This is a genomic window from Microbacterium terregens (assembly GCF_039534975.1).
Classification (GTDB): Bacteria; Actinomycetota; Actinomycetes; order Actinomycetales; family Microbacteriaceae; genus Microbacterium; species Microbacterium terregens.
Genome location: NZ_BAAAWH010000001.1, coordinates 1997202 through 2054224, shown reverse-complemented (window position 1 = coordinate 2054224; position 57023 = coordinate 1997202). Strand labels below are relative to the sequence as shown.

The following is a 57023-nucleotide window of genomic DNA, read 5'->3' as shown; positions in this document are numbered from 1 at the left end:
CCAGGCCGGCGTGCGGCACCTGAGCGTGTACGCCTTCTCTACCGAGAACTGGACCCGCTCGCCCGAGGAGGTCCGGTTCCTCATGGGCTTCAACCGCGACGTGCTGCACCGGCGCAGGGATCAGCTCAACGAATGGGGAGTGCGGGTGCGCTGGTCGGGTCGCAAACCGCGGCTGTGGGGCTCGGTCATCAAGGAGCTGCAGTACGCCGAGCGCCTCACCGCCGGCAACGACGTGCTCACTCTCACCATGTGTGTCAACTACGGCGGCCGGGTGGAGATCGTCGACGCCGTGCGGTCGATCGGAGAGGACATCGCCGCTGGTCGCCTTCGTCCCTCGGCGGTCACGGAGAAGCTCCTGCAGAAGCGGCTGTACCAGCCCGACATGCCCGACGTCGATCTGTTCGTGCGATCGAGCGGCGAACAGCGGACCTCGAATTTTCTGCTCTGGGAATCGGCCTACGCCGAGTTCGTGTTCCTCGACACCCTCTGGCCGGATTTCACCCGGGTCGACCTGTGGAACGCGATCCGGTTGTACGTGGATCGTGATCGCCGTTTCGGCGGGGCCGTGGATACTCCCGAGCTCCCCGCCCTCTGAACCGCACTCACTGCCACAGCTCCGCCTCCGTGCGCGTGTACTCACGCTGCAGCCAGTCGCCGAAGCGGGGGAGCGCGAGACAGCTCGCATCGTCGTGGCACCCGATCACGACCGAGTCGCCGGCCGCATAGACGCGGAACGCCGCGATCTTGCGATCCAGCACCGCGCCGGACAGGTTCGGCGGGTAGTCCAGCGTCTGGTAACCGACCGCGTACCTGACCTGACTCTCCGGGAGCCCGGCCGCCTGCCACGCCGATCGGCCCAGGATGCCGGTGATGGCGTGGTCGGCATGATCGCCCTTGGCCCAGGGCTGAGCGCTCCCAGGAACATGAGTGTGATAGGTCGTCGGAGCGAACTGCCCGATGAGTTCGCGCAGCGAGTCCACGATCTGGCCCCAGCTCAGCCGATAGGTGTCGCCGACGCTCGGGATCGTCAGGATCTTGTCGGCGGCGAGCTTGGCGAGACTGAGCTCACCGGTCGCGGGGTAGCCCTGCCCGTAGAGGTTCCCATCGGGCAGGTGGAAGAAGACGATGGACAGCCGGGGGTCATCGGCGGGCTGCCACACCGTCGTCTGGGCGCCCGTTCCCAGAGACGATGATCGAGCCACCCACGGCGTGCTCGCGCCGCGCATGACGTCGTACGCACGCATGAGGCCGGCTTCCCGGCCGTTCGAGTACTCCGCGCCGCGACCCGCGTCACCCGAGGTCAGAAATACCGTCCGCACGCAGTCGCCGGCGGCGATGTCCGCGCCGATCACCGTCTGAAGGAAGAGCAGGTCGTCATCCGGGTGCGCCCACACCGACATCGTCGTCTCCGCGCACAGCGGAGGCGTCGGTATCGACGTGGGCGGTTCGACCTCGGTGAGCGGGGTGGGGTTTGGACTCGGCGCTGAGGTCGTGCTGTCGCTCGGCTCGCGATCGATGCCGCGCAGCCCGGGGACGGCACCGGTGGTGCAGCCGACCAGCGCAAGAATGCCCAGAAGTGCTCCAACGACCGTGAAGGGCCGGGCGGGTCGGACTCGTTCGGCAGCCGTGCGTGCGAAGCGCGCCATGCCCACCGTTCCCGAAGCTGATGTGTGTCCGCATCCCGTCGGGGATCTCTTCGATCATCCCATACCGTCTGTCCGGCCCCGCCGCGGAGCCCGGTCCGCGGGCAGTCCTCGCTCAGCCCGCGGGGAAGAGCTCGGCATCCATCGCCAGATAGCTGCGCTGCAGCCACGCACCGAAACGGGGCTTGGCCAGGCACGCGGCATCCGTGGCGCACGTGACGACGGAATCCTGCTCGGCATAGATGCGGAACGCATCGAGTTTGCGGACCAGAGCATCGCCGGTGACGTTGATCTCAAACCATTCGGACGGGTAGCCCACGGCGTAGCGGACCTCACTGCCGGGGAAGCCTGCGCGCTGCCACGCTGCGCGGGCGTATATCCCGGTCGTACCGTGATCGGGATGATCTCCCGCAGCGTGCTCGGCCGCGTTGGCCGGGACGTGGGTGACGATGCGTGCGGGATGGTATGCCTGCACCAGCTCGGCGAGCGAGGCGACGAGCGACTCGGATGACAGCGGCGGCGCTCCGCTGATGGGGGCCAGGGCCGGGAGAACTCCGTTGAGCAGCTTGGGCAGGCTGCCATAGCCGGTGGAGGCGAACCCGTCGCCGGACAGGTTGCCGTCCGGCAGGCGCAGGAAGGACACCGTGATGTCGGGGTCGTCCTGCGGCGACCACTGGCTCAGCACCGCGCCGGACAGCAGCGTGACGGGGTGCTCCGCCCAGAACCCCTGCTGCCCGCGCATCGTGTTGTACGCGCGCAGGATGCCGAGCTCACGTCCCTTGGAGTAGTCGGTCCCGCGACCCGCGTCGGAGGCGGTGAGGAAGACCGAGCGGATGCACTCTCCCCCCGCGATCGCGTCCTGCAGCGTGGGGTTTCCGAAGATGAGGTCGTCGTCGTAATGGGCCCAGATCGACATCGTGACGGAGGTCGCACATGTGGCGTCCGCGGGCGACACCGGAACGGGCGGCGGAGGCGGCGGCGTCGGAGTGGGCGTCGGCGTGGGAGTCCGGGTCACTGACGGTGTCGGGGTCGCAGTCGGATCGGGAGACGCGGACGCGGACGGCGATGCGCCCAGCAGCTGGCCCACCTGACCGCCGGCGACCGCGGCGCCGGCAACGCCGAAGAGGGCGATGGCAAGTATGCCGATCGACCATCCCAACGTCGCCCCCAAGCGACGTGATCGTCGCGCTGTACTGTCAGCGCGACGGGTTCCCCTGAACCGCACGGTGCCTCACCGAGTTCTCTGCGCACTCCCCGGTGGACACGTGCGCCGGGGTCATCCTTGCACAAACTCGCGGCCCGGTGTTTTCACGCCACACGTGTCGGGAATTCTCGTCTGGTCGGCGTGGTTGCAGACGAAATGACGGATGCCATCAAGATCGACGTGTGGAGTGACATCGCCTGCCCGTGGTGCTACATCGGGAAGCGAAATCTGGAGAAGGGGCTGGAGCAGGCGTCCGAAGACGACGACGCTCCCGCGGTCGAGGTGGAGTTCCACTCGTTCGAGCTGTCTCCGGACACGCCGGTCGATTTCGAGGGCGGCGAGGCGGAGTACCTCTCTCGCCACAAGGGCATCTCGCCGGAGCAGGCTACAGAGATGCTCGATCGTGTGAGCGGTGTCGCGGCAGATGCGGGCCTGGCGTACCGTTTCGATCTGCTCAAGCACACGAACACGGTCAAGGCCCACGAGCTGCTGCACTTCGCCAAGGACCACGGCCGCCAGAACGAACTGGCGGAGCGGCTGATGTCCGCGTACTTCACGGAAGGACGCCACCTCGGCCGCGACGACGAGCTCGTCCTGCTGGCTGCGGACGTCGGGCTCGATGCTGACGCGGCGCGCGAGGCGCTGCAGAGCGGTCGCTATCTGCCCGCGGTGCGTGCCGACCAGGCGCAGGCGACCGCGTACGGCATCAACGGCGTCCCGTTCTTCGTGATCGACGGCAAGTACGGCGTCTCCGGGGCCCAGCCCGCGGAGGCATTCGCGCAGATCGTCCGCCAGGTGTGGGACGAGCGTCGGGAGCCGGCCGAAGTCTGAGCCGTCCCCCGCAGTCAGCGGGGGAGGTGGGACTCGATGAGCTCGACGATCGCCGGGTCGTCGGGCTTCACCTTCGGTCGAAACCGGTGGACGTCGCCTGCCGGCGTGAGGACGAACTTCTCGAAGTTCCAGAGGATCGGTCCCTTGGCGCCTTCGGCGTCGACCGCCTTCTTCAATGCCTTGTAGAGCGGAGCGGCCTTGCCGCCGTTGACTTTCACCTTGTCGAGGATCGGGAAGGACACACCCCAGGTCGTCGCGCAGTACTCGAGGATCTCCTCCATCGAGCCGGGTTCCTGCCCCATGAACTGGTTGCAGGGAAAGCCGAGCACGGTGAACCCGCGGTCCGCATACGCGCGCTGCAGCTCCTCGAGCTGCTCGTACTGCGGGGCCAGCCCGCACTTGGACGCCACGTTCACCACGAGCACGACGCGATCGGCATAGTCTGCGAGAGTCGCGGTGCCGCCGTCGGCCGTGTCGAACGGGATGCTGCGCAGATCGGTCGTGGTCGCCTCTGTCATATTCACAGGCTAGTAGCGGCGGCCGGGACCCGGCCGCGTTCTGGGAGAATGGATGCTGTGACCACTGCCATCGCTCCCGCACCTGTACTGCGCATCGGGCCCATCGCGCTCGATGCGCCTGTCGTGCTGGCGCCGATGGCGGGCATCACCAATACCGCGTTCCGCCGTCTATGTCGCGAGTACGGTGCCGGCCTCTACGTCTCGGAGATGATCACCTCGCGCGCACTCGTCGAGCGAAACGCGACGACGATGCGCCTGATCACCCACCACGAGTCCGAGACTCCGCGCTCCATCCAGCTGTACGGCGTGGATCCGGCAACGGTCGAGGCGGCCGTGCGCGTGCTGGTCGAGGAGGATCGGGCCGACCACATCGATCTGAACTTCGGGTGTCCGGTCCCGAAAGTCACCCGCAAGGGCGGCGGTGCGGCGCTGCCGTGGAAGCTCGAGCTCTTCCGCGAGATCGTGTCGCGCGCGGCCCGTGCGGCGGGTGAGATCCCGCTGACGATCAAGATGCGAAAGGGCATCGATTCCGACCACCTCACCTTCCTGGACGCCGGACGGATCGCTGAGGACGCCGGGGTCGCGGCCATCGCGCTGCATGCGCGCACCGCATCGGAGTTCTACTCCGGTCAGGCCGACTGGTCCGCGATCGCGGCGCTCAAACAGGCCGTCACGAGCGTCCCGGTGCTGGGCAACGGCGACATCTGGTCGGCCGCGGACGCGGTGCGCATGATGGCCGAAACCGGATGCGACGGCGTTGTCGTCGGCCGCGGGTGCCTCGGCCGGCCCTGGCTCTTCGGCGACCTCGCGCGCGCCTTCGGCGCCCCGGAGGCCGCTGCCGGCGCCCCGGTGGATGCCACGCTCGCCTTCGTCGCTCGCGCCTTCCGCCGGCACGCTGAACTGCTGGTGGAGTTCTTCGAGGACGAAGGACGGGGATGCCGCGACATCCGCAAGCACGTCGCCTGGTACTTCAAGGGCTATCCGGTCGGGGGCGACACCCGGGCCGCGCTGGCGACCGCGTCCACCCTGGACGAGATCGACGCTCTCCTGGCGACTCTCGAACTCGACGCGCCCTATCCGGGCGCTGCCGCCGAAGGTCAACGGGGTCGTTCGGGCACTCCGAAACGACCCGCGCTCCCCGAGGGGTGGCTGGACTCGCGTGACCTCGGGATCGAGGCATCCGTCACCCTCGCCGACGCGGAACTGGACACCAGTGGCGGCTGACGGGGCCGTGCGGGTTTCGCTCGAGCGCCCCGCAGGCTATGACGACGCGGACGCCGCGCGCTTCTACCCCGAGCACCATCGTTCTCGGCGTGACGACTTCGCGCGGGACAGAGCACGGGTCCTGCACTCCGCCGCGCTTCGTCGTCTCGCCGCCAAGACCCAGGTGCTCAGCCCGGCGAGCCCGGCGGATTTCGCACGCAATCGGCTCACCCACTCCCTCGAGGTCGCTCAGGTGGGAAGAGAACTCGCCACCGCGCTGCAGCTGTCGCCCGACGTCGTCGATACCGCCTGTCTCAGTCACGATCTCGGTCATCCGCCGTTCGGGCACAACGGGGAACGCGCCCTCAACGACTGGGCCGAGGACTGCGGAGGCTTCGAGGGGAATGCGCAGACGCTGCGCATTCTGACCCGCCTGGAGCCGAAGGTGATCGACCAGGCGGGGCGCAGTCACGGGCTGAACCTGACCAGGGCGAGCCTCGACGCGACGTGCAAGTACCCGTGGACGTCGGAGCACCCGCTGCCCGACCCCGGTGGGCGGCTCAAGTTCGGGGTCTATCCGGATGACGAGGACGTCTTCCGTTGGCTCCGCGCCGACGCTCCCGGCCGCGTGCGCTGCATCGAGGCGGAGGTGATGGATCTCTCCGACGACATCGCCTACTCGGTGCACGACTTCGAAGATGCGATCGTCAACGGGTACCTCGACCCGGCATTCCTGTCCGCCGGTTCCGAGCACGCCGCGCTGCTCTCGGCAATCCAGTCGTGGGTCGGCTTCGACTTCGCCCGCGACGAACTCGAGGACGCCCTCTACCGCCTCATGCGCCTGCCGGAGTGGATCGCGTCCTTCGATGGGACCCGCGCATCTCACGCGCGCCTGAAGAACCTCACCTCGGATCTCATCGGACGATTTGCGCGCGCCGCGACGGCGGCGACCCGCGAGGCCTACTCCACGTCGGTGTTGACGCGCTATCGTGCCCACGTCGTCGTCCCGCGCGTGGTGGAGGCCGAGATGGCCGTCCTCAAGGGCATCATCGGGGCGGTGGTCGTGTCGATCGAGGGGCGCAAGACCGTGTACAAAGAGCAGCGCCGGGTGCTCAAGCGCCTGGCGTCGGCGTTGTGGGAGCAGCCCGAGAACCTTGACGCCGTGTACGCCGAGGACTTCGGAGGCGCGCAGACGGATGCCGCGCGCCGTCGCGCGGTCGTGGACCAGGTCGCGAGCCTGACGGATCAGCATGCGATCGCCTGGCACGGTCGCCTGGTCGGCGAGGTGGATGCCGCATCGCTGGGCGTGTGGGCGCCCGGCTCGTCGCGCCCCGGTCGCGGAACCGGGACCGAGCACTGATGGCCGGGCGGATCCTGCAGGCCGACGTCGACGAGGTCAAGGCGCGCACGAACATCGCCGATATCATCGGCGAGCGGGTCGCCCTCAAGCCGGCCGGCATCGGGTCCTTGAAAGGCCTGTGCCCCTTCCACGACGAACGCAGTCCGAGCTTCAATGTCCGCGCTCAGGCGGGGTTCTACCACTGCTTCGGCTGCAACGAGTCCGGTGACGTGTACTCGTTCCTGCGCGCGATGGATCATGTCTCGTTCACCGAGGCGGTGGAGCGGCTCGCCGGTCGCATCGGCTACACCCTGCGCTACGAGGACGGCGGAGCGGTACCGGAGACGACGGGCCGAGCGCGGCTCTACGCCGCGAACGGGGCAGCCGCCGAGTACTTCCGTAGCCAGCTGGCGACCGCCGAGGCCGAGACGGCCCGGCGATTCCTCGGTGAGCGCGGGTTCGACGCGGGGGCAGCGGCGCACTTCGGCGTCGGCTACGCCCCCAAGGGGTGGTCCAACGTGCGGGATGCTCTGCACAAGCTCGGATTCAGCGACGACGAGCTCAGCGCGGCGGGCCTGGTCTCGCAGGGCCAGCGCGGAGTCTACGACCGCTTCCGAGGCCGTGCGGTCTGGCCGATCCGCGACGTCACGAGCCAGGTGATCGGATTCGGCGCACGCAAGCTGTACGAGGACGACCAGGGACCCAAGTACCTCAACACGCCAGAGACTCCGATCTACCGCAAATCGCACGTGCTCTACGGTCTCGATCTGGCCAAACGCGACATCTCGCGCGCGCACCGCGTGGTCGTCGTCGAGGGTTATACCGACGTGATGGCGTGCCACCTGGCCGGGATCACGACGGCCATCGCCAGCTGCGGCACGTCGTTCGGCACAGACCACATCACGGTCCTGCGTCGCGTGATGGGGGATGATTCCGCCTCCGGCGAGGTCGTCTTCACGTTCGATCCCGACGCCGCCGGGCAGAAGGCCGCACTGCGCGCGTTCGGCGAGGAGAAGCGCTTCGCGGCGCAGACGTATGTGGCCGTGGCGCCCGGCGGCCTCGACCCGTGCGACCTGCGACTGCAGCGCGGCGACGGTGCGGTACGCGCGCTCATGGACAACAAGGTCCCGATGTTCGAGTTCGTCATCGATCAGCGACTGGCCGGGTTCGACCTGTCGACGGTGGAAGGGCGTGCCGGCGGCCTGCGTGCTGCCGCACCGATCGTCGCCGAGATCCGCGACCCCTCGCTTCGTCCCGGCTACGTGCGGGTGCTCGCACGACGACTCGGGCTGGAATTGGCGGAGGTGCGGGCCGCAGTCGAACGCGCCGCACGCAGCGCCTCGCAGCGCCAGGGGGAGGGGGTCGCGACTCCGGCCGCACCGCAGGAACCCGGCCTGCCGGACCCGATGGCCCGCGTCACGATCGCCTCGCTTCCGCGTACCGCAGAGGTCGCGCTCGAGCGTGACGCCCTGATGGGCATCCTCCAATTCGGTCACCGCCTCGACGCGAGTCTGCTCGAGCGATCCCTCTCGCTGCCGTTCCGGCATCCTGCTCTGGATGCCGTCCGCCAGGCCGTCGCCGCCGCGGCCGACATGAGTCGACCCGGTTGGGCGGCGGATGCCGTGTCCGTCGTGCGCGAGCCTTATCGGTCTCTTGCGGCGGAGCTGCTCACCGCGAACTTCCCCGCGCTCTCCGATGAGGCGGCGACCGTGTCGGCGGCGTCTCTCGCACGACGGCTGGTGGGCCGTTCGGTGGATCGGGAGAAGACGGAGCTGCTGGGTGCGATCCAGCGCGTCGCGCCGGATTCGCAGGAGGGTCGCGTGATCCGGATGCGGCTGCGGGAGCTGGATGTGGAGCGTCAGCGCTACGCATCCGACCAGTAGCCCGGCCGGGGCACGCCGCTCAACGGTCATCGCTGGCGGAGAACGAGGTCGCAGGGCAGGATGAACACATGCCCCACCCTCCAGATGCCGACGTCGCGATCCGCACCAGTGACCTCTCGATCGCACGGGCAGGGCGGGGCGGACCTGACGTGCGCGTCATCGACGGCGTCTCGTTCGCGCTGTCCCACGGGGGCACGCTCGCGGTCATGGGCCCGACGGGATCGGGAAAGTCGAGCCTGCTCGCGGTGCTCGCGGGTGCCGACGAGCCGGGACTGGGTGTGGTCGGAGGGAGTGCGCACGTCGAGGGAATCGCCGTGCGTCGAGCCGGGCGGGCCCACCGGACGCTGACCTACCTGACCGGCTATCTGCCGCAGACCGCCGGAGCCCGGCTGCCGGCGCGCATGACGGTCGCCGAAGTGATCGGTGAGCCGATCACGAGCCGTGACCGGCGTGTGAATCAGAGGGCACTGGCTGTGCGGGTGGCCACGCTGCTGGACGAACTCATGCTCCCGCTCGGCGCGGCAGCGAAGTACCCGTACGAACTGAGCGCTGGGATGAGGCAGCGCGTCGTCTTCGCGCGCGCCCTGGTGCTGCAGCCTCGCATCCTCATCGCGGACGAGCCGTTCTCGAACATGGATGTGGAAGTGCGCCGGGCGGCCCGCAACGCGATCCTGCGGCGTCGGCAGGCGTACGGGATGTCGGCCCTCATCGTGACCAACGAAGCCGAGGTGGTGCGCGAGCTCGCCGCAGACGTCCTCGTTCTGCGCGGCGGTCACACCATCGCGTATGGCCGCGGCACCGACGAGCTGCTGTGGACCCCGAGCGGCGAAGCCGACCGCCGACTCGTCGTGTCGTGACGTTCAGAGCATGGCCAACCTTTTGCTAAGCTGATCGAGTTGCCCGTTTCGGCGGGCGCCTTCCTCGGTAGCTCAATTGGCAGAGCAATCGGCTGTTAACCGATAGGTTCTTGGTTCGAGTCCAAGCCGGGGAGCGAGGATCCCGCGTCATCTAGCGCGGGCCTCACCTGCGACCCGGGCTTCCACCCCGGGTCGTTCTCCTTTTCCCGCGCATTTCGAACCTCCTGCGGATCCTGAGAAGTTCGACGTCACCGGGTCACGGCACCAGGCCAGGCGCCTCCCGCGACTTCGATTCGGCTCGCTGCCGACAGCGCGCGCGTGGGTGCAGCAATGGGTTCCTGGCGAGGGTTCCTCGCGACCGGACTCGAGGATGGCGCCGTCGGACAGCTCCCGGGTCAGGCTGAGAATCGGTTCCTGAGCGCGGTTGAAGCCGGCGACCTGGGGATCTCGGACACCCACAGCTCGACACGGTCTGATCGATCACCGTTGCCGACCTCGAGGACGGCCAACGCCTCGTCGTCGGACTGGTGGGCCCATGACATGCCGAGCCATCCACGGCTCTGGAGTCCACTCCGGGCTCGTTCCTCGTGTGCGGTGCAGGCTCACGCGACGATGTCGTCGACGCCCGGCGTCCACGATGACCCGGGCCGGCCCCAGCCCCGTTTGCGGGCGATCTTCTGAACGGTCTTCCAGTCGCTGTCGTCCAGCCGGTCGACGTAGAGGATGCCGTCGAGGTGATCGAACTCGTGCTGCATGACCCGGGCCTGCCACCCGTCGACACGGATTTCGACGCGTGCCCCGTCCAGGTCCTCGCCGGTGACCAGGACCCGATCGGAGCGACGAAGGGGGAACCGTTCGCCCGGGAACGAGAGGCAGCCCTCGGACTCCTCGTAGGGGTCCGGTTGCCCCGGCTCCGGCGGTGTCATCCACAGCTCGGGGTTGATCAGCACGCCCCGCCATGGTGCGCCGGTGTCGTCCGGGTAGTTGTAGGTGTAGATCCGCAGCGGCACGCCCACCTGCGGGGCGGCCAGGCCGACCCCGGGTGCGGCATCCATCGTCTCGAACATGTCCGCGACGAGCTGCCTCACCTCATCGGTGATCTCACCCACCGCCTCAGCGGGGGCATGAAGGACGGGGTCACCTATGATGCGAATCGGCAGAACGGCCACGCCTTGAGCCTATCGAGCGGCCTGGGCGGTTAGGGTCGAGGGGTGCTGTGGCTGCCCGTTTCGCTCGAAGATGTGACCCAGAACGTGGTCGGCGTCTTCCGCGATCCCGCCATTCTTTTCGGCATACCGCTGGCCCTGCTGGGTGCGGTCTTCATGTCGTTCGGCGCCCAGTATCAGCACCGCGGCGTGGCCAAAGTCGAGCGCCTGACCGGCTCTTCGGGCAGCACCGGCCTGACCGGCCGGCAGCTGCTGAGCCTTTTGGGGCGGCCGTCCTGGGTGGTGGGCACGTTGATGCTCGGCCTTGCGATCCTGTGCCAGCTGGGCGCCCTGGCGCTGGCTCCACTCATCCTCGTCCAGCCGCTCGGTGCTCTCGCGCTGGTGATCACCACGCTGCTGAATGCCCGCGTGAGCGGGCACAAGCCGACCAAGAAGTCGATCCGTGCGATCGTCGCCTGCGTCGGCGGCATCCTCGTCTTCGTGACGATCGCGGCGTTCGTCGCAACCGAGCAGAAGGTGACCGACCAGCAGCTGGTCACGATCCTGGTGCTGCTGCTGGTCGTGGTCGTCGCCTTCAGCATCCTGTGGATCTGGTTGCGCAAGCGCGCGCAGGCCCTGTTCTACATCGTCGCTTCGGGTGTCATCTACGGCTTCGTGGCAACGCTCGCGAAGGTGGTCATCAAGCGCGTGCAGGCGGGCAACTTCGAGTGGCTCACGCTCCTGTGCCTCATCTCGCTGCTCGCCGCCGTCGCGGTCGGAGCGTACTTCGTCCAGACCGCGTATTCGGCAGGGCCCCCGGACCTGGTCATCGCCGGGCTCACGGTCATCGACCCCATGGTGGCCGTTCTGATCGGTCTGATCGTGCTGCAGGAGGCGGCTACCGCACCCTGGCCCGCCTTGGTCGGCTTCGGACTCGCCGGCGCGGTCGCCGTGTATGGAGTCATCTCGCTCGCGCGCAACCATCCGCAGGTTCTGAGCGACAGCCAGGAGCTTCCGATCGAGCGCGGAAGTGCGACCAGGCCACGGGACGCGCATCCGAGCACCGGCTCCATTCGGTTGACGGAGGCGGTGTCGAAGGTGTGGCCCGAACCGCCGGTGCACGACGACGATGGCGGGACGCGCCCCCGGCGCTGAGACTGCGCCCGACTCAGCCGGAGACGTCGATCACGATCCGGCCCTCACGGACCAGACCACGATCGCCGGGAGTCGGAGCGGGTGCGGGCACCTCGAGCTGCGCCTGCCACTGCTCGCGCGCCTCTTCGGCGGACGGGCGCCAGACCACGTCGAAGCCGGCGCCGATGCCACCGAGGGTGCCGCCGCCGCCCTCCAGCTGCCGCCGGAGGTTGTCGCGCTTCAGCCGCGGCGCACAGGCGACCGCGATGATGGTGGCGGCCAGCAGAATGCCGACGACGAGCCAGGCGACAGGGTCCACGAAGGCATTGTGCCACGCGCACCCGCATGATCGACGTTCGATAGGCTCGATGTTCGAGGGGCGGTGGCCAAGCTGGTCAAGGCAGCGGGCTCATAACCCGACGATCGTGGGTTCAAGTCCCACCCGCCCCACCAAGTGCCCGACTTTGCGCGGCCGAGCGGCGCGCAGGAAATGCGACCCGCAGCGACGACTGGTGGGTTGAGTCGGCGGATGCCGCCGACCTACCTGGCGGACGAGCAGCCCGCGTTGTGACAATTGGGCATGGATGCTGTGCCCCGGATGGCCTCGGCGGAAGACTACCGCGAGTGCCTTGCAGAAGTCCCGCGGACCGCTCCCACGGCTTGTGGTCCGGTGGAGTATGCCGAGCGGGGTCTTGGCGAGCCGATTCTCTCCGTCCACGGCACCCTCGGCGGGTGGGACCAGGGCCTCGTGGCGGCCGAGCCCTTGCGCGTCAACGGGTTCCGCATCATCGCTCCCAGCAGGCCGGGATACCTGGGCACGCCGCTGTCGACGGGGCGCACCTTCGCTCAGCAGGGTGATGCCCTCGCGGCGCTTCTCGACGCCCTGAGGATCGACCGGATCATCGTGTTCGCTGTTTCGGGCGGCGGACCGGCGGCCTATGAACTCGCCGCCAGGCACGCCGACCGCGTGTCGACACTGGTTCAGGTCGACGCGGTGTGCATTCCGGGCCGGATTCCGACCGTGGCGGCGCAGCTCTTGGCGCGCGACACCCTCGCTCGGGCGCAGCTCTGGCTGTTGCGCCATGCAACGAGGCAGACGCTCAGAGCCCTGTTCCGGGTGGCGAGCAGTGAGCCCAGCGCGGTCGCGTCAGAACGAGCTGCCGTACTCGCCGCAATCCCCGGCCGAACTGTGCCGTTGGAGGCCACACTTCGCGCATCGCTGGGCGCGGCGCGGCGACGTCCGGGTATGAAGAACGACTTCACCACGTTCACTCCTGCGCCGCTGGAGCGCATCACCTGTCCGACACTGATCGTGCACGCCCGCTCGGACAAGACCGCGCCGCCGGCCAACGCGGACTACGCCCACGCGCATATCGCGGGCGCAGAGCTGTACTGGATGGACGGCTCTCACCTGGCATACGGCCTGGAGGCCGCCGACACAGCGCCGGCGTACGTCGTGAACTGGCTACGCGATCACTGATCGCCGTGCGCACCCGCGTCCCGCAACGCGAGGGACCTCGAGCGGTGGAGTCGTGGCTGTTACTGCCACACTCACCACCTCGGGACCCGGGGTGTTAGGAGCCGACCCCATCGAACTCCCGCCGCAGGTACTTGGGTGCTTGTAGCCGCCACGCCTCCGTGATGAGCTCGGCGAGGTGCGCGTCGTCGATGCGGGCCATCCGGAACGCGACCTTGGGCTCTCCCCATGGCGTCGTGGTGGTCAGGAACACGTCGGGCGCCATTTCCACGAGCGCGAGCGTGTCCAGCCGATCAGCGACCTTCACCCCGACCACGAGCTCGGCCGCGATGATCGCCCGTGTCTCTGCGGGAATGCTCGGCCAGGGATGGCACTCCCACGCGTAGAGCTTGCCGCGTACGAACCACGCGGCGCCGCCCGTCGTCGCACGCTCCGCACTCCCGGGGAGCTCGCCGGCGGTACGGCGCAGGTCGTCGAGGGTCGGCACAGAAGGAGCATATGCCGCACTCCCGACAGTGAGCAGTCGTGTGCGTGTCCGCACCGGAATCGTCATCACCGTCGGCATACTGCTCGTGAGTTATCCGCTCGTCGGAGCCGGCATCGACATCCTCGGCTACTACTCGAGCGACGGGACCTGACCCCGTGCGTCCCGCCCCGTGTCGGTGGCGCAGGCGCCGAACGCGTTCGCGAGGGCAGATCACGCACCGCGCAGCGGGAGTCAGTACCGATGGCGCGGAGACCGAGGCCCCACGGTCTCCTACATCGCCGCCCCGATGTAGGAGTACTTCACGAAGACCTCAGCGGCCAGACCCGCCTCTTCCAGAACGCCTTGCACCGCGGTGAGCATGTACTTGGAATCCCAGCCCATGTAGAGGAAGTGGGATTCGTCGAGCGCGTCCCACTGGCCGTTCCACGCCTGCGCGGCATAGATGGGTCCGCCGCGCCGCGCACTGAACGCCACGACGGCGGGGCGCGAGTCCGCCCACAGCCGTTTGAAGACGCGGTTGAAGAGGTACTTGACGTCGTGGACCTCCCAGTGCTCGCCGCGATACTCGACGTACTCGAACTCGCGCTGCCAGCCCCGTGGCCATCCTCGGCGGCGCTGGGCATCGAGGACCGGGGTCAGCCCGTCATCGTCGATGCCGACGACGGGCGGGCGCGACCACACCGCCAGCACGGCGTCGGTCAGTTCGGCGGTCCGGGCAGCGATCGCGGCAGTGCCCCAGGCCATTACGTCGGCGACCTCGCGGGTCAAGCCGATGCCGCTTCTGGCGTAGGCGGCCCGTTTCTCCGCGAACGCCTTGTCTGCCACCCGCTCGGCAAGGGCGTCCTCGAGGAGTGTCAGGTTGCCCAGGGTGCCGGCGAGGGCGCGGTGGCTGTTCTGCTCATCGTCGCTGTAGTCGACCCAGGCGCGTGTCCCGTCTCCGGTCCAGGCGTCCCCGGGGGCGAGCGGGAAGACGTGCTCGACTGCGACATCGGCGAGGGTGTCGACGTCCGCGAGACGGCCGAGCACGTAGGCGGGGTGCGGAAGGTCGCTGTACTTGAGTGCCACTCGCACGCGTTCGTCCGAGGGTGTGATCCGGCTCATCGCGGTCTCCAGACTGCGCTGTCCGTCCGCCCGGGCACGGCAGAGTCGCGCGACGAGCCGGTCGGTACCGATACCCACCACGCTTCGGCGCAGGAGCAGCGCCTGGATGAACTCGAGCGTGGCCACCAGCGCCGATTTCTCCACCTCACCGCGGGCGTAGTCGCGATAGGCGCGCATGACGAGCGGGTACATGCCGCGGCCGAAGGTGTTGACCTGGGCCAGCTGCCGTGAGAGGTCCGCATCGGTGGCGTGAGCGGGATCCAGCAGGATGCGATAGATCTCCGAGTACTCCTTCCACTCCGCGGCGTGCGCGCGCAGACTCGCGAGCTCGAGTCGCGGGAACTCCTGGCGGAAGGCGTCGTAGACGCCACGTTCGCCGGCGACCGTGACCTCCCGCCCGGTTCTCATCACCAGGAAGTGGCGCCAGAAACTGCCGATCGATTCGCCGGTGTTCTGCTCGATGGGCACCCAGAACGAGTCCTCGATCTCGCTCTGCTCGGCATGCGAGAGCCCCATGAGAACGTAATTGTGGATGAGCTCGTGATCGCGCAGCGGTTCGCCGGTGGAGTTGAGGCTCTCGAAGATCTGCTGGGCGTTCGCACCCGCGCCGAGGGTGATGGCGACGTGCTCCAGCTTCTGCAGACCGCCCCAGATCCTCGGCGCCTCCTCGACGCTGATCTGACTACGGAAGAACGCGTAGTTGTCGTCGAAGCGGGACTCGCGCTGTTCGTCATCGGGGGACCGGCGATCCATCACGACGCTCTCGAACACATCCGCCCACGCGCGGTGGGGTCGCAGCTTGGTCCGCGTCCGGTCCGAGACGCGCACCAGCACCTGCTCGAGCTCGCCGGCGAGATCCGGTCGTTCGGATCTGACGGTGTGGTGAAGAGCGGCGATGAGCAGCATGAGGGTGGTGATCCGCTGCTGCCCGTCGATGAGCACGAGTTCGGCAGATCCGCGATCCACGCTGAGGGAGGAGAGGACAGACCCGATGAAATGCATGTGCCGCTCGTCGGAATCGGCGACGGCGCGAATGTCGCCCAGGAGCTGTTCGCACGCGCCGATGTCCCACCGGTACTGGCGCTGGTACACCGGGACGACGATGGTCGCCTCGGACGCGGACAGCCAGGCGACGGTGTTGACGGCGGTCGCATCGATGTTCGTGGCAGTTGCCATGTGTCGGTTCGCCCCTCGGATCGCTCTGTGTGCGGTGGCGCGCGAAGCCGTCCGGACGGCCGGGCGACGCCGCCGTCGAGCCTAGTTGATGCGTCCTCCCGCCGGCCCGAGACGACCCGGTCACACCACGGCGCCGCCGCCCGAAGACGTCCAGGACCCGGATGTACGCTTGCCTGAGTCGGGCCTGTTAAAACGTGCTGGCCCCCTACGGAAGGCATGATTCGCATCATGGGTTACATCAAATCCGCCGCTCTCGAAGAGACCGGCTACGTCGTCCTCGACCGCTACAACCAGGAGCTGGACCCCAAGGAGTGGCTCGATATCGAGTACAACGATTGGAAGTCCTCCGGCGACACCCGCTTCGCGCCGCTGGCCAGCTTCGCTGGCGACATCGAGTGCAACGGCTTCTGGAATCACAAGCCGCCGCGCACGGACAAGGACGGCGTGTGGATCCCGTCGCAGGTCGAGAAGGCCCCGAACCTCACCCGCCGCGCTCAGGAGCCCGGTGCGAACGTGGGGCGCTGCCGTGTGATCGAACTGCAGCCCAACACCTACGCGGACTGCCTGTACAACCTGCACCAGGATGACAACAACCGTTTGAACCCCGACGGCACCGGCTGGGTCGTCCGCGGATTCTTCAACCTCACCGACGACAAGGACAGCTACTTCGTCCTGCGTGAGAACCGCACGGATCCCAGCGTCGAGTACCGGATCGCACTCCCGGCGGGTGCCCAGCTGATCGTGGACACGCAGCGCCTGTGGCACGCGGCGACCCACCCGGGGGACGCGGCCCGATACTGCCTGATCACGTCGTGGACGTCCGGCCCCGAGCTGGACGCCTACATCGAGAAGTACCACGGTCAGGCGCGCGTCCCCAACGTCGAGGTGCCGCAGGACGTGCTGGATGCCGGTCAGGCCGAGCAGGCTCGCCGACTCGCCGCCCGCGCCGCGTATTACGCCGCGAAGGGGCAGGCAGAAGTCACTGCGATGAGCGAAGCCTGATCGTCGCGACTCGCACGCTGTGGCCCCGACCCTGATCGATCGGGGCCACAGCTCTTTCTCGCGCGGGAATCGGCGACATCGCGAAACGCTGAATCACACGCTTGTGATTCCTGGGGGCGGTAGGCGATAATGACAAACACAACCGCATAGCGCCACGAGCACTCCGCATCAGGTCGTAGGGGAAGACGCACCTGACGAAACGGAGAGATCATGGCGACGACCAAGGCGCGTGGAGTGATCTTCATTCACTCCGCGCCACGTGCATTGTGCCCCCACCTCGAGTGGGCGGTCGGTCGCGCCCTCGGCCATGCGGTGAGTTTCGACTGGGCCGAGCAGCCTGTGCTGTCCGGCAGCCGCCGAGCTGAGTTCTACTGGGAGGGTCCGGCCGGAACGGGCGCCGCTCTTGCGACGGCGATCCGCGGGTGGGAGCATCTGCGGTTCGAGGTCAGTGAGGATCCCACACCCCGCAGCGACGGCGGAAGGTGGCTGCACACCCCTGGCCTCGGCATCCATTACGCACAGACCGACTCCGCAGGCAACGTCGTGGTCGGCGAGGATCGCATCCGTTACGCCATGGAACTCGCCGCGGGCGACCCGGTCGAGCTGCACCACGAGCTCCAGGTGGCACTGGGCGCAGCGTGGGACGCCGAGCTCGAGCCGTTCCGACACGCGAGCGATGACGCGTCCGTCGTCTGGCTGCACAAAGTGAGCTAGCGACGCAAGACTTCAGGCGGATCGAGGCGCCACTACCAGCAGTCGGAGGTCGACAATCCCGGATGCCGAGACCGCGAATCGCCGCCTGAGACGAGAGACGCCCCCGCTGAAGTCTGCGGGGGCGTCTTCGTGCTCGGATCAGACCGACGCGAAAGCCACCACCGCGTTGTGCCCGCCGAAGCCGAACGAGTTGCTGATGGCGAGCTGCGGGCCGTCACCGAGGGGGATCGCCGTGCCCGAGACACGCAGCGGGATCTCGGGGTCCTGCGTCGTCAGGTTTATGGTGGGCGGAGCGTGCCCGTCGCGGAGAGCGAGAATCGTGAAGATGGCCTCGAGCGCACCCGTTCCTCCCAGCAGATGGCCGGTGGATGCTTTGGTCGCCGACACGGGAATCTCGTGCACCCGGTCGCCGAAGACGCTACGGAGTGCCCGGTACTCCGCGATGTCGCCGGTCGGTGTCGACGTGGCGTGCGCGTTGATGTGGGTGACATCGTCCACCGACGCCCCGGCCGCCTCCAGCGCGAGCCGGACGGCCCGCGAGGCACCCAGCCCGTCAGGCTCCGGCGCGGTGATGTGGTACGAGTCGGCGGTGATGCCGCCGCCGGCCACGACAGCGTAGATCTTGGCTCCGCGGGCCCGTGCGTGCGCCTCGGTCTCCAGAACGACGGCGGCGGCACCCTCGCCCATGACGAAGCCGTCGCGGTCGACGCTGTACGGACGCGAGGCGTGCGCGGGATCGTCGTTGCGCCGGGACAGCGCCTGCATGGACGCGAAGGACGCGACGGTGATGGGGTGGATGGCGGACTCGGTGCCGCCGGCGATCACGATGTCCGCCAGGCCCAGTCGCAGGTGCTCCAGCGCATTGACGATCGACTCCGTGCTCGACGCGCAGGCCGAAGCGACGGTGCGGGCGTAGGCACGAGCATTCAGGTGCATCGACACCGCTGCCGCTGCGGCGTTCGGCATCAGCATCGGGACGGTCATCGGCATCACCCGACGAGGACCCTTGTCTCGCAGGGTGTCCCAGGCGTCCAGCAGCGTCCACACCCCGCCGATGCCCGTTGCGAAGTCGACGCCGAAGCGTTCCGGCTCGACGTCGGGGCTGCCGGCATCCGCCCAGGCCTCACGCGCCGCGACGAGCGCGAACTGTGCAGCGGGGTCGAGACGCTTGGCTTCGGGGCGCTCGAGCACCGTCTCGGGACGGACCAGCGCCTCCGCGGCGAAGGTCACCGGGAGCTCGTATTGAGACACCCATTCGTAGTCGAGAGTGCGCGCACCCGACGCGCCGCTCATCAGGGCGGACCAGCTCTCCGGAGCGGTCCCTCCGATCGGCGACGACGCTCCGATTCCGGTGACGACGATGCGTGACGTGCTCATGTAGGCGAGTCCTTGTTTTCCTTGCAGGCAGGGCCGGAGGCCCACGGCTGATGTGCCGGTGGGGGCACGCGGCCCCCACCGGTTGCGCTCACGCCTGGTTCGACGTGATGAAGGTGACGGCGTCGCCGACGGTCTTGAGGTTCTTGACCTCGTCGTCGGGGATCGTGACGCCGAACTTCTCCTCGGCATTGACGACGATCGTCATCATCGAGATCGAGTCGATGTCGAGGTCGTCCGTGAACGACTTCTCGAGGGCGACCTCGTCGGCAGAGATCCCCGTCTCGTCGGTGATGAGCTCGGCGAGTCCGGCGAGGACTTCGTCGTTGCTGAATGCCATTGTTTCTCCTGTTCTTCGGCGGTGCCCCGTCGGGGCCTGTTCAGTCTAGGGTCGGGTCCCGTCCGCCTCAGGGCAGGACGACGACCTGCGCGCCGAAGACGAGTCCGGCACCGAACCCGATCTGAAGGGCGAGGCCGCCGCTCAGTTCGGGGTGCTCCTCGAGCAGACGGTGGGTGGCGAGGGGGATGGACGCCGCAGACGTGTTGCCGGTCGTCTCGATGTCGCGCGCGATCATGACGGTGTCGGGGAGCTTCAGCTGCTTTGCGAACTCATCGATGATGCGCATGTTGGCCTGGTGCGGGATGAACGCCGCAAGATCGGATGCTTCGATCCCCGCCGCCTCCAGCGCCTGCTTCGCCACCTTCGCCATGTCCCAGACCGCCCACCGGAAGACGGTCTGACCCTCCTGGCGGAGAGTGGGCCAATTCGCGTCGCCCTCGCGATAGTCGATGAGGGTCGCGTTCATGCCGACCGCGTGCGCCTTCGAGCCGTCGGATCCCCATACGGCGGGGGAGATGCCCGGAAAGTCGCTCGGTCCGATCACGACGGCACCCGCACCGTCCCCGAGCAGGAACGAGATGCTGCGATCGGTGGGGTCCACGACGTCGGAGAGCTTCTCGGCGCCGATGACGAGCGCATAGTGCGCGCTGCCGGTGCGGATCAGCGCGTCGGCCTGAGCGACGCCGTAGGCGAACCCTGCGCAGGCGGCGTTCGAGTCGTATGCGGCGGCGGGATTCGCTCCGACGCGGTCGGCGACCACGGCAGCCGCGGAGGGTGTCTGCTGCACGTTGCTGATGGTCGCCACGATGACCAGATCGATATCGGCCGGGTCCACGCCGGACTTCTCGATCGCTTCGACGGCGGCGTCGGTGGCCAGATCGACCGCGAGGATCCCCACGGAGGCGCGCGTGCGGGTGATGATGCCGGTGCGCTGCCGGATCCATTCGTCACTCGAATCGATCGGACCGACCAGTTCGTCGTTCGTCACGGTGAGATCACCACGCGCGGCGCCGTAACTGTAGATGCGGGTGAAGGGCACACCCTGCGACTGCTTGAGCGTTGGCCTGGTCATGCGTTCTCTCCCGAGATGAGGGCGGCCGCGACGAGGAGGTCGTCGGGGCTCTTGACGGCAACGCCGGGCACGCCGCGCAGCGCGCGCTTGGCCAGGCCGGTGAGCGTTCCGGCAGGCGAGAACTCCACGATGCCGGTGACGTCGTCGGCCGCGAAGGCGGCCATGCACAGGTCCCAGCGCACGGGCGAGGCGACCTGGTCGACGAGCAGATCGAGGAACTCGGCGCCGGAGCCGACGCTCGCGCCGTCGCGGTTGGACCAGAGGGTGCGGTCCGGGTCGGCGGGCGCGACGGTGGCGGCAGCCTGCCGCAGTGCGTCCACGGCGGGCGCCATGTAGCGGGTGTGGAACGCTCCGGCGACCTGCAGCGGGATCACGCGGGTTCCGGCCGGCGGGTCGGCGCTCAGAGCCTGCAGGGCGGCGAGCGACCCGGCCGCGACCAGCTGGCCGGCGCCGTTGTAGTTGGCGGGCGTGAGGTCGAGCTGCTCCAGCCGCGTGACGATGGACGGCTCGTCGCCGCCGATGATGGCGCTCATTCCGGTCTGCTCGGCCGAAGCCGCCTCAGCCATCGCGCGACCGCGGATCCCCACGAGGCGCAGGGCATCCTCGTCGCTCAGCACGCCGGTGGCCGCGGCGGCGGCGAACTCACCCACCGAGTGACCTGCGACGCCCGCGAAGGCTGCACGCTCGGCGAGCGCGCCCCACGAGAGCAGGCTGGCGGCGACGATCAGCGGTTGGGCCACCCGAGTGTCGCGGATCTGATCCGCGTCCCAGTCGGTTCCGGCGGCGACCAGGTCCACACCCGCCCACTCGGAGTACTCGGCCAGACGCGCGGCGGCGCCTTCGAGCTGGAGCCACGGCGTGAGGAAACCCGGAGTCTGCGAGCCCTGCCCGGGGAAGACGGCGATGATCACCGTTCCATCCTGTCAAGGATCGAACGGTCGCCTCTGGCGATCTCGTCACAAGAATCGACGAGACCTTTGTGAGTGGCGTACAGCATCACGCGGTACCTCGGCGCAGGGACGGCACGCGCCGGCGCGTGGTGTCGGTGCCGATCGAGCCGAGGATGAGGGCGGTCTGCAGGATGAGGGCCTCCCGGGGACCGGTCGCGTCCCAGCCGATGACATCCGACACCCGTTTGAGGCGGTAGCGGACGGTGTTGGGGTGAACGAACAGCTCGCGCGCGGTGGCTTCCAGCGAGCGACCGTTGTCCAAGTAGCTCCAGAGAGTCGTGACCAGGTCAGCACTGTGGGCCTGCAGGGGGCGATAGATGCGCTCCACCAGCGTCTGCTTGGCCAGTGGGTCGCCTGCCAGTGCACGCTCCGGCAGCAGATCATCAGCCTCGACCGGCCGCGGAGCATTGCGCCATGCCCGTGCAACCGCGAAACCGGCCAGTGAGGCGCGCGCGCTCTGGCTGGCGTCGACGAGGGCGGGAACAGCGGGACCGAGGACGAGGTATCCGGGTCCGAACCCGGGCTCAAGTCGCTTCGCGATCTCGGGGAACGGCAGTTCGGGCTCGTCCTCCGGGCGTCCGGGCAGCTCGGCTCGGCCCAGCACCAGGACCAGCCGGGATCCCTGCACGCCGATGAGCACGTCCACCCCGAGCTTCCGCGCGGTTCGGCGCAGCTGGTCGACGTCGAACTGCGGGGGAGTGGTGCCGACGAGCACCGCAACCTCGCCATGGCCGTGCCAACCCAGTGCCGCGATTCGGCTCGGGAGCTCTTCGTCGGCCTCGCCGGTCAGGATGGAGTCCACGACGAGCGCTTCCAGGCGCGCATCCCACAGTCCGCGCGCCTCCGCGGCGCGGGCATACACATCGGCTGCGGCGAACGCCACCTCGCGGGAGTACAGCAGGATGCCTTCTCGCAGGTCGTTGCCCTTACCCGCGACGCGCTGCTCTGTGACCTCGACGGTGACGCGGATCAGTTGCAGGGTCTGGGTGAGGCTTACACTGCGCAGCAGCTCACGCGGCGCCGCAGCGAAGATGTCCGCCGCGATCCAGGGTGTGGAGTCAGGGTCGTCGTACCACTGGATGAACGACGAGATACCCGCCTGCGCGACGAGGCCGACGGCCGATCGGCGCGCCGGTGGCATCTCGGCGTACCAGGGCAGGGTCTCTTCCAGTCGCCTGTTGGTGGCGGTCGCCAAGTCGCCCGAGATCCGCCGCAGCCATGCGAGCGTCTCGGTCTTGTCCATCGGTGTCGGGCGAGAGGGCATCCCCTGGATCAGCTCTCGCCGCCCGCATTGCCGCTCGTACCGGCTGTCACATCGTGCAGGCGGTACTTCTCGATCGCCTGAGCGACAAGCGAACGATCCACGATGCCTTCCTCGGCCAAGGACTGCAGTGTACGCACGACGACGGACGGGCCGTCGATCTTGAAGAACCGGCGAGCCGCCGCCCGCGTGTCCGAGAAGCCGAAGCCGTCGGCACCCAGCGTCGCGAAGCGATGCTGCACCCACGGGCGGATCTGGTCCTGCACGGCGTGCATGTAGTCGCTCACGGCGACCACGGGACCGGGTGTGTCTCGCAGTTTCTCGGTGATGTAAGCGGTGCGCGGCTCCTCCTCAGGGTGCAGGAAGTTGTGCTCGTCTGCGGCCAGGCCGTCGCGACGCAGTTCGGTCCAGGAGGTGACCGACCACACGTCGGCGTTCACGCCCCAGTCGTCCTTGAGCAGCTTCTGCGCCTCGAGCGCCCACGGCACGCCGACACCGGAGGCCAACAGCTGCGCGTGGGGGCCGTCGCCCTCACCGACGGAGATGCGGTGGATGCCGCGGACGATGCCATCCACATCCACATCCGCCGGCTCGGCGGGCTGCCGCGCCGGCTCGTTGTAGACGGTCAGGTAGTACATCACGTTGGGGTCGGGGTGCTGTCCGCCGTACATGCGATCCAGGCCGGCCCGAACGATGTGCGCGATCTCGTAACCGTAAGCCGGGTCGTACGACACCGTCGCAGGGTTCGTGGACGCGAGGAGGTGCGAGTGGCCGTCGGCGTGCTGCAGCCCCTCACCGGTGAGCGTGGTGCGGCCTGCGGTCGCGCCGATGACGAACCCGCGCGCCATCTGATCGCCCGCGGCCCACTGGGCGTCGCCGGTGCGCTGGAAGCCGAACATCGAGTAGAAGATGTAGACCGGGATGAGGGGCTCGCCGTGGGTCGAATAGGACGTCCCCACGCCGGTGAACGCCGCCACCGCGCCGGCCTCGTTGATGCCGACGTGCAGGATCTGACCCTGCGGGCTCTCCTTGTAGGCCAGGAGCAGCTCGCGGTCGACGGAGGTGTAGTTCTGCCCGTTGGGGTTGTAGATCTTGGCCGTCGGGAAGAACGCATCCATGCCGAACGTGCGCGCCTCGTCGGGGATGATGGGCACGATGCGGTGGCCGAAGTCCTTGGCGCGGAGGAGGTCCTTCAGCAGGCGCACGAAAGCCATCGTCGTGGCGATCTCCTGGGTGCCCGAACCCTTCTTCGGCTGGGTGTACGCGGAGTCGTCGGGCAGGGCCAGCCCGACGTGGGTCGAGCGACGCTCGGGCAAGAAGCCCCCGAGCGCCCGACGGCGCTCCATGAGGTACTGGATCGTCTCGTCCTGCTGGCCGGGGTTGTAATACGGCGGCAGGTACGGGTTCTCTTCGAGCTGGGCGTCCGAGATCGGGATGTGCATGCCGTCGCGGAAGTGCTTCAGGTCATCGAGCGTCATCTTCTTCATCTGATGCGTCGCGTTGCGGCCCTCGAAATGCGGGCCCAGCCCATAACCCTTGATCGTCTTGGCGATGATGACGGTGGGTTGCCCCTTGTGCTCGACGGCAGCCTTGTACGCCGCGTAGACCTTGCGGTAATCATGGCCACCGCGCTTCAGACCCCAGACCTGATCGTCGGTGTAGTCCTTGACCAGCGCGAGGGCCCGCTCGTCCCGGCCGAAGAAGTTCTCGCGCACGTATGCGCCGTTCTCGCTCTTGAACGTCTGGTAGTCGCCGTCGGGGGTGATGTTCATGAGGTTCAGCAGAGCGCCGTCGGTGTCTCGCGCGAGCAGGTCGTCCCACTCGCGGCCCCACACGACCTTGATGACGTTCCACCCGGCGCCGCGGAAGAAGCTCTCCAGCTCCTGGATGATCTTTCCGTTGCCGCGCACGGGGCCGTCGAGGCGCTGCAGGTTGGCGTTGATCACGAAGGTCAGGTTGTCCAAGCCCTCGTTCGCCGCGACCTGCAGTTGACCGCGGCTCTCAACCTCGTCCATCTCGCCATCGCCGAGGAACGCCCAGACATGGGATTGCCCGACGTCCTTGATGCCCCGATTCGTGAGGTACTTGTTGGTCATCGCCTGGTAGATGGCGTTGATGGGTCCGAGCCCCATCGACACCGTCGGGAACTGCCAGAACTCCGGCATCAGCCGGGGGTGCGGATACGACGGGATGCCGTTCGGTGCGGCGGACTTCTCCTGGCGGAAGCCATCGAGCTGCGCCTCGGTCAGGCGTCCTTCCAGGAACGCGCGCGCATACGTGCCCGGCGACGCGTGACCCTGCACGAAGATCTGATCGCCACCACCGGGATGGTCCGCTCCCCGGAAGAAGTGGTTGAAGCCCACTTCGTAGAGTGCGGCGGAAGACGCGTAGGTCGAGATGTGACCACCCACGCCGATCCCCGGACGCTGTGCGCGGTGGACGGTGACCGCAGCGTTCCAGCGGATCCAGGCGCGGTAGCGACGCTCGATCTCCTCGTCACCGGGGAAGTCCGGCTCGTTCTCGGGTGCGATCGTGTTGATGTAGTCGGTGGTCGGGACCATCGGCACACCCAGATGCAGGTCTTTCGAGCGCTTCAGCAGGCTGAGCATGATCTCGCGCCCGCGGCCGTGGCCCTTCGCGGCGACGAGCTGCTCGAGCGACTCCTGCCATTCGGCGGTCTCGTCGGGATCGCTGTCGAGGGCGCCTTGGGAATAGGGATCCTGGTCGTGAACAGTCACGTAAGACCTTTCGTCGTCTGGCAGATCGTGCCAGGTAATCGCAGGTGATGCGGCGCAGGCTTTGTTCAGCAGGCACAAACGCACCACCTGCCAGCCTAGCGAGTCCTGGGTGGGGCGCAGGCCTCGACGGCGCCGCGTTCTAGACTTGCAGCGAGGGCCTTTAGCTCAGCTGGTAGAGCGCCACGTTTACACCGTGGATGTCGTCGGTTCGATCCCGGCAGGGCCCACTCCACGCGGTCGCCGTGACGGCTCCCTCATCACCACGCAATGGCGACGTTCGTCGGCCTCACGTCCACATCGACCACATGCCCGCGGCGAGCGCGGTCAACACTGCGATGCAGCCGGCTGCCGTGGCGAGGAAGAAGCCCCGTCGGTGTCGCCGTGGGATGATCTGGCCTCGCTGACGGGATTCGACGGATCGCTTGGCCTCGTCGAGCGTGCTGTACCGGCCGATGCCGTCTGACTCGGCGTCGAGGGCGACGAAGGAGCCGGTGTTCGTGGCGACCACCGCACCGAGGAGCTCTCCGTAGCGGTGCGCGACGTAGGAACCCGGTTCGACGGCTACCCACGCGGTCTGCGTCGCCCGGCGAACGGGAATCAGCGCGGTCGGGACATTCGTCGTGCGCCGCTCATCGCGGATTGACGTATTCATCGGCAGCCCCCTACCAGTCGGAGTGACCGAGGGTCTGGGGCCGCTTGAGGCCGACCCTACGCCCCGCCCGGCATGAGGGCAATGCTCCCTCCGGGGAGACGCGGCGCGGTACGGAACGCGTCCGCGCGCACCCGGTCACCCTCGGCGCCCAGGGTCGCCGTGTCAGCCGTCGCCGCCGCGCGCACGTCTCGGGGCGTCGGCCTCCTGCAGGGCACGCGGGGTAGGTTGGAGGCGTGAATGCAAGCCCCGCGGATCAGCGCCGCCTTCTGGAAGTCGCCGAACTCGACACCCGTATCCGCCAGGCCGACGCCGCGCGCAGGAATCCGCCGCAGGCGGCTCGCGTTCAGGAGCTGATCGCCCGCCGGCAGGAGTACGCGCAGGAGCTCGCGACACGCCTGGGCGGCCGGGACGATCTGCGCGCCGACCTGGCTCGGATCGAGTCCGACGTCGCGGTCGTCGACGCCCGCCGTGCGCGCGACGCCGACCGGCTCGCGTCGACGAGCAACATGAAGGAGGCGCAGGGCCTGGAGAGCGAGCTCGGCTCCCTCGCCCGCCGAAAGGGCGACCTCGAGGATGCCCAGCTCGAGCTCATGGAACGCCTCGAAGTGGCCGATGGCGCCGTCGCGACGCAAGAAGCGCTGATCGCCGAGACGAATGCCGAGGGCGCGACCCTGAGCACGGAGGCCAAGCGGGTCGTTGCCGAGGCGAATGCCCTGTTCGACGCGGCCACTCGTGATCGTGCCGCCGTCTCGGCAAGCGTTGCCGCCGACCTGCTCGCGTTCTACGAGCGCACCGCCGTGCGCAGCTCCGGCGCCGCTCTGCTGCGCCGTGGCACCTGCGAGGGATGCCGCATGGTCCTGGCCGGCACCGACCTGCAGGCACTGCGCCTGGCTCCCGAGGATGCGGTCATGACCTGCCCCGAGTGCGGCTGCATCCTGGTGCGCACGGAGGAGTCCGGTCTGTGACCCGCCGGCTGATCGTCGAGGCCGACGGGGGCTCCCGGGGCAACCCGGGCGTCGCCGCGGGTGGGGCGGTCGTGCTCGACGAGGCCACGGGTGCCGTGCTCAGTGAGGTCGGCGTCTACGTGGGAATCGCGAGCAACAACGTCGCCGAGTACCGCGGTCTGATCGCGGGGCTGGAGAGCGCGATCGAGCATGATCCGGAAGCGGCGGTGCACGTCCGCCTGGACTCCAAGCTCGTCGTCGAGCAGATGACGGGCCGCTGGAAGATCAAGCATCCGGACATGCGAACCCTTGCCGAGACGGCTCAGCGCCTTCTGCAGGGCCGTGAGGTGTCATTCGAATGGGTGCCGCGTCTGTCGAACAAGCGGGCGGATGCCGCGGCCAACGAGTCGATGGATCGCCGAGAGAGCTTCCGTCGGGACCTCGACGGTGCGCAGGCCTGATCGGACGACTTGGATCGTCCTGGGCAGAGCGGGCGCTGACGTCGCCGTCGTGTTCCTGGATGCCGAGGACGTCGAGCTGGGGCGCCGAACGGTGGGCGCGGACTCCTGGGCGACGTGGGCGGCCGAGATCGAGGCGGGCGAAGCGGTGCGGTGGGTCTGGAATGACACCCCGCGCTGGTATGCGGAGCTGCTGGCGGCCGGAACGCGCTTAGCCCGGTGTCACGACCTCCGGCTGTGCCACGCGATCCTGCGTGATTCCGCACTCGTGCGTGCCGACGCCGATCTGCGCGTCCACACGGACTGGGACGCGACGCCCCATGCGGACCCGCCCGCCGCGGCGCCGACCCTCTTCGAGCTGGGTGCTGCCCCGGATGCCGCGACCGGGCTTCCCGAGTTCCTCGACGATGCGGTGCGGGAGTTCGCCCGGCAGCGTACTGCCATCGACGGTTCGACGGATCCGGGGCGGCTGCGTCTGCTGACGGCTGCGGAGTCCGCCGGGGCCCTCGTCGCGGTGGAACTGCGTGCCGCGGGGCTGCCGTGGGACCCGCAGGCCCACGACCGGATACTGCGGGGCGTGCTCGGCCCACGCCCGGCAGCCGGCGGGACGCCGATGAAGCTCGAGGACGCCGGGCGACGGGTCCGCGCGGCGCTCGGAGACCCGTCGGCGAATCTGGATTCGCAGCCCAAGCTTCTGAGGTCGCTGCATCGCGCCGGCGTCCTGGTCGAATCCACCAGCCGATGGGAGCTTGCGCAGTACCGGCATCCCGTCATCGAACCCCTGCTGGAGTACAAGAAGCTCTCGCGGCTGCTGTCGGCGAACGGGTGGGCCTGGCTCGACGAATGGGTCCACGACGGACGATTCCGGCCCGTGTACGTTCCCGGCGGCGTGGTGACCGGACGATGGGCGTCATCGGGTGGCGGCGCGCTCCAGCTGCCGCGGCAGCTGCGGGGTGCCGTTCACGCCGACCCCGGCTGGTGTCTGGTGATCGCGGACGTCGCACAGCTCGAGCCGCGGGTGCTCGCCGCGATGTCCGGCGACCGTGCCCTCGCCGACGCGGCGCGCGGGAAGGACCTGTACGCCGGGATCGTCGATACGGGAGCCGTTGCCACGCGTGCCGAGGCGAAGATCGCGATGCTGGGCGCGATGTACGGCGCGACCACCGGCGACAGCGGTCGACTGGTGCCGCGGCTGCGACGCACGTTTCCTCGCGCGATGGCGCTGGTGGACGATGCGGCGCGCGAGGGGGAGAACGGCGGTGTGGTCAGCACGTGGCTCGGACGCAGCTGCCCCGCTCCATCGGCGGGCTGGCACGCCGCGCAGTCGCTGGCGAGCGCCGTCGAGGCCTCCGGGGGTGACGAGACACGCGCGCGCCGTTGGGCGCGCGACCGAGGCCGGTTCACCCGCAACTTCGTGGTGCAGGGAACGGCGGCGGAATGGGCGTTGGCGTGGATGGCCGACCTCCGCGGCCGGCTCGCCGCCCTTGACGCCGTGCCGGATTCGGATGCCGCGCCCCGTTCCGGAGCGGTGTTCTCAACGCGTCCGCATCTGGCGTTCTTCCTCCACGACGAGGTCGTGGTGCACGCCCCGCGGGAGCGTGCCGAAGCCGCGGCGCTGGCGGTGCGTGAGGCCGCAGCCTCCGCTGCGCGGCTGCTGTTCGGCGATTTTCCCATCGATTTTCCGCTCGACCTCCGCATCGCCGAGTCGGCGCAGGACGACTGACGACACGGGCGAAGCGCCGGACCGCGAGGTGCGCACAGCCGCGCGGACTAGACTCGGCTCCGCGAATGGGTCGGCTGGACGGTCGCGTCGCTCGCGGTTCGCCGCAGCGCCGAGGAACGTCCGGGCTCCATAGGGCAGGGCGGTGGGTAACACCCACCCGGAGTGATCCGCGAGACAGTGCCACAGAGAACAGACCGCCACGGCTTCGGCCGCGGTAAGGGTGAAACGGCGGTGTAAGAGACCACCGGGGTCGTGGTGACACGACCCGCAAGGTAAACCTCGCCCGGAGCAAGGTCAGACAGAGGATGTTGACGCGGCTCGCCGAGTCCTCGGGTAGACCGCAAGAGCGGCACGGCAACGTGTCGCCGAGAGAGATGACCGTCCACGGGGCTTCGGCCCCCGGACAGAACCCGGCGTACAGGCCGGCCCATTCGCCCTCTCGAAAGCCGTCAGGCGCGCACGCCCGCCGACGCCTCAGTCCAGAGCGAGCGCGGCGGCCCCGACGATCCCCGCGTTGTTGCGGTGCACGGCGGGAACGATGGGAGTTTTCAGCTTGAGCAGCGGCAGGAACGAGTCGGCATGCTTGGAGACGCCTCCACCGACGATGAAGAGGTCGGGGGTGAAGAGGAACTCCACGTGCTCGTAGTACCACTGCAGCCGTTCCGCCCATTGCTCCCAGCTGAGATCGTCACGCTCCATCGCCGAATAGGCCGCGTAGGCCTCGGCATCCTTCCCGTGTTTGGCCCGCTGCAGGTGACCGAGCTCGGAATTGGGAATCAGCACCCCGTTGTAGATCATCGCCGACCCGATGCCCGTGCCGAGGGTCGTCAGGATGGTCAGACCCTTCGCGTCGCGGGCGGCGCCGAATCGCATCTCGGCGACGCCGGCGACATCGGCGTCGTTGGCGAAGTGGATGTCGCGGCCGAGCCCGTCTTCGAAGAAGGTCTCCGCCTCGAAACCGATCCACGACTTCGACACGTTGGCAGCCGAAAGGGTCCGGCCTGATTTCACGATCGCGGGGAAGGCGACGCCCAGCGGTATCGCATCGTCGAGCACACCGAGCTGTTCCAGCACCTCCCGGACGGCTCTGAGCACGTCCTTGGGCTCTGCTCCGCTCGGCGTGGCGACCTTGATGCGGTCGCTCAGCAGCGTTCCCGCCTCCAGGTCGACGATCGCCGCTTTGATACCCGTTCCGCCGATGTCCACGCCCACCGCGCGCGCCATGTCCGATGCCATGGGGCCAGCCTATCCAGGAGCGCACGCGCGATCAGTAGGATCGAGCAGGCGGCCCTCGCGACTGGGGGATCGCGAGAGGAGCGGGAAGTGTCCAGCGACGACAAGCGGTACTGGTACAACCTCACGACCGGCGAGGTGGAGCAGGGCTACGTGTCCCCATCCGTCGACCGTGCGGGCCCCTTCGACACCGCCGAGGAAGCCGCAAGAGCGCCGGAGATCATCCGGGAACGCTCGCGGACCTGGGCCGAAGAGGAGCAGCGCGAGGACGAATCCCGGCCCGCGCCCGCGACGGACGCCCCCTTCGACGACATGCTCGAGAATGACGAGAAATAGCCCGGCCGCAGCAGCCGGGCATCGGAGGGAACTGGATGGATAAGCAGCGTGACTTCGTTCTGCGGACGATTGAGGAGCGGGGCGTCAAGTTCGTCCGGCTCTGGTTCACCGACGTCATCGGCACCCTCAAGTCGGTGGCGATCGCACCGGCCGAGGTCGAAGGAGCGTTCAGCGAGGGTCTCGGGTTCGACGGCTCCGCCATTGAGGGGTTGACCCGATCGTACGAATCGGACCTGCTGGCCCACCCCGATCCGACCACATTCCAGATCCTGCCGTGGCGGGGCGAGATCGACCCGACCGCACGGATGTTCTGCGACCTCACGACGCCCGACGGGCAGCCGGCCGTGGCCGACCCCCGCCACGTCCTGAAGCGATCGCTGGCCAAGGCCTCAGACGCCGGGTTCACGTTCTACACGCACCCCGAGATCGAGTTCTACCTCTTGAAGTCCTCGTCCTTCGGACCTGACGGACCAGAGCCGGTGGACTCCGCGGGCTATTTCGACAACGTCCCCGGCGGCACCGCGCACGATTTCCGCCGCCGCTCGGTCCGGATGCTCGAGGACCTCGGTATCTCGGTCGAGTACAGCCATCACGAGGGCGGGCCCGGTCAGAACGAGATCGACCTGCGGTACGCCGATGCGCTCGCGACGGCCGATAACATCATGACGTTCCGCACCGTGATCAAAGAGGTCGCGATCGAGCAGGGCGTCTACGCGACGTTCATGCCGAAGCCCCTCGGCGGAAAGCCCGGCAGCGGCATGCACACGCACATGTCGCTCTTCGAGGGCGATGTGAACGCCTTCTACGAGGAGGGCGCGACTTACCAGCTCTCTCGGACAGGCCGGCAATTCATCGCGGGCCTCCTGCGTCACGCGGGCGAGATCTCCGCGGTGACCAACCAGTTCGTCAACTCTTACAAGCGCCTCTGGGGTGGTGACGAAGCGCCGAGCTTCATCACGTGGGGTCACAACAACCGGTCGGCGCTGGTCCGGGTTCCGATGTACAAGCCCAACAAGGGGCAGTCCTCGCGCGTGGAATACCGCGCGTTGGACTCGGCCGCGAATCCGTATCTGGCGTACGCACTGATGCTGGCCGCCGGCCTCAAGGGCATCGAGGAGGGCTACGAGCTTCCTCCCGAGGCCGAGGACAACGTGTGGTCCCTGACCGACTCGGAGCGGCGCGCGCTGGGCTACGCGCCGCTGCCGGCGAGCCTGGATCACGCGCTGGAGTACATGGAGGAATCCGAGCTGGTCGCCGAGACACTCGGCGAGCAGGTGTTCAATTACGTTCTGCTGAACAAGCGCAAGGAGTGGCAGGAGTACCGCTCGCAGGTGACGCACTACGAGTTGAAGAACAACCTCGAGATGCTCTGACCCCGCCGCGACACGATGTCCACGAGCGAACGGTCGCAGTCACTCACGCACCTCGCGCGGCTGGGCTTCAGCCGGCTCGCCGAGGCCGAAGCCCAGCTCGTCGAGCTCCAGGGGCTTCTGGGTCTGGAACGCGATGCCCTGACCGGATCGGCCGCACACGCTGCGGATCCGGACGCCGCCGTATCAGGGCTCACCCGGATCGCCCGACGGGATGCCGGCTGCGTGCGCGCACTGCTCGCCGACCCCGGCGGGCGGCGGGCGCTCTGGGCGTTGCTGGGGGCTTCGACGGGGTTCGCGGACTTCTACCTGCGGCATCCTGAAGAGCTCGCCCACCTGGCGGGGGCGGACGCCTCACTGCCCTCCGCCGAGCACATGCACACCGCGCTGCTGGAGTCCGTCGGCGCGAAGGACGGCTTCGCCGCCGACGGGAGCGACACGTCGTGGGTCGCACTCCGTGTGCGGTATCGACAGCTGCTCGCGGCCATCGCCGCATTCGACCTGCTCAGCGCATCTCCGGTCGACCAGGTCGGCATCGTCGCGGCACGACTGGCGGATGCCGCGGCGGCGGCGCTGGAGGCGTCGCTCTGCGTTGCCCGCACCCGCGTCGCGGCCGGGGGACCGGGTGCGGGTGCCGTTTCGCGCGACCAGGTCGCCGGCACGCGTCTGGCCATCATCGGGATGGGCAAGGCGGGGGCCAGGGAACTGAACTACGTCAGCGATGTGGACGTGATCTTCGTCGCCGGTGCGGATGACGCACTCATCGAGGAGGTCGGCGAGAGTCGCGTCGTGGACATCGCCACCCGGCTGGCGGTGCAGACGATGCGCGGCATCTCGGGCGTGGAGATCGAACCCCCGCTCTGGGAGGTGGACGCCAACCTGCGCCCGGAGGGCAAACAGGGGGCGCTGGTGCGAACCCTCGAGTCCCATCTGTCGTATTACGACCGCTGGGCCAAGAGCTGGGAGTTCCAGGCGCTGCTGAAGGCGCGTCCGCTGGCGGGCGACCCCGAGCTGGGCGCCGCGTACGTCGCGGCGGTGCAGCCGAAGATCTGGACCAGCGCGGCACGTGAGAATTTCGTCGACAGCGTTCAGCGCATGCGCGAACGAGTCACGGAGAACATTCCCGCCGCCGAGGTCCCGTTGCAGATCAAGCTGGGCCCCGGGGGAATCCGCGACATCGAGTTCACCGTTCAGCTGCTCCAACTCGTGCACGGGCTCACCGACGACCGGATCCGTCAGCGCGGCACGCTGGATGCCCTGCACGCGCTCGTCGAGCAGGGATACATCGGACGTGCGGACGCGGCGACGTTCTCGCACGATTACGGGGTCCTCCGCCTGCTCGAACATCGGGTTCAGCTGCGCCATCTGCGGCGCACACACCTGATGCCGGAGCGGCCCGAGGATCTCAGAGTGCTGGCCCGCTCTTCCGGCATCGCCGACTCCGGCGAGAAGATCTGGCAGACGTGGGAGACCGTCAAGCGCGAAGTGCGCGACATCCACGTGCGTCTGTTCTACCGCCCCCTGCTGTCCGCGGTCGCATCGCTTCCTGAGCAGGAGCGCTCGTTGTCGCCCGCGCAGGCTCACGATCGACTGGCGGCCATCGGCTTCATGGACCCGGTGGGGGCCCTGCGCCACATCGCGGCGCTCACCAGCGGACTCAGCCGTGGCGCGACGATCCAACGTCACCTCATGCCCGTCATGATCCGCTGGTTCGCCGACGGCGTCGACCCGGACTACGGGCTGATCGCTTTCCGCCGGATCAGCGAGCGGCTCGGTGGCAGCCCCTGGTTCCTGCGCATGCTGCGGGATTCCTCGGGCGCCGCAGAGAGACTCACCCGCGTGCTGTCCAGCTCCCGGTATGTCGGTGAGCTCATGGAGTGGATTCCCGAATCCGCCGCCTGGCTCGACGACCCCGAGCTGCTGCGGCCACGATCCGGCGTCGCCTTGCAGCAGGAGGCCCGCGCGATTCAGTCACGCCACTCCGCGATCGCCGACGCCGCCCGAGCGATTCGTGCGCTCCGTCGCCGCGAAATGCTGCGCATCGCGATGTCCGCGATCCTCGGAACGTCGACGATCGAGGAGATCGCCACCGCCTTGACCACGGTGACCGAGGTGACGATCCAGGCGACGCTGCGAGCGGTCCGGCGCGAGGTCGTCCCCGCGCAGGACGAGGCGCTCGATTTCTCGGTCATCGCCATGGGCCGTTTCGGCGGGAGCGAACTCGGGTTCGGGTCGGATGCCGATGTGATGTACGTGTACCGCCCGAACGGCGTCGACCCCCACCGCGCGCACGAACTGTCGCTTCAGCTCGTGTCAGGATTGCGCAAGCACTCGGAAGACCAGCGGGTTCCCCTGGACCTGGATGCCGATCTGAGACCCGAAGGCCGCAACGGGCCGGTCGCGCGATCTCTCGAGGCGTACATCGAGTACTACCGACGCTGGTCCCTGTCCTGGGAGGCGCAGGCGCTGCTGCGGGCCAGGGGAGTCGCCGGCAGTGTCAAGCTCATCCGCGCGTTCACCGAGCTGGCCGACGACGTGCGGTATCCGGCATCCGTCGATCCCCAAGCGCTGCGCGAGATCAAGCGGATCAAAGCGCGCGTGGAAAACGAGCGGCTGCCGCAGGGGGCCGACCCGGCACGCCACCTGAAGCTCGGCCCCGGATCGCTCAGCGACGTCGAATGGCTGGTGCAGCTGCTGCAGCTGGAACATGCGCACCGGATTCCCGAGATGAGGACGACGTCCACCATCGCCGCACTCCGCGCCGCCCAGGCCGCGGACCTCGTTCCCGAGGCATCCGCCGACCGTCTGGCCGAGGCCTGGCGCCTGGCCAGCCGATTGCGCTCGGCGAACACGCTGCTGTCCGGGCAGACCAGCGATGTGCTCCCGACGGATCGGAAGAAGCTCGACGGGATCGGCCGGCTGCTCGGCTACCCGCCGCGCTCGGCGACTCAGGTCGAGGAGGACTACCTCGGTGCCACCCGTCGTGCTCGGCGGGTGTTCGAGCACCTCTTCTACGGGTAGTCCAGCGGACGATAAGAGACCCCCGGCTCTGGGGGCCGAGGGTCTCTCTTCCGTACCGACCAGCGGACACACGAACCCGAATCGTAGATGTCCACCCATGTCGGCGGGGCACTGCCCTCCAACCATAGGGGGCGCCCGTTCTCCTGTCTGTCCCCCGTATGGGGGACAGGGCATGCCCGGTCCCGCATATGGCGAAGCGCCCATGTCTCCGGTGAGCGGGAGACATGGGCGCCGCGTCATGCATGCATCTAGACGCCGTAATAGAGCTCGAACTCGAACGGGTGCGGGCGAGCCGAGAGCGGCTTGATCTCATTCTCGATCTTGTACTCGATCCACGTCTCGATCAGCTCGGGCGTGAAGACGCCGCCCGCGAGGAGGAACTCGTGGTCGGCGGCGAGAGCGTCCAGCGAGTCCAGCAGCGAGTTGGGCACCTGCGGGATGTTCTTGGCTTCCTCGGGCGGGAGCTCGTAGAGGTCCTTGTCCACGGGCTCGTGCGGCTCGATGCGGTTCTTGATGCCGTCCAGGCCGGCCATCATCTGAGCGGCGAAGGCCAGATACGGGTTGCTCGAGGCGTCCGGCGCGCGGAACTCGATCCGCTTGGCCTTCGGGTTGGATCCGGTGATCGGAATGCGAATGGCTGCCGAGCGGTTTCCCGCCGAGTACACCAGGTTGACCGGCGCCTCGTAACCCTTGACGAGCCGCTTGTAGCTGTTCATGGTCGGGTTGGTGAAGGCGAGCACCGCCGGCGCGTGGGCGAGCAGGCCGCCGATGTACCAGCGCGCCAGGTCGGACAGCCCGCCATAGCCCGCCTCGTCGTAGAACAGCGGCTTGCCGTCGAGCCACAGCGACTGGTGCGTGTGCATGCCGGAACCGTTATCGCCGAAGAGCGGCTTCGGCATGAACGTCGCCGTCTTGCCCCACTGCTCGGCGGTGTTCTTCACGATGTATTTGAACTTCAGGATGTCATCTGCCGCATGCACCATCGTGTCGAAGCGGTAGTTGATCTCGGCCTGGCCGCCCGTGCCCACCTCGTGGTGAGCCCGCTCCAGGATCAGTCCCGCCTCGATGAGCTTGAGGCTGATGTCGTCGCGGAGATCGGCTTGCTTGTCCACCGGGCTGACCGGAAAGTAGCCGCCCTTGTACGGGGTCTTGTTGGCGAGGTTTCCGCCCTCTTCCTCGCGGCCCGTGTTCCAGGCGCCTTCCTCGGAGTCCACGCTGTAGAAGCTCGAGTTCTGCTTCACCTCGTAGCGGACGTCGTCGAAGATGTAGAACTCTGCCTCCGGGGCGAAGAACGCGGTGTCGGCGATACCGGTCGAGGCGAGGTACTTCTCCGCCTTCTTGGCGACCTGGCGGGGATCCTTCGAGTAGATCTCACCGGTGCGCGGGTTGTAGATGTCGAAGATCATGATGAGGGTCTTCGCCTCGCGGAACTGGTCGACGTACGCGGTCGACACATCCGGGATGAGCTGCATGTCGGACTCGTGGATGCTGGCGAACCCACGGATGGAGGAGCCGTCGAACAGCTGACCCACGGTGAAGAACTCTTCATCGACCGTGGACGCCGGGATGTTGAAGTGCTGCTGGACGCCAGGAAGGTCCGTGAAACGGATGTCGAGGAACTTGACGTCCTCGTCCTTGATGAACTTCAGCACCTCGGATGAATCACTGAACATGGAGACTCCAGAGGTAGGGCATCGGGACTGCCACCCGCAGCGCGGGCGTCTCTGGCACCGTACCCGGAGGGCGTTGCCCGGCAGTCACACCTTTGTTTCCGGCATGTTACGAACGGCTCGTTACGCTGGATGGGTGACCCACGAAGCGCAGAGTTATCCCGGCGAGCGGCTGGGCCGTCCGCCGGCCGGAAGCGGGTCGATCGCACGCCTTGGGCGGCGCGTCGGCGCGCTGTTCATCGACTACGGGGCCGCGTACCTGATCTCCGGCTTCTTCGGCTGGGACCCTCTTGCGATCCTCGCCCTCTTCGCCGCGATCCAGATCGTGTTCATCCCGACGATCCAGGGCAGCCCGGGGCACCGGATCCTCGGACTGCGTGTGGTCCAAGTGGACGGCTCCTGGGTGGGGCTCTGGCGTCCGATCATCCGGACCGCGCTTCTGATCGTGGTGATCCCCGCGGTCATCTGGGATGCCGATCAGCGGGGGTTGCACGACAAAGCTGCCGGCACCGTCCTCATCCGCGCGTAGCGCGAGCCGAAAGGTTCAGCGCGGGCGCGGAGCGCGGGCCTTGGTGGGGTCGATCCCCTTGGGGATCGGCAACGATGCGAGCGACTGCGACACCGAGCTGAGCCGCTTGATGACCGCGGCCATCGTGGCTCGGTCGATCTTGGTCGGCAGGGATTTGATCGTCGAGGCGAGTTTGGCGATCGGAACCTCATCGTCACCATGGCCGACGTAGAAGACGTGAACGGGCACGCCGGTGGCGACGCGCTGAGCCTTGGAGCGCTCATCGTTGACGAGTCGGGTCAGCCGGCCGCGAGCTCCTTCGCCGACGATGACGACCCCGCCACGGCCGACAGCGCGGTAGACGGCTTCCTGCGTCTTCGGGTTGACGCCCACGGGCATGTCGCTGGACTGCCACTTGCGTCCGAGCGACGTCGACAGCACGTGTCCGGCGGCACCCGGCATCCCGTCGATCTGCTTGTACATGGCGTTGGTGGACAGCCGTGTCATCGTCATCAGCGAGCCCAGGACGCCGAGCATCAGTCCCGTCACGCTCCACAGGATCACGCTCCAGATCGCGACCGGAGGCAGCAGGAACCCCACGAGCACACCTACGCCGATGCCGACGAGGAGGATCGCCGCCAGAAGCCAGGGGAGCCACGGGTACGCCTTCTGCGTGAACGTGAAGAGAGTGCGGATCTGAGAGAAGAATCCGGGCCGCTTCTCGGGCGCGGTACTGCGTGCTGCCATGAGCACAGCCTACCTTTCCGCGGGGTGATGGTCCGCTCCTCCCCAGCGTCCCACGACGCCGTGCGCTCCACAGGCCGAGTCCGCGAGCCGCCGCCCTCCCGCAGGACGGATCAGGCTCGAGGTCGTGACGAACAGCGCGCAGGATCGGTTCGGCCTCGGCTACCGGGTGATCCGCGCCCTGGCCGGCGAGCCGGACTCTCCATGGCCGGGCTCGCTGGTGTCCGGGCCGGAGGGGCAGATGTATGTCGTGGTCGATGCAGAGATGCTCGGAGCGGAATGGCCCGGGTGGAGCGCAGCAGCCGACGGTCACGTCCTCGCACCGTCGGACATCCTGCGGCGGCCCGACGGGCATGATGCACTGCTCCCGGTCTGCACCGAGCGCGTGGAGGACTTCCTCGCGCGCCGCGGGACCGGCGGCGCGGACCTCTCGCCCGGAGAAGGCGTGACCCTCGCGGTGAGTCTGCTCCGCGGCGTAGGGGAGCTGCAGGCGGACGAGGGCGCTCACGGCTCCTGGTGGCTCACCGATGGCGGGCGGCCCGTCTTCGCCATTGGATGCGGCGACAGCCCCGCCGAAGGAGCAACGGCCGAGCTTCTCGCCGACGTCGCACGGGACGTTCCGGTCCTCGCCGAGGCCCTCGCAGACGTCCTCGGCGCGGTGTCCGAGCCGCGTCGGCTTCGATCCGAGCTCGAGCGGACGGAGGAGCGGCTGTTCGCCGTCGCGGAACCGGTCGCTCTCGCCACGACGACGTTCGGGCCGAGGCGGGCTCGGAGCATCCCGGTGCGCGAGGGCGAGAGCATCGATTCCGCGGAAGCCGAGGCCGCCGTGCCCGCGTGGCAGTTCTCGCTGGCGCGGCATGTCGACGCCGACTGGGCCGACCTGCTCTCCCGGATGACGACGGGACTGTGGCGCACGCTGAGGGCGCGCCGGACCGGTCGCCGCAGGCCGTGGCTCCTCGCCGCCGGGTTCGGCTGCGCCATCGTGGTTGCCGGACTGCTCTGGCCGACAGCGCCGAGCGGTCCGGCGACCGCTGACCCGTCCTCCGAGCGGACCGTCCAGGTTCCGAATCCGTCCCCGAGCGAGGGTCCGGTGTCGGCCTCGGCATCCGACAGCGTCGACGATCCGGCTGGGCAGTCCGCCGTGCCGCCGCCGGCCGAAAGCGACGAGCTGACATCGGTCGCCGACCGGCTGCTCACGGACCGCATCGCGTGCGGCGCCGACCCGGAATGCCTGCGCACCGTCCTCGAGGCACCGGGAACGCCGATTCCACCGGGGGTCGTGGACCTGCCCGCGGGGCAGCGATCAGTCACCCTGCTCGATGAGTTCGGCGGGGCGGCCGTGTTGCGCGCGGAGGCGGCCGGTGCAGCGCCTCAGCTCGTCGTCCTCGTCCACACCGAGGGCCGCTGGCTGCTGCGCGACGTTCATGACGTCGCGCAGCAGTGATGCGATCAGATACCCAGCTGGCCTTCGAAAGCGGCATCCTGCAGTCGTGTCTTGACGGCAGCCAGGAATCGAGCGGCATCCGCACCATCGACGATGCGGTGATCGTAGGAGAGCGCGAGGTACACGTACGAGCGGATCGCGATCGCATCCTTGCCGTCGACGGACACCAGACCCGGGCGCTTGACCACGACTCCAGTGCCGAGGATCGCCGACTGCGGCAGGAACACCACCGGGGTGTCGAACAGCGCACCGCGCGAGCCCGTGTTGGTCAGCGTGAACGTTCCGCCGGCCAGCTCGTCGGGCTTGAGCTTGTTGCCGCGCGTGCGCGCGGCCAGGTCGGCGATCTCGTGCGCGATCTGGGCGATGTTCTTGGATGCCGCGTCCCGCAGCACCGGGGTCAGCAGGCCCCGCTCGGTATCGACGGCGATCGAGAGATTCTCGGATGGGGGATAGACGATCTGGTCGCCGTCCACGGTCGCATTGACGACCGGGTTCGACTGGAGCGCTTCGGCCGCAGCCAAGGCGAAGAACGGCAAGAAGGACAGCTTGTCGCCGGTCTTGGTCAGGAAGTCACCCTTGACCGCGTCCCGGAGGGAGGCGAGCTTGGTGACGTCCACTTCCACGACGGTCGTCAGCTGCGCGGTGGCCTGCATCGACGCCACGGCACGCTCGGCGAGCACCTTGCGCAGACGGGACATCGGCTGAGTCGTCCCGCGGAGGGGCGAGATCTCGATCGCAGCGGGTGCCGCGGCCGCCGGTGCGGGCGTCGCAGGGGTGGCTGCGCTTTCCGCCGCCTTCAGCACGTCCTCCTTGCGGATGCGTCCGCCCACCCCGGTGCCGCTGACGGTCGACAGATCAACGCCCTGCTGCTGCGCGAGGCGCCGCACGAGGGGCGTCACATAGGCGGTGACGTCTGTGGCGTCGGCGGCTGCCGGCGCGGATGCCGCGGGCGCTGCAGCAGGAGGAGCCGCCGCAGGCGCGGGAGCGGCCGGGGCGGGCGCGGGCGCTGCAGCAGGAGGAGCCGCCGCAGGCGCAGGAGCGGCGGGAGCCGGAGCCGGGGCGGGAGCAGCGGCCGCGGGGGCGGCAGCAGGAGCCGGTGCCTCCGCTGCAGGCGCGGGAGCCGGAGCAGCCGCGGGTGCGGGCGCCGCCGCGCTGTCGCCGATACGCGCGAGCGGCGAGCCGACAGCGACGGTCTCGTCTTCCTGCACGAGGATCTCCTGGAGCACTCCTGCGTACGGGGAGGGGATCTCTGTGTCGACCTTGTCCGTCGAGATCTCCAGCAGGGCCTCGTCCACCGCGACGGTGTCGCCGACGCTCTTGAGCCAGCGCGTCACGGTACCTTCGGTCACGCTCTCGCCGAGCTCGGGGAGCACGACGTCCTTGCCGCCTGCTGCGGGCGCGGCGGCCGGTGCCTCCGATGCCGGCGCAGCATCCACGGGCGGAGCTTCAGGGGCGTCAGCGGGAGCCGGCGTCTGGGCCTCGCTCGAAGGAGCCTCGGGTGCGGCAGCGGGCTCAGGTGCGGCCGACTGCTCGGCAGCCGACGGGGTGTCGTCCGTCGCAGGCGCGGACCCCGGCTCGCCGATCTTCGCCAGGATGGCGCCGACCTCGACGGTCTCGTCCTCCTGCACCAGGATCTCCTCGATCACACCGCTCACCGGCGAGGGGATCTCGGTGTCGACCTTGTCGGTCGAGATCTCCAGCAGTCCCTCGTCCGCCTCGACGGTGTCGCCGACGTTCTTGAGCCAGCGGGTGACCGTTCCCTCGGTGACGCTCTCTCCGAGCGCGGGGAGGACCACGGAAGTGCTCATGTGCATGACTCCTTCAGAATGCCGATGTCGTTTCTAGCTTAGTGATGCCGTGGTGTCCTCGCGCCGCGGGGAGCGGTCAGAGGGTGTGCAGCGGTTTGCCGGACAGGGCGAGGAACGCCTCGCCGAGCGCCTCGCTCTGCGTCGGGTGCGCGTGGATGAACGGTGCGATGTCTTCGGGGTGAGCCTCCCAGCCCACGGCGAGCTGTCCTTCTGCGATCAGCTCGCCGACCCGGTCCCCGACCAGGTGGACGCCGATCACGGGCCCATCCTTGCGACGGACGACCTTCACGAGCCCGGCGGTGCCGAGGATCTCGCTCTTGCCGTTGCCGGCCAGGTTGTACTCGTACGCGACGACCTCATCCGCCCCGTTCGCCGCGACGGCCTGAGCCTCGGTCAGGCCGACCGAGGCCACCTCGGGGTGGCTGTAGGTGACCTTGGGGATCTGCGTGTCGGGGACCAGGACGGGGTGGAGCCCGGCGATCTCCTCGGCGACGAAGATGCCCTGCTGGAACCCGCGGTGCGCGAGCTGCAGCCCGGGGACGATGTCGCCTACCGCCCACACGTGCGCCGCACCGGTGCGCAGTCGGTCATCCGTCGTGACGAAGCCACGGTCGAGCACGATCCCGCTCTCCTCGTAGCCCAGATCGGCGGTCACCGGGCCTCGGCCCACGGCGACGAGGAGATAGTCGGCCTGGAACGACGTTCCGTTCTCGAGCGTCACCGTCACGGCCTCATCAGTCTGGGTCGCACCGGCGAAGCGCACACCCAGCGACGACGCGATCCCGCGTTTGCGGAACGCCCGCTCCAGCGCTTTGCTCATCGCGACGTCCTCGTTCGGGACGAGATGATCCAGCGCCTCGACGATCGTCACGTCGGCACCGAACGAGCGCCACACGCTGGCGAATTCGACGCCGATGACACCGCCGCCGAGGATGAGGACGCTCTGCGGGATGTCGGGCAGTTCCAGCGCCTGCTCGCTCGTGAGGATGCGGCCGCCGATCTCCAGGCCCGGCAGCGTGCGGCTGTAGGATCCGGTCGCGAGCACCACATCGGTGCCTCGGTAGAGGTCGTCTCCGACGCGGACGGCGGGTCCGGACTCGAGGACGCCCGCACCGGCCACGACGGTGATCCCACGGGCCTTGATGAGACCTTCCAGTCCCTTGTACTTCTTGGCGACGATGCCTTCCCGGTACGCGCGCACCCCGTCGGCATCGACGCCTTCCAGTGTCGCGCGGATGCCCACGCTCCAGGCATCCCGGGTCAGGTCCGCCACCTCTGCGGCGTGAAGCAGAGCCTTCGTGGGGATGCAGCCGCGGTGCAGGCAGGTCCCGCCCACCTTGTCCTTCTCGACAAGGGCGACGGACTTGCCCAGCTCAGCGGCACGAAGGGCCGCCGCATAACCGCCGCTGCCTCCTCCGAGTACGACGAGGTCGAAGTGGTGCTCGGTCATCGCGTCTCCTCACCGGCGACGAAGCGGATCAAGGACCGCACGGTCGCCCCGGTCGGTCCCTTGTCGGTGAACCCGTAACCCGACCCCTTGTTCATCCCGACACCGGCGATGTCCAGATGCACCCAGGGGATGCGCGGCGCATCCGCCTCTTCCGAGACGCGGCCGACGAAGTGCCTGAGGAACAGACCGGCGAACAGCGACCCGCCGGCCGGATCTCCGATCTTCGCGTTCTGCAGATCCGCGATGGGGGAGTCCAGCTCGTCGACCATGTGCGCCGGGAGCGGGAGCGACCATGCCAGTTCCCCGGCCTGCTCCGCCGCGGACAGGTAGGCGGCGACCGCGGCATCCTCACCCATCACACCCGTGTGCCGCGTGCCGAGGGCGGTCGTGATCGCGCCGGTGAGCGTGGCGACGTCGACGATGACGTCCGGGTGCTCCCGACTGGCGGCCACGAGGCCATCCGCGAGGACGACACGGCCCTCCGCGTCGGTGTTGAGCACCTCGACCGTTGTGCCATCCAGCATGCGCAGCACATCGCCCGGGCGGGTTGCGCGGCCGGAAGGCATGTTGTCGGCGACGCACAGCCACGCCGTGACGCGCACCGGCAGTCCGAGAGTGGCGACGGCCCGGAGCACGCTCAACGCCGTGGCCGCCCCGCACATGTCATATTTCATGCCCACCATCGACGCGGCCGGCTTGAGCGACAGGCCGCCGGTGTCGAACGTGATGCCTTTCCCGACGAGGGCGACATGCCGTGACGCGCCGGCCGGTGCATAGTCGAGTCGCACCAGGCGGGGCGGTCGGTCAGATCCCTGCCCGACTCCGAGGATGCCCCCGTAGCCGCCGGCGCGAAGGGCCGCCTCGTCGAGGACCTCGACGCTGACCGGCAGATCGGCGACAGCGGCGGCGGCGCGCTCCGCGAAGTCAGCGGGTCCGAGCCACTCCGCCGGGATGGAGACGAGGTCCTTCACGAGTGCCACGGCATCGGCAGCGGCGGTGATCGCGGCGAGTTCGCCCTCGTCCGCCTTCACCGAGCCGTGGACGACGACCCGCGCCGCGCGATCCTTCGGAGCCTCGGTCTTGTAGCCCGCGAAGCGATACCCCCCGAGCGTGGCGCCCTCCGCTGCGGCACGCCACAGGTCGGGATCATCCGCGAGCACGCCGACGCTGACCGTGCCGAACCCGGTGAGGGTGCGGATGCCGGTTCCCACGGCATCCCTGACCGCCGCGGAGTCGGCATGGGCGCCGATTCCCACCACCGAGAGCGGAAGCGACGTGCTCTCGGGCGCGTAGACGCGCTGGTAGGAGGATGCCGCACCGGTGAAGCCGACCGCTGTCAGCGCCGCTGCGAGCCCGGGCCAGTCGTCCAGACCGGGGGCCTCGTCGGAGTCGAGCGAGGGCAATGCCAGCAGGATGGCGTCCGAGTCGGACTCTCGGATCGGAGCGGTGCTGAATTCGAGGTCAGGAAACGACATGGACTCCATCCTAGGTTCGGGCCCGTCGCTCTGTTCGCTCTGAGCGGGATGCCCACGGCCCGCGCGGCGGGACGCGACTCGTAGCATGGGTGCATGGCTCAATCCGCTCCGCTCTATGAGCGCGTGGCATCCGCTCCGCCGATTCCACGAGGGCTTCCCCTCGTGATCGCGCTCACGGGTTTCACCGACGCCGGCAGCGCAGTCAGCCGCATGGTCGATTACTTCCGCGATGATCTGGAGCCCACGCCTCTGGCCGTCTTCTCCAACGACGTGCTCCTGGACTACCGGGCGCGACGCCCGCTCATCTCCTTCGACCAGGACCATCTCACCGACTACCGTCCGCCCCGACTGGAACTCTCCTTCGCGCATGACTCGCTCGGCCAGCCTTTCCTGACGCTGGCCGGCTACGAACCGGACTTCGCGTGGGACGCGTTCACCGACGCCGTGCTGGACTTCGCTGCCGCCTATGACGTGAAGACCATCACCTGGGTGCACGCGATACCCATGCCGGTTCCGCACACCCGCCCGATCGGCACGACGGTCAGCGGCACCCGCGGCGAACTCACCGAGGCGCACTCGGTTTGGCAGCCGCACACTCAGGTGCCGGCGACGGCGGGACACCTGCTGGAATATCGTTTCGCCGAGGCGGGTGCGCTGGTGGCCGGCTTCGTCCTGCTCGTGCCCCATTACCTGGGGGACACCGAGTACCCCGCCGCCGCTCTTGCCGGGCTGGACAGCCTCACCGTGGCGACAGGACTGATCTTCGCCGGGGACGACCTGCGGGAGGAGAACAGGGAGTACCTGGCCAAAGTCGACCAACAGGTTGCGGGCAGCGATGAGCTGTCGCGCATGGTGCAGGGACTCGAGGAGCGCTACGACGCGTACATGGCGGGCTCGACGCTGGGGTCGCCGATGATCCATACGGGTGACCTGCCGAGCGCTGACGAGCTGGCGGCGGAGCTGGAGAGGTTCCTCGCGACCCGCCCCACGGGCGACGACGAGAAGCGCGGGGCCTGAGGCCGGCGGAATGCGCACGGTGCCCGCGGCGTTGCATCAGATGTGTCGGTCGTACACGTCGGATGTGTGCGACGGATGTGCGACAATAGATGACCTGGCCCGTTGTCAACCGGCTCTGTGAGGCATTCTCTGCAGAGTCGGGACTTGACAAGGGTCTTACTAGTGTCCGAAATCTACCGGGGGACGGACGACACACGTTCCCGCTGGTGAAAGGCGTACCGTGACCTCAGGCACGAAGACCACAACACGCGCTAGCAGCGCGAAGGATGCCGCGGCGGTCGCTCCCGCGGACGAGTCCACCACGACGACCACGAAGAAGGCGGCGACGAAGCCGGCCGCCGCCAAGACGACCGCCGCCAAGACGGCGGCTGCGAAGTCCACCGCCGCCAAGACTGCGGCCAAGGCGCCGGCGAAGACCGCCGCCAAGGCTGCACCGAAGGCGACGGCCAAGTCCCGCGCATCGAAGGTGACCGACGACGTCGCCGCCGCCGAGCTTCCCGACGACGTGGAGATCGACGACGTAGAGATCGAAGACGACGCCGTCCTGGACGACACCGTCGAGGCGGTCGTGAAGCCTCGCGCCGCGGCCCGTGGCAAGGCGAAAGCCGCTGCCGTCGTCGAGCCCGAAGCCGACACAGCCGAGGCCGAAGAGGAAGACGAAGACGAAGAGACCACGAAGCCGGCCTTCACGGAGCCGCTGCCCACGGGTGCCATCGTCATCTCCTCGTCGGACGACGAGGACGTCCCGGTCTACTCGACGATGATCACGGGAGCCACGGCGGACCCGGTCAAGGACTACCTGAAGCAGATCGGCAAGGTCCCGCTGTTGAACGCGGCCGAAGAGGTCGAGCTCGCAATGCGGATCGAGGCGGGTCTGTTCGCCGAGGAGAAGCTGTCGCACATGACGGCTGCGGAGAAGTCCAACCAGGTCGGGCTCGACCTGCAGTGGGTCGCCCGCGATGGTCAGCGCGCGAAGTCGCACCTGCTGGGCGCGAACCTTCGCCTGGTGGTCTCACTCGCCAAGCGCTACACCGGCCGCGGCATGCAGTTCCTGGATCTCATTCAGGAGGGCAACCTCGGTCTGATCCGCGCGGTGGAGAAGTTCGACTACACCAAGGGCTTCAAGTTCTCGACGTATGCCACGTGGTGGATCCGGCAGGCGATCACTCGCGCCATGGCCGACCAGGCCCGTACGATCCGCATCCCGGTCCACATGGTCGAGGTCATCAACAAGCTGGCCCGCGTGCAGCGCCAGATGCTGCAGGATCTGGGCCGCGAGCCCACGCCCGAAGAGCTCAGCCGTGAACTGGATATGACCCCCGAGAAGGTCATCGAAGTGCAGAAGTACGGTCGCGAGCCGATCTCGCTGCACACCCCCCTCGGCGAGGACGGCGACAGCGAGTTCGGTGACCTCATCGAGGACACCGAGGCCGGGGTTCCGGCCGACGCAGTGGGCTTCACGATGCTGCAGCGCCAGCTCGAGTCGCTGCTGGACTCGCTCTCCGAGCGCGAGGCCGGTGTCATCCGGATGCGCTTCGGACTCGGCGACGGCCAGCCCAAGACACTCGACCAGATCGGCGACACGTTCGGCGTCACGCGCGAGCGGATCCGCCAGATCGAGTCGAAGACGATGGCCAAGCTGCGTCACCCGTCGCGTTCGCAGTCCCTGCGGGACTATCTCGAGTGATGGCCGAAGCCAACGACGGCAAGGCGCTGACGGTCGAGCTCGACGGGACCTCGTATTCGCGGATTCCCATCCGAACGCGCGTGGTGATGCCCGGAGACGACCTGGACGCGTTCATCCGCGAATACGCGACGAACGTCGTGGAGCCCGGCGATCTCTTCTTCGTGACCGAGAAGATCGTGGCAATCACCCAGGGACGCTCCTACCCGCTCGAGGAGATTCATCCTCGGCGGCTCGCGCTGTTCCTGTCGAAGTATGTGACGCGGACTCCGTATGGGATCGGGCTCGGCATGCCCGAGACGATGGAGATGGCCCTGCGCGAGTGCGGGACGCCCCGCATCCTCGTCGCCGCCGCGGTGTCAGCGATCACCAAGGCGTTCGGCCGCAAGGGCGATTTCTACCGCATCGCGGGCGATAAGGCCCGCGCGATCGACGGACCCACTGGGGGCACGATCCCGCCCTACAACCGGGCCGTCGTGCTGGGCCCGGACCGTCCGCGCGAGGTCGCGCAGCATGTCAAGGCGCTGCTGGGCGGCATCGCCGAGGTCGCGGTGGTCGACATCAACGACCTCGGCGGCAACATCCTCGGCTCCACGCTGGACAAGGCGGGCGACAAGCGCCTGCTTGCCATCCTGAAGGACAATCCGCTGGGTCAGGGTCATCAGTCGACGCCTCTGGGCATCGTTCGCGAGGGTCAGAACCCGATCGCCGCGCGATAGCGGGCCTTGTGGCCGGTGCGGATGCCGGTGACGCTCGGCTTGTTCTCGTAGACGCCGGCACCCCAGTTGCCCTCGACGAGTACGGGCCCCTCGGGCGTGACCACGATGTCCCAGCCGACGTACTGCACCTGAGGTACCACCCGCGCCACGCGATCGACGAACGCGCGCACCTCTTGCATCATGGGGAGCTGGAACTGGTCGATGACGAACCCCGAGTCGGGATGGGTCACGTGCACGTGGCCGTGGGAGTCGTAGCCCGGCCCGATCGCGCGGCCCTCGTCGTCGAGCATCGTGTAGAAGCCGCCGAAGGTCATCTGATCGCTCACCGCGCCGCGCCCGAACTTCTGCGCGATGGCCAGGATGTGCGTCTTCTCCCCGTCGAAGAATGCGGTGATCCGGGTGGTGTTGACGGTGCCTGGGCACACCGCCGCCAGGGCGGAGTGCTGCAGGATCACCTCTTCGATGAGCAGCTCGCCGCGCGTGAGCAGTCCGCGGTGGAACGCGTCCCAATCCTCGATATCGGCGGCGTGGTATCGATGCACGCCCGTGCCCGCTTGGCCGACCGGCTCCTTCGTCACGATCGTTCCTAGACGCTCGGCGAAGGCGCGGACGTCGTCGGCATTGTCGTCGTCGACGACCATCCACTCGCGGTGCAGGTGCTCGCTGAAGACCCGGTCGAACTCGACCTTGTCCTGGAAGATGTGCCGGAATGCGGGATCGTCGTACTTCTGCGAGAGCTGGTTCGACACGGGGTGCGTCATGTACGTCGCCCGCTCCGCGCGGTTCAGGATCGCAAAGTCGTAGTCGATGTAGTCCTGGAAGCCGACGTTGCGCAGTCCCGCCTGCCAGAGCATGTCGACCACGATCGCGGGGGTCCACTTGCCGTGCAGGGCGGACGCCTCCTTCGCCCGGTCCAGGACGGAACCGACGTCGATGCGGCGTGCTCGACCGGCGAGATAGCGGAGGCGGGGCGCGAGGCCGAGGCCTTGAGGTGGCATGCGTGCTCCGGGGGTGGGGGACAGGACCCCGGATAGTCTAGGTGCCGTGACCTTCGGCATCCCTGGACGCGCGTCCGACGCGGGCACGGATTCACGCACAGCCCCGACGGTGCGAATCTCCCGCCTCGCGCTGGACATGAACCTGCGCGCCGTGCTGTCCAGTGGTCGCGGCGACGTGATCGACGTACGGGCCGATGCATGGGGCCACGGGCTGGGCGTGGTCGCGCCGATCGCTCTGCGTGCGGGTGCAGCCGCGGTGCTCGTCGACGACATCGGTGCGGCGACGCTGGAGGGCATCGTGGATCCTGCACGGCGGCTGCTCGACGGCGACGGCTCCCACCCGGACGCGGTGTACGGGCTCAGTCCCGGTTTCACCCCCGTGCTGAGCCTCAGCGGCTGGGTGCTGAGCATCAAGCGCCTTCGCGCGGGGGAGGGGGTGTCCTACGGCTTCACCCATCGTGCGTCCGAGGACACCACGGTCGCCCTGGTCACCGGCGGCTACGCCCAAGGCATCGTACGCGGCCTCGGCAATGTCGCATCGGTCCGGATCGCGGGGGAGCGGCGCCCGATCGTCGGCCGGGTCGCCATGGACGTCTGCGTGGTGGATGTCGGCACGGCGGGGGTTCAGCGGGGCGATGAGGTTCTCTTCTTCGGCGACCCCGCCCTCGGGGCGCCGTCTCTCGCGGAGTGGACCGCGGCCACCGGGATGACGGCGGCGGAGCTCGTCACGGCCGTCGGAATTCGCAACAGACGGGACTACACGCCGTGACCGGGCCGGAACTGCGCGTGGATCTCAATGCCTTGGCCGCCAACATCGCCGTGGCCCGCGCCCGGGTCGCGCCGGCGCAACTCATGCTCGTCGTGAAGGATGACGCGTACGGCCACGGCCTGGCGCCCATCGTGACGAGGGCTGCGGCCGAGGGCGTCACGTGGTTCGGTGCGTTCGACGTGCGCGAGGCGCTCGCCACCCGCGCCGCCGTCGGCCACGACGCACGCATCTTCTCGTGGCTCACCGTCGGCCCCGACCAGATCGCCGCGGCTCTGGCGGCTGAGATCGACCTGGGCGTCGGCGACGCGGGTTTCCTGGAGCAGATCGCTTCGGTCGCGCGAAGCGCGGGTGCGACCGCACGTGTGCACCTGAAGATCGACACGGGCCTGCATCGCAACGGCATCCGCCCGGAGGAGTGGGACGCGATCCTCGCCCGCGCCGCGTCCTTCTCCGCCGAGGGGCTCGTGCGCGTCGTCGGCGTGTGGAGCCACATCGCCGAGGCGAGCGACGCGGAAGATGATGCCGCGCGCGCGGTCTTCGACGTTGCGATCGCCGCAGCCGAGACGGCGGGCTTCGCACTCGAGGTGCGACACCTGTCCGCCAGCGCGGCGTCGTTCGCCCGGCCGGAGTTCCGCTACGACCTGGCCCGCGTGGGGGCGTTCTGCTACGGCATCCGCCCGGCGGGTGGACCCGGTCAGGACGAACTCGGCATCCGTCCCGTCGCCGCTCTCGCCGCCACCGTCACTCGGGTCGGCGACTACGCGGTCACGCTCGGCGTCGGGTCCCTGCACGGACTGCCGTCGACGCTGGCCACGCGCGCCAGCGTCCACGTGTCAGGACACCGGCAGGAGATTCTGCACGTCTCCGAGACGCACACCACGCTGGCGCCCTGGGAGGGCGCCGTGGTCGGGGCTGAGGTCTGGGTCTTCGGTCCGGACGGAACCTCGGCGACCGACTTGGCCGAGGAGATCGACACCGTCGGCGAAGAGATTCTCGTTCGGATCTCTCCGCTCGTGGAGCGAACCTACCGCGGCCGGTAGGACCTCAAACGGACTCGAGCAGGCGAGCCGTCTCGTCGTGCCAGCTCGTGGCCATCGTGCGCAGCTTCTCTTCGTACTTGCGTCCGTGGTGTGCGCAGAACAGCAACTCGCTGCCATTGACCTCGGCCGCGATGTAGGCCTGTGCGCCACAAGAATCACAGCGGTCCAGCGCGCTGAGCCGGTATTCGAGGACGGCGGGCTCGGTCGGTGTCGAAAGCGTGTTCATCTCGGGTCCTCCTCGTAAGCGTCGCTCGTCTCGATCCCTTGCGGGTCCTCACATACAACCACGCGATCGCTGGAGAATGCCCGGAAGCGATCACATTTCGCTCACCGCGTACGCGGCGCCCGTTCACCGTGTCTGTGCATAGCGCTGACGACCACCCCGGATACTCTTGAGGATTGTGACCTCCGAGTACTCTGCACACCATCTCCAGGTGCTGGAGGGGCTCGAAGCGGTCCGCAAGCGCCCGGGCATGTACATCGGTTCGACGGACTCCCGCGGTGTGATGCACTGCCTCTGGGAGATCATCGACAACTCGGTCGACGAGGCGCTCGGCGGGCACGGCAGCCGCATCGACGTGATCCTGCACCGCGATGGAAGCGTCGAGGTCCGCGACCGTGCACGCGGCATCCCCGTGGACATCGAACCCCGCACCGGTTTGTCCGGGGTCGAGGTGGTTTTCACCAAGCTGCACGCCGGCGGCAAGTTCGGCGGCGGCTCGTACGCCGCATCCGGTGGTCTGCACGGCGTCGGCGCGTCCGTCGTGAATGCGCTCTCGGCGCGACTCGACGTCGAGGTCGACCGCGCCGGCAAGACGTGGGCGATGTCCTTCCATCGCGGTGAACCGGGCGTCTTCGCCGGCCCGGCGCCCGATTCCACATTCACGCCGTTCGAGAAGAGCTCCGAACTGCGCCTCGCCGGACGAGCACCGAAGGGTGTGACAGGCACCCGGATCCGCTACTGGGCCGACCCGCAGATCTTCACGAAAGACGCGACCTTCCACCTCGACGAACTCGAGCAGCGTGCCCGACAGACGGCGTTCCTGATCCCGGGACTCGAGATCGTCATCCGCGACGAGCGGACAGACGATCCGGTCGAGACCAGCTTCCGCTACGACGGCGGCATCTCCGAGTACGTCGAGTACCTCGCGCCGGACGCGGCGGTCACCGACACCTGGCGCCTCACCGGCACAGGCTCTTTCACCGAGACCGTTCCCGTGTTGCAGGCCTCCGGGGCCATGGTCCCGACCGAGCTCGAGCGCGAGTGCCACGTGGACATCGCGCTGCGCTGGGGGACCGGCTACGACACGTCCATGCGCAGCTACGTGAACATCATCGCCACGCCGAAAGGTGGCACGCATCAGCAAGGGTTCGAGCAGGGCCTGATGAAGGTGTTCCGCAGCCAGGTCGAACAGAACGCGCGACGGCTGAAGATGGGCCCGGCATCGAACGGAACGCAGAAGCTCGAGAAGGACGACATCCTCGCCGGGATGACGCTGGTCTTGACGGTGCGGGTCCCCGAGCCGCAGTTCGAGGGGCAGACCAAGGAGATTCTCGGGACGCCGGCCGTGCGCCAGATCGTCTCGAATGTCGTCACTCGGGAGTTCACCGCGAAGTTCACCTCGTCCAAGCGCGATGACAAGGCGCAGACCTCGCTGCTGCTGGACAAGGTCGTATCGGAGATGAAGGCGCGCATCTCGGCACGCGCCCACAAAGAGACCCAGCGTCGCAAGAATGCGCTGGAGAGCTCGTCGCTGCCCGCCAAACTCGTGGACTGCCGGTCGGCGGATGTGGCGCAGTCCGAGCTGTTCATCGTCGAGGGCAACTCGGCACTCGGCACGGCCAAGGACGCCCGCAACAGCGAATACCAGGCGCTCCTGCCGATTCGCGGCAAGATCCTCAACGTCCAGAAGTCCTCGGTCTCGGACATGCTGTCCAACGCCGAATGCGCGTCCATCATCCAGGTCATCGGCGCGGGATCCGGGCGGACATTCGACCTGTCGCAGGCGCGCTACGGCAAGGTCATCATCATGAGCGACGCGGACGTCGACGGCGCGCACATCCGCACCCTTCTACTGACACTGTTCTTCCGCTACATGCGACCGCTGATCGAGGACGGACGCGTCTTCGCCGCCGTTCCGCCGCTTCACCGCGTGATCGTGATGAACCCCGGGTCGAAGCCTAACGAGACGATCTACACCTACTCCGAGCAGGAGCTGCACACGCTGCTGGCGAAGCTCACCAAGTCCGGCAAACGATGGCAGGAACCCGTCCAGCGATACAAGGGGCTGGGTGAGATGGACGCCGATCAGCTCGCCGAGACCACCATGGATCGGAGCGGCCGGATTCTGCGCCGTGTCCGCCTGGAGGATGCCGAGTCCGCCGGCAAGGTCTTCGAACTGCTGATGGGCAACGAGGTCGCGCCGCGCCGCGAGTTCATCGTCGACTCCTCCGATCGCCTTTCCCGCGAGGCGATCGACGCGTAACCCGGCAGGCGCCGGTCGGGCCCCCGACGGGACCTCACACCAGAGTGCGGCCGATCGAGCCGATGACCGCCTCGAGGGGCTGGCCCGAAGCATCCCGCTTCGCGGTGGCCTCCGGCAAGGTGCGCGCCGCGCCGTCGGGGCCGACCGCGCGTGTGTTCGCAGAGCCGACCCAGGCGAGCATGAGGCGATCTTCGCCCTTGAGGAACGCGTGCGCGCGCACGCCGCCCGTGCCGCGCCCCTTGCCGGGGAACTCCTCGAATCGGGAGATCTTGATACGTCCGGGATCCGTCCCGGGCAGCACGCCCTCGGTCCCCGACACCGTGACCGCGACGATCTCATCGCCCTCGACGGCGCCGAAGAAGACCACGCTCGCCTTCGTCGACAGGTTGACGCCCGCCATTCCACCCGCGGGCGCCCCCTGAGGACGCACCGCCGAGGCGGAGAAGTGGAGCAGCTGCGCGTCGCTGGTGACGAAGACCAACTCGGCGTCGTCGGATGCGAGAGCTGCCCCGATGACAGCATCCCCCGGCTTGAGGCCGATGATCTCCACGTCGGGTTTCGGCGCCAGCGTGGACGGCACGATGCGCTTCACGACGCCCTGTCGGGTACCCAAGGCGAGCGGTGTGTCGTCGTCGAAACGGATCAGGGCCAGGACGCGTTCGTTCTTGTCGGTGATGCCGAGGTAGTCGCGCAGGACGACGCCCGCACCCAGCTGCACGGATGCCGGTGGCACCGACGGCAGGTCGACCGGAGTGAATCGCAGGACGCGCCCGGCCGTGGTGACGGCACCCAGCTCGCCGCGCGTGGTGGTCGTCATCGTCGCCTGGATCGCGTCGTGCTTGCTGCGGCGGGCGGGAGCCACCAGTTCCTGCCCCTCGACCAGATCCACGCGGACGGCGCGTCCGGTGGTCGAGAGCACGACCACGGTCGGAGCGTCGGCGATCTGCAGGTCGGGGAGCGGAGCACCCCGCGTGGGCCGCGCAACGGGAGGCTTGGCGTTCATCAGGAGCGTCCGTCGAGGTGTGCCGAACGCGTCGGAGGCTGCCTCGAGCTCGCGAGCGACCTGCGCGTTGATGTGCTCCTTGCTGCCCAGCAGTAGCTGCAGCTCGGCGATCTCGGCCTTGAGCGCGTCCCGTTCGCTCTCCAGCTCGATGCGCGAGAACTTGGTGAGCCGGCGCAGGCGCAGCTCGAGGATGTATTCGGCCTGCAGTTCGCTGAGGTCGAACACGTCGCGCAGGCGTGCGCGGGCCTGCTCGCTGTCGTCCGAGGCGCGGATCACCTGGATGACCTCGTCGATGTCGAGGATCGCGACGAGCAGACCCTCGACGAGGTGCAGACGCTCTTCGCGGCGAGCCAGCCGGAAGCGGCTGCGGCGGGTCACGACCTGGATGCGATGGTCGATATAGACGCGGAGGAGCGCCTTGAGCCCCAGCGTCTGCGGCTGACCGTCGACCAGCGCCACGTTGTTGATGTTGAACGAGTCCTCGAGCGGCGTGAGGCGGTAGAGCTGCTCGAGCACCGCCTGAGGGTCGAAGCCGGTCTTGATGCCGATGACCAGGCGCAGTCCGTGACTGCGGTCCGTGAGGTCGGTGACGTCGGCGATGCCGGTCAGGCGCTTGGCCTGGACGGCATCCTTGATCTTCTCGATCACCCGCTCGGGTCCGACCTGGTACGGCAGCTCCGTCACGACCAGGCCGGTGCGGCGCGGGCCGAGCGGCTCCACCGACACCTTTCCGCGGACCTTGAAAGCGCCCCGCCCCTTCGTGTACGCGTCTTTGACGCCGTCCAGACCCATCACGATCCCCCCGGAGGGGAAGTCGGGTCCCGGGACGAAGTCCATGAGCTCCTCGACCGTCGCCTCGGGATTCTCGAGCAGGTGGATCGCGGCGGCGACGACTTCGATGAGATTGTGCGGCGCCATGTTGGTGGCCATTCCCACCGCGATACCCGCCGCCCCGTTGACGAGCAGGTTGGGGTATGCCGCGGGGAGGACCGCGGGCTGCTGGAACTGGCCGTCGTAGTTCGGGATGAAATCCACGACGTCCTCGTCGAGGTTCTCGGTGAGCGCCAGTGCCGGCGGGGCGAGCCGCGCCTCGGTGTAGCGCGGCGCGGCGGGACCGTCATCGAGCGAGCCGAAGTTGCCGTGGCCGTCCACGAGCGGCACGCGCAGCGAGAACGACTGGGCGAGCCGGACGAGCGCGTCGTAGATCGGGGCGTCACCGTGGGGGTGGAGCTTTCCCATCACCTCGCCCACGACACGGGCGCTCTTGACGTGGCCGCGATCCGGGCGCAGGCCCATCTCTGCCATCTGGTACAGGATGCGGCGTTGCACGGGCTTGAGGCCGTCCCGTGCGTCCGGCAGCGCGCGGGAGTATATCACCGAGTAGGCGTACTCGAGGAACGATCCCTGCATCTCGGCCGAGACGTCGACGTCTTCGATGCGCTCTACAGCGTCGGGCGAGGAGTCTATGGGCGCTGCGGGCATGGCTATCTGGCCTCGGGGAACGGCGGTCGGAGAGGGGCTCCCGCCGGTGTGCGAGACTGGCCCCGATGACACTCAGCCTACCCGCGGAGCCGCCACGCGCCCGCAGCCTCACCGGTGTCGTGCCGCAGATGATCGCAGCGATGGAGGGAACGTCGCAGTGGTTCGCGCCGGCCCGCAGCGTCATCGTTTTCGTCATCGACGGCCTCGGTGCCGCCAATCTCGGCGCGCGGGCCGGACACGCTCGGTTCCTGTCCGCCGCCGCGTCCAAGAAGGACATCGCGCGCACCGTCTTCCCCTCGACGACAGCCTCCGCCCTGACCAGCCTGCTGACGGGTGTCGGCCCCGGCGAGCACGGCATCGTGGGCTATCGCGTCCTCGTTCCAGACAGCGACCAGGTCCTCAACCAGCTGCGCGGGTGGGACACCGACGGGCTGGACCCTGCGTGGCAGCGCGCGGAGCCCCTCACAGAGCGGCAGGCCGCCGCCGGGCGTCCGTCCTTCATCGTCTCCAAACGGGAGTATGCCGGAACCGGGTTCACCGCCGCGATCATGCGAGGCGCCGAGTTCGTCGCAGCCGAAGATGTCGCAGAGCGCACGGGGATCGCCGCCGAACTCGCCGCACGGAATCCGGGCGCCTTCATCTACGTCTACGCGCCCGATCTCGACGCGATCGGTCACAAACGCGGCTGGCAGTCCGACGAGTGGGTGGCAGGCCTGGAGCGAATGGATGCCGCATCCCGCGTCCTCGCCGATGCGCTCGCCCCCGGTACCGGCGCGGTGGTCACCGCCGACCATGGCATGGTCGACGTTCCCCGCCACCGTCACGTGCTCCTGGGCGACGACGACGGACTGCTCGACGGTGTCCGGCACATCGGCGGGGAGCCGCGGATGCTGCACCTCTACGCCGAGCCCGGTGCCTCCGCAGATCTGCTCGACCGGTGGACAGCATCCGAATCCGGCCGGTCGTGGGTGCTCTCCCGCAGCCAGGCGGTTGCCGCGGGTCTGTTCGGCCCTGTGTCCGCCGATGTGCTGCCGCGGATCGGCGATGTGCTGGTGGCCGCGCGATCCGGGATCGCCTACTACGACGACCGGCTCGAGGACAAGGGCGCCCAACGCATGGTCGGCCAGCACGGGTCGCTGACCAACGAGGAACGGACCGTGCCGCTCATCCGACTCGGCGCGTTCGCCTGACCGGGATCAGTCGTCGCTGCGGGCCCCGAACACGATCTCGTCCCACGAGGGCATGGACGGCCGGCCCTTACGCCGGCCGGCGGCCTCAGCCACCGCCGCGTGCTCGATCTCCTGCTCACGCGTCTCCACCTCGGCACGGGGTGTCTCGTCGTAGCCGGGCTCGAGCGCGTCGAAGAGCGCCACCGGTGCGTGTGCCCGGGCGGAGGGGATCTCCTCCGTGCCCGGCAGCGGCTCCCGCTGACCGCGGCGGCGGCGGAGCGCTTCGAGCAGGTCCGCCGTCTCCGAGGAGGTGACCGGCGTCGCGGTCGCCCGTTTCATGGCGGCCTCCTGCACGGCAGGCGCAACCGGCT

The 57023-nt window shown here is 68.5% G+C and carries 49 protein-coding genes, 3 tRNA genes and 1 other RNA gene (2 of these 53 cut by a window edge); 29 read left to right on the top strand and 24 right to left on the bottom strand.

What is annotated here, in order from left to right:
• Window positions 1-595: the 3' portion of an isoprenyl transferase gene (locus ABD655_RS09395; RefSeq protein ID WP_344713447.1), read on the top strand. Its footprint begins 218 nt before the window's first position; 595 of the gene's 813 nt are visible here — the last part of the coding sequence; its start codon lies beyond the left edge, outside the window; its stop codon occupies window positions 593-595.
• A 7-nt stretch (window positions 596-602) separates the two neighbouring features.
• On the opposite strand, the gene ABD655_RS09390 is transcribed toward ABD655_RS09395, so the two are convergent.
• Window positions 603-1646, bottom strand: coding sequence for a PIG-L deacetylase family protein (locus tag ABD655_RS09390; RefSeq protein WP_344713446.1), 1044 nt, complete (start codon window positions 1644-1646; stop codon window positions 603-605).
• A 112-nt stretch (window positions 1647-1758) separates the two neighbouring features.
• Entirely contained in the window at window positions 1759-2814 is a 1056-nt protein-coding gene (locus ABD655_RS09385) for a PIG-L deacetylase family protein (protein WP_344713444.1), read from the bottom strand.
• A 189-nt stretch (window positions 2815-3003) separates the two neighbouring features.
• On the opposite strand from ABD655_RS09385, the gene ABD655_RS09380 reads away from it, so the two are divergent.
• Entirely contained in the window at window positions 3004-3678 is a 675-nt protein-coding gene (locus ABD655_RS09380) for a DsbA family oxidoreductase (protein ID WP_344715784.1), read from the top strand.
• A gap of 14 nt (window positions 3679-3692) precedes the next feature.
• Here ABD655_RS09380 and ABD655_RS09375 read toward each other — a convergent pair whose 3' ends face one another.
• Entirely contained in the window at window positions 3693-4196 is a 504-nt protein-coding gene (locus tag ABD655_RS09375) for a glutathione peroxidase (protein ID WP_344713442.1), read from the bottom strand.
• Window positions 4197-4244: 48 nt separating this feature from the next.
• Here ABD655_RS09375 and dusB point away from each other — a divergent pair, with 48 nt between their 5' ends.
• From dusB to ABD655_RS09350, 5 genes are all read left to right on the top strand, one after another.
• Window positions 4245-5420: a tRNA dihydrouridine synthase DusB gene (gene dusB / locus ABD655_RS09370; RefSeq protein WP_378721488.1), complete on the top strand. Its 1176-nt coding sequence runs from the start codon at window positions 4245-4247 to the stop codon at window positions 5418-5420.
• Complete coding sequence (locus ABD655_RS09365; RefSeq protein ID WP_344713439.1) at window positions 5410-6759, top strand: deoxyguanosinetriphosphate triphosphohydrolase; 1350 nt, start codon at window positions 5410-5412, stop codon at window positions 6757-6759. Before dusB ends, ABD655_RS09365 begins: the two co-directional genes overlap by 11 nt.
• A complete protein-coding gene (gene dnaG / locus ABD655_RS09360) occupies window positions 6759-8621 on the top strand; it encodes a DNA primase (RefSeq protein WP_344713438.1) in 1863 nt (620 codons plus the stop codon). Before ABD655_RS09365 ends, dnaG begins: the two co-directional genes overlap by 1 nt.
• A 68-nt stretch (window positions 8622-8689) precedes the next feature.
• A complete protein-coding gene (locus ABD655_RS09355) occupies window positions 8690-9478 on the top strand; it encodes an ATP-binding cassette domain-containing protein (RefSeq protein ID WP_344713436.1) in 789 nt (262 codons plus the stop codon).
• Window positions 9479-9539: 61 nt separating this feature from the next.
• Window positions 9540-9612, top strand: a tRNA-Asn gene (locus tag ABD655_RS09350).
• Window positions 9613-10080: 468 nt separating this feature from the next.
• Here the strand turns inward: ABD655_RS09350 and def are convergent.
• Window positions 10081-10647, bottom strand: a complete 567-nt coding sequence (gene def / locus ABD655_RS09345; RefSeq protein ID WP_344713434.1) for a peptide deformylase — start codon at window positions 10645-10647, stop codon at window positions 10081-10083.
• Between the two features lie 42 nt (window positions 10648-10689).
• On the opposite strand from def, the gene ABD655_RS09340 reads away from it, so the two are divergent.
• A complete protein-coding gene (locus ABD655_RS09340; protein ID WP_378721485.1) occupies window positions 10690-11778 on the top strand; it encodes a DMT family transporter in 1089 nt (362 codons plus the stop codon).
• Between the two features lie 13 nt (window positions 11779-11791).
• Here ABD655_RS09340 and ABD655_RS09335 read toward each other — a convergent pair whose 3' ends face one another.
• Window positions 11792-12076 carry a hypothetical protein gene (locus tag ABD655_RS09335; protein ID WP_344713432.1) on the bottom strand — a complete coding sequence of 95 codons (285 nt, stop codon included), beginning with the start codon at window positions 12074-12076 and terminating at the stop codon, window positions 11792-11794.
• 57 nt (window positions 12077-12133) lie between these two features.
• Between ABD655_RS09335 and ABD655_RS09330 the strand changes: the two genes are divergently transcribed.
• Window positions 12134-12210: transfer RNA gene (locus ABD655_RS09330), tRNA-Ile, on the top strand.
• A 127-nt stretch (window positions 12211-12337) separates the two neighbouring features.
• Window positions 12338-13237, top strand: coding sequence for an alpha/beta fold hydrolase (locus tag ABD655_RS09325; RefSeq protein ID WP_344713430.1), 900 nt, complete (start codon window positions 12338-12340; stop codon window positions 13235-13237).
• A 94-nt stretch (window positions 13238-13331) separates the two neighbouring features.
• On the opposite strand, the gene ABD655_RS09320 is transcribed toward ABD655_RS09325, so the two are convergent.
• Window positions 13332-13721 carry an MmcQ/YjbR family DNA-binding protein gene (locus ABD655_RS09320; protein WP_344713428.1) on the bottom strand — a complete coding sequence of 130 codons (390 nt, stop codon included), beginning with the start codon at window positions 13719-13721 and terminating at the stop codon, window positions 13332-13334.
• Window positions 13722-13991: 270 nt separating this feature from the next.
• Window positions 13992-15998: a DUF262 domain-containing protein gene (locus ABD655_RS09315; RefSeq protein WP_344713427.1), complete on the bottom strand. Its 2007-nt coding sequence runs from the start codon at window positions 15996-15998 to the stop codon at window positions 13992-13994.
• A 228-nt stretch (window positions 15999-16226) separates the two neighbouring features.
• Between ABD655_RS09315 and ABD655_RS09310 the strand changes: the two genes are divergently transcribed.
• On the top strand, window positions 16227-17000 hold the full coding sequence (locus ABD655_RS09310) for a hypothetical protein (protein WP_344713425.1): 774 nt from the start codon (window positions 16227-16229) through the stop codon (window positions 16998-17000).
• Between the two features lie 210 nt (window positions 17001-17210).
• Window positions 17211-17714 carry a DUF3145 domain-containing protein gene (locus ABD655_RS09305; RefSeq protein ID WP_344713424.1) on the top strand — a complete coding sequence of 168 codons (504 nt, stop codon included), beginning with the start codon at window positions 17211-17213 and terminating at the stop codon, window positions 17712-17714.
• 138 nt (window positions 17715-17852) lie between these two features.
• Here the strand turns inward: ABD655_RS09305 and ABD655_RS09300 are convergent, their stop codons facing one another.
• The 6 genes from ABD655_RS09300 to aceE form a co-directional block, all read right to left on the bottom strand.
• Entirely contained in the window at window positions 17853-19091 is a 1239-nt protein-coding gene (locus ABD655_RS09300; RefSeq protein ID WP_344713422.1) for a beta-ketoacyl-[acyl-carrier-protein] synthase family protein, read from the bottom strand.
• 88 nt (window positions 19092-19179) lie between these two features.
• Complete coding sequence (locus ABD655_RS09295) at window positions 19180-19428, bottom strand: acyl carrier protein (protein ID WP_091706648.1); 249 nt, start codon at window positions 19426-19428, stop codon at window positions 19180-19182.
• A gap of 67 nt (window positions 19429-19495) precedes the next feature.
• Complete coding sequence (locus tag ABD655_RS09290; RefSeq protein ID WP_344713420.1) at window positions 19496-20500, bottom strand: beta-ketoacyl-ACP synthase III; 1005 nt, start codon at window positions 20498-20500, stop codon at window positions 19496-19498.
• The gene (locus ABD655_RS09285) at window positions 20497-21411 is read right to left on the bottom strand and encodes an ACP S-malonyltransferase (RefSeq protein ID WP_344713418.1); all 915 of its coding nucleotides are present in this window, start codon (window positions 21409-21411) and stop codon (window positions 20497-20499) included. The genes ABD655_RS09290 and ABD655_RS09285 overlap by 4 nt, the downstream gene beginning before the upstream one ends.
• Window positions 21412-21496: 85 nt before the next feature.
• Window positions 21497-22714 (bottom strand): PucR family transcriptional regulator, encoded by a 1218-nt coding sequence (locus ABD655_RS09280; protein ID WP_344713416.1) that lies wholly within the window; start codon window positions 22712-22714, stop codon window positions 21497-21499.
• An 8-nt stretch (window positions 22715-22722) separates the two neighbouring features.
• Window positions 22723-25449 (bottom strand): pyruvate dehydrogenase (acetyl-transferring), homodimeric type, encoded by a 2727-nt coding sequence (gene aceE / locus ABD655_RS09275; RefSeq protein WP_344713414.1) that lies wholly within the window; start codon window positions 25447-25449, stop codon window positions 22723-22725.
• Between the two features lie 154 nt (window positions 25450-25603).
• Here aceE and ABD655_RS09270 point away from each other — a divergent pair.
• Window positions 25604-25676, top strand: a tRNA-Val gene (locus ABD655_RS09270).
• 59 nt (window positions 25677-25735) lie between these two features.
• Here the strand turns inward: ABD655_RS09270 and ABD655_RS09265 are convergent.
• Window positions 25736-26101, bottom strand: coding sequence for a hypothetical protein (locus ABD655_RS09265; RefSeq protein ID WP_344713413.1), 366 nt, complete (start codon window positions 26099-26101; stop codon window positions 25736-25738).
• Between the two features lie 233 nt (window positions 26102-26334).
• On the opposite strand from ABD655_RS09265, the gene ABD655_RS09260 reads away from it, so the two are divergent.
• The 4 genes from ABD655_RS09260 (at window position 26335) to rnpB (ending at window position 29660) form a co-directional block, all read left to right on the top strand.
• On the top strand, window positions 26335-27066 hold the full coding sequence (locus tag ABD655_RS09260; protein ID WP_344713412.1) for a zinc ribbon domain-containing protein: 732 nt from the start codon (window positions 26335-26337) through the stop codon (window positions 27064-27066).
• Entirely contained in the window at window positions 27063-27506 is a 444-nt protein-coding gene (locus ABD655_RS09255) for a reverse transcriptase-like protein (protein WP_344713411.1), read from the top strand. Before ABD655_RS09260 ends, ABD655_RS09255 begins: the two co-directional genes overlap by 4 nt.
• On the top strand, window positions 27436-29226 hold the full coding sequence (locus tag ABD655_RS09250; RefSeq protein WP_344713410.1) for a bifunctional 3'-5' exonuclease/DNA polymerase: 1791 nt from the start codon (window positions 27436-27438) through the stop codon (window positions 29224-29226). Before ABD655_RS09255 ends, ABD655_RS09250 begins: the two co-directional genes overlap by 71 nt.
• 66 nt (window positions 29227-29292) lie before the next feature.
• Window positions 29293-29660: RNase P RNA component class A (rnpB, locus tag ABD655_RS09245), an RNA gene on the top strand.
• A gap of 40 nt (window positions 29661-29700) precedes the next feature.
• Here the strand turns inward: rnpB and ppgK are convergent.
• The gene (ppgK, locus tag ABD655_RS09240; RefSeq protein ID WP_344713409.1) at window positions 29701-30462 is read right to left on the bottom strand and encodes a polyphosphate--glucose phosphotransferase; all 762 of its coding nucleotides are present in this window, start codon (window positions 30460-30462) and stop codon (window positions 29701-29703) included.
• An 87-nt stretch (window positions 30463-30549) separates the two neighbouring features.
• Between ppgK and ABD655_RS09235 the strand changes: the two genes are divergently transcribed.
• Genes ABD655_RS09235 through ABD655_RS09225 form a run of 3 tightly spaced genes read left to right on the top strand, consistent with a single transcriptional unit; the run spans window position 30550 to window position 35186 of the window.
• Window positions 30550-30795: an SPOR domain-containing protein gene (locus ABD655_RS09235; protein ID WP_344713407.1), complete on the top strand. Its 246-nt coding sequence runs from the start codon at window positions 30550-30552 to the stop codon at window positions 30793-30795.
• Window positions 30796-30830: 35 nt separating this feature from the next.
• Entirely contained in the window at window positions 30831-32168 is a 1338-nt protein-coding gene (locus ABD655_RS09230; RefSeq protein ID WP_344713406.1) for a glutamine synthetase family protein, read from the top strand.
• Window positions 32169-32183: 15 nt separating this feature from the next.
• Window positions 32184-35186 (top strand): bifunctional [glutamine synthetase] adenylyltransferase/[glutamine synthetase]-adenylyl-L-tyrosine phosphorylase, encoded by a 3003-nt coding sequence (locus tag ABD655_RS09225; protein ID WP_344713404.1) that lies wholly within the window; start codon window positions 32184-32186, stop codon window positions 35184-35186.
• 248 nt (window positions 35187-35434) lie between these two features.
• On the opposite strand, the gene glnA is transcribed toward ABD655_RS09225, so the two are convergent.
• Window positions 35435-36859 carry a type I glutamate--ammonia ligase gene (gene glnA / locus ABD655_RS09220; RefSeq protein ID WP_344713402.1) on the bottom strand — a complete coding sequence of 475 codons (1425 nt, stop codon included), beginning with the start codon at window positions 36857-36859 and terminating at the stop codon, window positions 35435-35437.
• A gap of 133 nt (window positions 36860-36992) precedes the next feature.
• On the opposite strand from glnA, the gene ABD655_RS09215 reads away from it, so the two are divergent.
• Complete coding sequence (locus tag ABD655_RS09215; RefSeq protein WP_344713400.1) at window positions 36993-37385, top strand: RDD family protein; 393 nt, start codon at window positions 36993-36995, stop codon at window positions 37383-37385.
• A 15-nt stretch (window positions 37386-37400) separates the two neighbouring features.
• On the opposite strand, the gene ABD655_RS09210 is transcribed toward ABD655_RS09215, so the two are convergent.
• A complete protein-coding gene (locus ABD655_RS09210; RefSeq protein WP_344713398.1) occupies window positions 37401-38111 on the bottom strand; it encodes a DUF4191 family protein in 711 nt (236 codons plus the stop codon).
• Between the two features lie 124 nt (window positions 38112-38235).
• On the opposite strand from ABD655_RS09210, the gene ABD655_RS09205 reads away from it, so the two are divergent.
• The gene (locus ABD655_RS09205) at window positions 38236-39552 is read left to right on the top strand and encodes a hypothetical protein (protein WP_344713395.1); all 1317 of its coding nucleotides are present in this window, start codon (window positions 38236-38238) and stop codon (window positions 39550-39552) included.
• A gap of 5 nt (window positions 39553-39557) precedes the next feature.
• Here the strand turns inward: ABD655_RS09205 and sucB are convergent, their stop codons facing one another.
• From sucB to ABD655_RS09190, 3 genes are all read right to left on the bottom strand, one after another.
• Window positions 39558-41360 (bottom strand): 2-oxoglutarate dehydrogenase, E2 component, dihydrolipoamide succinyltransferase, encoded by a 1803-nt coding sequence (gene sucB, locus ABD655_RS09200; protein ID WP_344713393.1) that lies wholly within the window; start codon window positions 41358-41360, stop codon window positions 39558-39560.
• A gap of 76 nt (window positions 41361-41436) precedes the next feature.
• A complete protein-coding gene (gene lpdA, locus ABD655_RS09195) occupies window positions 41437-42810 on the bottom strand; it encodes a dihydrolipoyl dehydrogenase (RefSeq protein ID WP_344713392.1) in 1374 nt (457 codons plus the stop codon).
• Entirely contained in the window at window positions 42807-44285 is a 1479-nt protein-coding gene (locus tag ABD655_RS09190; protein ID WP_344713391.1) for a leucyl aminopeptidase, read from the bottom strand. Before ABD655_RS09190 ends, lpdA begins: the two co-directional genes overlap by 4 nt.
• A 93-nt stretch (window positions 44286-44378) precedes the next feature.
• On the opposite strand from ABD655_RS09190, the gene ABD655_RS09185 reads away from it, so the two are divergent.
• From ABD655_RS09185 to ABD655_RS09175, 3 genes are all read left to right on the top strand, one after another.
• Complete coding sequence (locus tag ABD655_RS09185; RefSeq protein WP_344713390.1) at window positions 44379-45302, top strand: proteasome assembly chaperone family protein; 924 nt, start codon at window positions 44379-44381, stop codon at window positions 45300-45302.
• A 220-nt stretch (window positions 45303-45522) separates the two neighbouring features.
• Window positions 45523-46989 carry an RNA polymerase sigma factor gene (locus ABD655_RS09180; protein WP_344713388.1) on the top strand — a complete coding sequence of 489 codons (1467 nt, stop codon included), beginning with the start codon at window positions 45523-45525 and terminating at the stop codon, window positions 46987-46989.
• Window positions 46989-47705, top strand: coding sequence for a coenzyme F420-0:L-glutamate ligase (locus ABD655_RS09175; protein ID WP_344713387.1), 717 nt, complete (start codon window positions 46989-46991; stop codon window positions 47703-47705). Before ABD655_RS09180 ends, ABD655_RS09175 begins: the two co-directional genes overlap by 1 nt.
• On the opposite strand, the gene ABD655_RS09170 is transcribed toward ABD655_RS09175, so the two are convergent.
• On the bottom strand, window positions 47681-48703 hold the full coding sequence (locus ABD655_RS09170) for a sugar-transfer associated ATP-grasp domain-containing protein (protein WP_344713386.1): 1023 nt from the start codon (window positions 48701-48703) through the stop codon (window positions 47681-47683). The genes ABD655_RS09175 and ABD655_RS09170 overlap by 25 nt on opposite strands.
• A gap of 46 nt (window positions 48704-48749) precedes the next feature.
• On the opposite strand from ABD655_RS09170, the gene ABD655_RS09165 reads away from it, so the two are divergent.
• On the top strand, window positions 48750-49472 hold the full coding sequence (locus tag ABD655_RS09165; RefSeq protein WP_344713384.1) for an alanine racemase: 723 nt from the start codon (window positions 48750-48752) through the stop codon (window positions 49470-49472).
• On the top strand, window positions 49469-50512 hold the full coding sequence (locus ABD655_RS09160; RefSeq protein ID WP_344713383.1) for an alanine racemase: 1044 nt from the start codon (window positions 49469-49471) through the stop codon (window positions 50510-50512). The genes ABD655_RS09165 and ABD655_RS09160 overlap by 4 nt, the downstream gene beginning before the upstream one ends.
• Window positions 50513-50516: 4 nt before the next feature.
• Here ABD655_RS09160 and ABD655_RS09155 read toward each other — a convergent pair whose 3' ends face one another.
• The gene (locus ABD655_RS09155; protein WP_344713382.1) at window positions 50517-50738 is read right to left on the bottom strand and encodes a DUF7455 domain-containing protein; all 222 of its coding nucleotides are present in this window, start codon (window positions 50736-50738) and stop codon (window positions 50517-50519) included.
• A 172-nt stretch (window positions 50739-50910) separates the two neighbouring features.
• On the opposite strand from ABD655_RS09155, the gene ABD655_RS09150 reads away from it, so the two are divergent.
• On the top strand, window positions 50911-52998 hold the full coding sequence (locus tag ABD655_RS09150) for a DNA gyrase/topoisomerase IV subunit B (RefSeq protein WP_344715778.1): 2088 nt from the start codon (window positions 50911-50913) through the stop codon (window positions 52996-52998).
• Window positions 52999-53032: 34 nt separating this feature from the next.
• Here ABD655_RS09150 and ABD655_RS09145 read toward each other — a convergent pair whose 3' ends face one another.
• Window positions 53033-55483: a DNA gyrase/topoisomerase IV subunit A gene (locus tag ABD655_RS09145; protein ID WP_344713380.1), complete on the bottom strand. Its 2451-nt coding sequence runs from the start codon at window positions 55481-55483 to the stop codon at window positions 53033-53035.
• 65 nt (window positions 55484-55548) lie between these two features.
• Here ABD655_RS09145 and ABD655_RS09140 point away from each other — a divergent pair, with 65 nt between their 5' ends.
• On the top strand, window positions 55549-56673 hold the full coding sequence (locus ABD655_RS09140; protein WP_344713378.1) for an alkaline phosphatase family protein: 1125 nt from the start codon (window positions 55549-55551) through the stop codon (window positions 56671-56673).
• Window positions 56674-56679: 6 nt separating this feature from the next.
• Here ABD655_RS09140 and sepH read toward each other — a convergent pair whose 3' ends face one another.
• Window positions 56680-57023, bottom strand: partial view of a septation protein SepH gene (sepH, locus tag ABD655_RS09135; RefSeq protein WP_344713377.1) — the final stretch only. Its footprint extends 691 nt past the window's final position; 344 of the gene's 1035 nt are visible here — the last part of the coding sequence; the start codon falls outside the window, past its right edge; the stop codon is at window positions 56680-56682.

Excerpts from the sequence above, each read along its gene's own strand:
- ABD655_RS09390 (WP_344713446.1), bottom strand. The coding sequence starts at position 1,646 with ATGGCGCGCTTCGCACGCACGGCTGCCGAACGAGTCCGACCCGCCCGG.
- ABD655_RS09380 (WP_344715784.1), top strand. The coding sequence starts at position 3,004 with ATGACGGATGCCATCAAGATCGACGTGTGGAGTGACATCGCCTGCCCG.
- ABD655_RS09375 (WP_344713442.1), bottom strand. The coding sequence starts at position 4,196 with ATGACAGAGGCGACCACGACCGATCTGCGCAGCATCCCGTTCGACACG.
- dusB (WP_378721488.1), top strand. The coding sequence starts at position 4,245 with ATGGATGCTGTGACCACTGCCATCGCTCCCGCACCTGTACTGCGCATC.
- dnaG (WP_344713438.1), top strand. The coding sequence starts at position 6,759 with ATGGCCGGGCGGATCCTGCAGGCCGACGTCGACGAGGTCAAGGCGCGC.
- ABD655_RS09355 (WP_344713436.1), top strand. The coding sequence starts at position 8,690 with ATGCCCCACCCTCCAGATGCCGACGTCGCGATCCGCACCAGTGACCTC.
- ABD655_RS09325 (WP_344713430.1), top strand. The coding sequence starts at position 12,338 with ATGGATGCTGTGCCCCGGATGGCCTCGGCGGAAGACTACCGCGAGTGC.
- ABD655_RS09315 (WP_344713427.1), bottom strand. The coding sequence starts at position 15,998 with ATGGCAACTGCCACGAACATCGATGCGACCGCCGTCAACACCGTCGCC.
- ABD655_RS09310 (WP_344713425.1), top strand. The coding sequence starts at position 16,227 with ATGGGTTACATCAAATCCGCCGCTCTCGAAGAGACCGGCTACGTCGTC.
- ABD655_RS09305 (WP_344713424.1), top strand. The coding sequence starts at position 17,211 with ATGGCGACGACCAAGGCGCGTGGAGTGATCTTCATTCACTCCGCGCCA.
- ABD655_RS09300 (WP_344713422.1), bottom strand. The coding sequence starts at position 19,091 with ATGAGCACGTCACGCATCGTCGTCACCGGAATCGGAGCGTCGTCGCCG.
- ABD655_RS09295 (WP_091706648.1), bottom strand. The coding sequence starts at position 19,428 with ATGGCATTCAGCAACGACGAAGTCCTCGCCGGACTCGCCGAGCTCATC.
- ABD655_RS09290 (WP_344713420.1), bottom strand. The coding sequence starts at position 20,500 with ATGACCAGGCCAACGCTCAAGCAGTCGCAGGGTGTGCCCTTCACCCGC.
- ABD655_RS09280 (WP_344713416.1), bottom strand. The coding sequence starts at position 22,714 with ATGCCCTCTCGCCCGACACCGATGGACAAGACCGAGACGCTCGCATGG.
- ABD655_RS09265 (WP_344713413.1), bottom strand. The coding sequence starts at position 26,101 with ATGAATACGTCAATCCGCGATGAGCGGCGCACGACGAATGTCCCGACC.
- ABD655_RS09250 (WP_344713410.1), top strand. The coding sequence starts at position 27,436 with ATGCCGCGGCCAACGAGTCGATGGATCGCCGAGAGAGCTTCCGTCGGG.
- ppgK (WP_344713409.1), bottom strand. The coding sequence starts at position 30,462 with ATGGCATCGGACATGGCGCGCGCGGTGGGCGTGGACATCGGCGGAACG.
- ABD655_RS09230 (WP_344713406.1), top strand. The coding sequence starts at position 30,831 with ATGGATAAGCAGCGTGACTTCGTTCTGCGGACGATTGAGGAGCGGGGC.
- ABD655_RS09225 (WP_344713404.1), top strand. The coding sequence starts at position 32,184 with ATGTCCACGAGCGAACGGTCGCAGTCACTCACGCACCTCGCGCGGCTG.
- glnA (WP_344713402.1), bottom strand. The coding sequence starts at position 36,859 with ATGTTCAGTGATTCATCCGAGGTGCTGAAGTTCATCAAGGACGAGGAC.
- ABD655_RS09210 (WP_344713398.1), bottom strand. The coding sequence starts at position 38,111 with ATGGCAGCACGCAGTACCGCGCCCGAGAAGCGGCCCGGATTCTTCTCT.
- sucB (WP_344713393.1), bottom strand. The coding sequence starts at position 41,360 with ATGAGCACTTCCGTGGTCCTCCCCGCGCTCGGAGAGAGCGTCACCGAG.
- lpdA (WP_344713392.1), bottom strand. The coding sequence starts at position 42,810 with ATGACCGAGCACCACTTCGACCTCGTCGTACTCGGAGGAGGCAGCGGC.
- ABD655_RS09190 (WP_344713391.1), bottom strand. The coding sequence starts at position 44,285 with ATGTCGTTTCCTGACCTCGAATTCAGCACCGCTCCGATCCGAGAGTCC.
- ABD655_RS09185 (WP_344713390.1), top strand. The coding sequence starts at position 44,379 with ATGGCTCAATCCGCTCCGCTCTATGAGCGCGTGGCATCCGCTCCGCCG.
- ABD655_RS09175 (WP_344713387.1), top strand. The coding sequence starts at position 46,989 with ATGGCCGAAGCCAACGACGGCAAGGCGCTGACGGTCGAGCTCGACGGG.
- ABD655_RS09170 (WP_344713386.1), bottom strand. The coding sequence starts at position 48,703 with ATGCCACCTCAAGGCCTCGGCCTCGCGCCCCGCCTCCGCTATCTCGCC.
- ABD655_RS09155 (WP_344713382.1), bottom strand. The coding sequence starts at position 50,738 with ATGAACACGCTTTCGACACCGACCGAGCCCGCCGTCCTCGAATACCGG.
- ABD655_RS09145 (WP_344713380.1), bottom strand. The coding sequence starts at position 55,483 with ATGCCCGCAGCGCCCATAGACTCCTCGCCCGACGCTGTAGAGCGCATC.
- ABD655_RS09140 (WP_344713378.1), top strand. The coding sequence starts at position 55,549 with ATGACACTCAGCCTACCCGCGGAGCCGCCACGCGCCCGCAGCCTCACC.